This window comes from Variovorax sp. dw_308 (assembly GCF_019207085.1).
Classification (GTDB): domain Bacteria; phylum Pseudomonadota; class Gammaproteobacteria; order Burkholderiales; family Burkholderiaceae_C; genus Variovorax.
Genome location: NZ_JAATOM010000014.1, coordinates 56,635 through 112,802 on the forward strand (window position 1 = coordinate 56,635; position 56,168 = coordinate 112,802).

Annotated in this window: 51 protein-coding genes and 2 pseudogenes (2 of these 53 only partly in view); 30 read left to right on the forward strand and 23 right to left on the reverse strand. The window is 66.4% G+C overall.

Features of this window, described 5'->3' with window-relative positions; all coding sequences use genetic code 11:
* Positions 1-605 carry the 5' portion of a nitrile hydratase subunit alpha gene (gene nthA / locus HCU76_RS23900; protein ID WP_218510764.1) on the reverse strand. 49 nt of this gene lie to the left of the window's left edge, so only the first 605 of its 654 coding nucleotides appear in the window; its start codon is at positions 603-605; the stop codon falls past the left edge of the window.
* Between the two features lie 10 nt (positions 606-615).
* Positions 616-1,752 carry an iron-containing alcohol dehydrogenase gene (locus tag HCU76_RS23905; RefSeq protein ID WP_218510765.1) on the reverse strand — a complete coding sequence of 379 codons (1,137 nt, stop codon included), beginning with the start codon at positions 1,750-1,752 and terminating at the stop codon, positions 616-618.
* 66 nt (positions 1,753-1,818) lie between these two features.
* Here HCU76_RS23905 and HCU76_RS23910 point away from each other — a divergent pair, with 66 nt between their 5' ends.
* Positions 1,819-2,703 carry a 2-keto-4-pentenoate hydratase gene (locus HCU76_RS23910; RefSeq protein ID WP_371319890.1) on the forward strand — a complete coding sequence of 295 codons (885 nt, stop codon included), beginning with the start codon at positions 1,819-1,821 and terminating at the stop codon, positions 2,701-2,703.
* Positions 2,700-3,647 (forward strand): alpha/beta hydrolase, encoded by a 948-nt coding sequence (locus HCU76_RS23915; RefSeq protein WP_256354395.1) that lies wholly within the window; start codon positions 2,700-2,702, stop codon positions 3,645-3,647. The genes HCU76_RS23910 and HCU76_RS23915 overlap by 4 nt, the downstream gene beginning before the upstream one ends.
* On the opposite strand, the gene HCU76_RS23920 is transcribed toward HCU76_RS23915, so the two are convergent.
* Complete coding sequence (locus tag HCU76_RS23920; protein WP_371319891.1) at positions 3,644-4,567, reverse strand: SMP-30/gluconolactonase/LRE family protein; 924 nt, start codon at positions 4,565-4,567, stop codon at positions 3,644-3,646. The genes HCU76_RS23915 and HCU76_RS23920 overlap by 4 nt on opposite strands.
* Between HCU76_RS23920 and HCU76_RS23925 the strand changes: the two genes are divergently transcribed.
* Together HCU76_RS23925 and HCU76_RS23930 are read left to right on the forward strand one after the other, a co-directional pair.
* Complete coding sequence (locus HCU76_RS23925) at positions 4,503-5,363, forward strand: YbgC/FadM family acyl-CoA thioesterase (RefSeq protein WP_218510767.1); 861 nt, start codon at positions 4,503-4,505, stop codon at positions 5,361-5,363. The two genes, HCU76_RS23920 and HCU76_RS23925, sit on opposite strands and share 65 nt — an antisense overlap.
* Positions 5,364-5,921: 558 nt before the next feature.
* Positions 5,922-10,472: an ESPR-type extended signal peptide-containing protein gene (locus HCU76_RS23930; protein ID WP_218510768.1), complete on the forward strand. Its 4,551-nt coding sequence runs from the start codon at positions 5,922-5,924 to the stop codon at positions 10,470-10,472.
* Positions 10,473-10,545: 73 nt separating this feature from the next.
* On the opposite strand, the gene HCU76_RS23935 is transcribed toward HCU76_RS23930, so the two are convergent.
* A complete protein-coding gene (locus tag HCU76_RS23935; protein ID WP_218510769.1) occupies positions 10,546-11,466 on the reverse strand; it encodes a folate-binding protein YgfZ in 921 nt (306 codons plus the stop codon).
* Between the two features lie 77 nt (positions 11,467-11,543).
* Between HCU76_RS23935 and mltG the strand changes: the two genes are divergently transcribed.
* The 6 genes from mltG to HCU76_RS23965 all read left to right on the forward strand — a co-directional run bounded on the left by mltG (position 11,544) and on the right by HCU76_RS23965 (position 16,180).
* Positions 11,544-12,542, forward strand: coding sequence for an endolytic transglycosylase MltG (mltG, locus tag HCU76_RS23940; protein WP_218510770.1), 999 nt, complete (start codon positions 11,544-11,546; stop codon positions 12,540-12,542).
* A gap of 10 nt (positions 12,543-12,552) precedes the next feature.
* A complete protein-coding gene (gene tmk, locus HCU76_RS23945) occupies positions 12,553-13,188 on the forward strand; it encodes a dTMP kinase (RefSeq protein ID WP_213955823.1) in 636 nt (211 codons plus the stop codon).
* Complete coding sequence (locus HCU76_RS23950) at positions 13,185-14,189, forward strand: DNA polymerase III subunit delta' (RefSeq protein ID WP_218510771.1); 1,005 nt, start codon at positions 13,185-13,187, stop codon at positions 14,187-14,189. Before tmk ends, HCU76_RS23950 begins: the two co-directional genes overlap by 4 nt.
* Complete coding sequence (locus tag HCU76_RS23955) at positions 14,186-14,560, forward strand: PilZ domain-containing protein (protein ID WP_213955825.1); 375 nt, start codon at positions 14,186-14,188, stop codon at positions 14,558-14,560. The genes HCU76_RS23950 and HCU76_RS23955 overlap by 4 nt, the downstream gene beginning before the upstream one ends.
* 142 nt (positions 14,561-14,702) lie before the next feature.
* Positions 14,703-15,509 carry a TatD family hydrolase gene (locus HCU76_RS23960; RefSeq protein WP_218510772.1) on the forward strand — a complete coding sequence of 269 codons (807 nt, stop codon included), beginning with the start codon at positions 14,703-14,705 and terminating at the stop codon, positions 15,507-15,509.
* On the forward strand, positions 15,506-16,180 hold the full coding sequence (locus HCU76_RS23965; RefSeq protein ID WP_218510773.1) for an ankyrin repeat domain-containing protein: 675 nt from the start codon (positions 15,506-15,508) through the stop codon (positions 16,178-16,180). Before HCU76_RS23960 ends, HCU76_RS23965 begins: the two co-directional genes overlap by 4 nt.
* A gap of 108 nt (positions 16,181-16,288) precedes the next feature.
* Here HCU76_RS23965 and HCU76_RS23970 read toward each other — a convergent pair whose 3' ends face one another.
* On the reverse strand, positions 16,289-17,458 hold the full coding sequence (locus tag HCU76_RS23970; RefSeq protein ID WP_218510774.1) for a lipocalin family protein: 1,170 nt from the start codon (positions 17,456-17,458) through the stop codon (positions 16,289-16,291).
* A 79-nt stretch (positions 17,459-17,537) separates the two neighbouring features.
* Positions 17,538-18,854: an MFS transporter gene (locus HCU76_RS23975; protein WP_218510775.1), complete on the reverse strand. Its 1,317-nt coding sequence runs from the start codon at positions 18,852-18,854 to the stop codon at positions 17,538-17,540.
* A 334-nt stretch (positions 18,855-19,188) separates the two neighbouring features.
* Between HCU76_RS23975 and HCU76_RS23980 the strand changes: the two genes are divergently transcribed.
* Positions 19,189-20,430: a D-alanyl-D-alanine carboxypeptidase family protein gene (locus HCU76_RS23980; protein ID WP_218510776.1), complete on the forward strand. Its 1,242-nt coding sequence runs from the start codon at positions 19,189-19,191 to the stop codon at positions 20,428-20,430.
* A 378-nt stretch (positions 20,431-20,808) separates the two neighbouring features.
* Positions 20,809-21,531 (forward strand): SDR family oxidoreductase, encoded by a 723-nt coding sequence (locus tag HCU76_RS23985; protein WP_218510777.1) that lies wholly within the window; start codon positions 20,809-20,811, stop codon positions 21,529-21,531.
* Here the strand turns inward: HCU76_RS23985 and HCU76_RS23990 are convergent.
* From HCU76_RS23990 to HCU76_RS24000, 3 genes are all read right to left on the reverse strand, one after another.
* On the reverse strand, positions 21,509-23,497 hold the full coding sequence (locus tag HCU76_RS23990) for an ATP-binding protein (RefSeq protein ID WP_218510778.1): 1,989 nt from the start codon (positions 23,495-23,497) through the stop codon (positions 21,509-21,511). The two genes, HCU76_RS23985 and HCU76_RS23990, sit on opposite strands and share 23 nt — an antisense overlap.
* Before the next feature lie 91 nt (positions 23,498-23,588).
* Positions 23,589-23,933, reverse strand: coding sequence for a response regulator (locus HCU76_RS23995; RefSeq protein ID WP_345944690.1), 345 nt, complete (start codon positions 23,931-23,933; stop codon positions 23,589-23,591).
* A 229-nt stretch (positions 23,934-24,162) separates the two neighbouring features.
* Positions 24,163-24,957 (reverse strand): hypothetical protein, encoded by a 795-nt coding sequence (locus HCU76_RS24000; RefSeq protein WP_213955833.1) that lies wholly within the window; start codon positions 24,955-24,957, stop codon positions 24,163-24,165.
* 118 nt (positions 24,958-25,075) lie between these two features.
* On the opposite strand from HCU76_RS24000, the gene HCU76_RS24005 reads away from it, so the two are divergent.
* The 3 genes from HCU76_RS24005 to HCU76_RS24015 all read left to right on the forward strand — a co-directional run bounded on the left by HCU76_RS24005 (position 25,076) and on the right by HCU76_RS24015 (position 28,500).
* Positions 25,076-26,419, forward strand: coding sequence for an epoxide hydrolase family protein (locus tag HCU76_RS24005; RefSeq protein WP_218510779.1), 1,344 nt, complete (start codon positions 25,076-25,078; stop codon positions 26,417-26,419).
* A 98-nt stretch (positions 26,420-26,517) separates the two neighbouring features.
* Positions 26,518-26,937, forward strand: coding sequence for a hypothetical protein (locus tag HCU76_RS24010; protein WP_213955835.1), 420 nt, complete (start codon positions 26,518-26,520; stop codon positions 26,935-26,937).
* A 12-nt stretch (positions 26,938-26,949) separates the two neighbouring features.
* A complete protein-coding gene (locus HCU76_RS24015) occupies positions 26,950-28,500 on the forward strand; it encodes a phospholipase D family protein (RefSeq protein WP_371319892.1) in 1,551 nt (516 codons plus the stop codon).
* Here the strand turns inward: HCU76_RS24015 and HCU76_RS24020 are convergent.
* On the reverse strand, positions 28,455-29,903 hold the full coding sequence (locus HCU76_RS24020; protein WP_218510780.1) for an MFS transporter: 1,449 nt from the start codon (positions 29,901-29,903) through the stop codon (positions 28,455-28,457). The two genes, HCU76_RS24015 and HCU76_RS24020, sit on opposite strands and share 46 nt — an antisense overlap.
* Before the next feature lie 246 nt (positions 29,904-30,149).
* Between HCU76_RS24020 and HCU76_RS24025 the strand changes: the two genes are divergently transcribed.
* Positions 30,150-30,572: a response regulator transcription factor gene (locus tag HCU76_RS24025; RefSeq protein ID WP_218510781.1), complete on the forward strand. Its 423-nt coding sequence runs from the start codon at positions 30,150-30,152 to the stop codon at positions 30,570-30,572.
* Positions 30,573-30,594: 22 nt separating this feature from the next.
* Here HCU76_RS24025 and HCU76_RS24030 read toward each other — a convergent pair whose 3' ends face one another.
* Complete coding sequence (locus tag HCU76_RS24030; protein ID WP_213955838.1) at positions 30,595-32,196, reverse strand: MASE4 domain-containing protein; 1,602 nt, start codon at positions 32,194-32,196, stop codon at positions 30,595-30,597.
* A gap of 156 nt (positions 32,197-32,352) precedes the next feature.
* On the opposite strand from HCU76_RS24030, the gene HCU76_RS24035 reads away from it, so the two are divergent.
* The 3 genes from HCU76_RS24035 to HCU76_RS24045 are packed head-to-tail and all read left to right on the forward strand — an operon-like array spanning position 32,353 to position 34,572.
* Positions 32,353-33,525, forward strand: coding sequence for an ATP-binding protein (locus tag HCU76_RS24035; protein ID WP_218510782.1), 1,173 nt, complete (start codon positions 32,353-32,355; stop codon positions 33,523-33,525).
* Positions 33,522-33,896, forward strand: coding sequence for a response regulator transcription factor (locus HCU76_RS24040; RefSeq protein WP_218510783.1), 375 nt, complete (start codon positions 33,522-33,524; stop codon positions 33,894-33,896). The genes HCU76_RS24035 and HCU76_RS24040 overlap by 4 nt, the downstream gene beginning before the upstream one ends.
* Positions 33,897-33,942: 46 nt before the next feature.
* Complete coding sequence (locus tag HCU76_RS24045) at positions 33,943-34,572, forward strand: response regulator transcription factor (RefSeq protein ID WP_256354396.1); 630 nt, start codon at positions 33,943-33,945, stop codon at positions 34,570-34,572.
* 46 nt (positions 34,573-34,618) lie between these two features.
* On the opposite strand, the gene HCU76_RS24050 is transcribed toward HCU76_RS24045, so the two are convergent.
* Together HCU76_RS24050 and HCU76_RS24055 are read right to left on the reverse strand one after the other, a co-directional pair.
* Positions 34,619-35,557, reverse strand: a complete 939-nt coding sequence (locus tag HCU76_RS24050; RefSeq protein WP_218510785.1) for an alpha/beta fold hydrolase — start codon at positions 35,555-35,557, stop codon at positions 34,619-34,621.
* Between the two features lie 48 nt (positions 35,558-35,605).
* Complete coding sequence (locus HCU76_RS24055) at positions 35,606-36,379, reverse strand: NADPH-dependent FMN reductase (protein WP_218510786.1); 774 nt, start codon at positions 36,377-36,379, stop codon at positions 35,606-35,608.
* 291 nt (positions 36,380-36,670) lie between these two features.
* Here HCU76_RS24055 and HCU76_RS24060 point away from each other — a divergent pair, with 291 nt between their 5' ends.
* Both HCU76_RS24060 and HCU76_RS36775 read left to right on the forward strand, forming a co-directional pair.
* A complete protein-coding gene (locus tag HCU76_RS24060) occupies positions 36,671-37,231 on the forward strand; it encodes a thioredoxin family protein (protein WP_218510787.1) in 561 nt (186 codons plus the stop codon).
* 6 nt (positions 37,232-37,237) lie between these two features.
* A complete protein-coding gene (locus HCU76_RS36775) occupies positions 37,238-37,372 on the forward strand; it encodes a hypothetical protein (protein ID WP_256354397.1) in 135 nt (44 codons plus the stop codon).
* A 3-nt stretch (positions 37,373-37,375) separates the two neighbouring features.
* On the opposite strand, the gene HCU76_RS24065 is transcribed toward HCU76_RS36775, so the two are convergent.
* Complete coding sequence (locus HCU76_RS24065) at positions 37,376-38,116, reverse strand: response regulator (protein ID WP_213955845.1); 741 nt, start codon at positions 38,114-38,116, stop codon at positions 37,376-37,378.
* A 261-nt stretch (positions 38,117-38,377) separates the two neighbouring features.
* Here HCU76_RS24065 and HCU76_RS24070 point away from each other — a divergent pair, with 261 nt between their 5' ends.
* From HCU76_RS24070 to HCU76_RS24095, 6 genes are all read left to right on the forward strand, one after another.
* Positions 38,378-38,815, forward strand: coding sequence for an organic hydroperoxide resistance protein (locus HCU76_RS24070; RefSeq protein WP_371319893.1), 438 nt, complete (start codon positions 38,378-38,380; stop codon positions 38,813-38,815).
* Between the two features lie 157 nt (positions 38,816-38,972).
* Positions 38,973-40,352 carry an ATP-binding protein gene (locus HCU76_RS24075; RefSeq protein WP_218510788.1) on the forward strand — a complete coding sequence of 460 codons (1,380 nt, stop codon included), beginning with the start codon at positions 38,973-38,975 and terminating at the stop codon, positions 40,350-40,352.
* A 179-nt stretch (positions 40,353-40,531) separates the two neighbouring features.
* Positions 40,532-41,563 (forward strand): alpha/beta fold hydrolase, encoded by a 1,032-nt coding sequence (locus tag HCU76_RS24080; RefSeq protein ID WP_218510789.1) that lies wholly within the window; start codon positions 40,532-40,534, stop codon positions 41,561-41,563.
* Between the two features lie 23 nt (positions 41,564-41,586).
* Complete coding sequence (locus tag HCU76_RS24085) at positions 41,587-43,107, forward strand: catalase (protein ID WP_218510790.1); 1,521 nt, start codon at positions 41,587-41,589, stop codon at positions 43,105-43,107.
* 144 nt (positions 43,108-43,251) lie between these two features.
* Positions 43,252-44,301 (forward strand): alpha/beta fold hydrolase, encoded by a 1,050-nt coding sequence (locus HCU76_RS24090; RefSeq protein WP_218510791.1) that lies wholly within the window; start codon positions 43,252-43,254, stop codon positions 44,299-44,301.
* Positions 44,302-44,312: 11 nt separating this feature from the next.
* Entirely contained in the window at positions 44,313-46,106 is a 1,794-nt protein-coding gene (locus HCU76_RS24095; protein ID WP_218510792.1) for a cytochrome c biogenesis protein DipZ, read from the forward strand.
* A 46-nt stretch (positions 46,107-46,152) separates the two neighbouring features.
* On the opposite strand, the gene HCU76_RS24100 is transcribed toward HCU76_RS24095, so the two are convergent.
* Together HCU76_RS24100 and HCU76_RS24105 are read right to left on the reverse strand one after the other, a co-directional pair.
* Positions 46,153-46,530, reverse strand: a complete 378-nt coding sequence (locus tag HCU76_RS24100; RefSeq protein WP_218510793.1) for an ATP-binding protein — start codon at positions 46,528-46,530, stop codon at positions 46,153-46,155.
* A 574-nt stretch (positions 46,531-47,104) separates the two neighbouring features.
* Positions 47,105-47,650, reverse strand: a complete 546-nt coding sequence (locus HCU76_RS24105; protein WP_218510794.1) for a hypothetical protein — start codon at positions 47,648-47,650, stop codon at positions 47,105-47,107.
* A 147-nt stretch (positions 47,651-47,797) separates the two neighbouring features.
* Between HCU76_RS24105 and HCU76_RS36780 the strand changes: the two are divergent.
* Positions 47,798-48,003, forward strand: a pseudogene (locus tag HCU76_RS36780) (LysR family transcriptional regulator); the annotation flags it as partial.
* Positions 48,004-48,138: 135 nt separating this feature from the next.
* Positions 48,139-49,245: a dienelactone hydrolase gene (locus HCU76_RS24110; protein WP_256354398.1), complete on the forward strand. Its 1,107-nt coding sequence runs from the start codon at positions 48,139-48,141 to the stop codon at positions 49,243-49,245.
* A 124-nt stretch (positions 49,246-49,369) separates the two neighbouring features.
* Here HCU76_RS24110 and HCU76_RS24115 read toward each other — a convergent pair whose 3' ends face one another.
* From HCU76_RS24115 to HCU76_RS24130, 4 genes and pseudogenes are all read right to left on the reverse strand, one after another.
* The gene (locus tag HCU76_RS24115; protein ID WP_218510795.1) at positions 49,370-50,464 is read right to left on the reverse strand and encodes a CaiB/BaiF CoA-transferase family protein; all 1,095 of its coding nucleotides are present in this window, start codon (positions 50,462-50,464) and stop codon (positions 49,370-49,372) included.
* Between the two features lie 222 nt (positions 50,465-50,686).
* Positions 50,687-51,619 (reverse strand): electron transfer flavoprotein subunit alpha/FixB family protein, encoded by a 933-nt coding sequence (locus HCU76_RS24120; RefSeq protein WP_218510796.1) that lies wholly within the window; start codon positions 51,617-51,619, stop codon positions 50,687-50,689.
* A 14-nt stretch (positions 51,620-51,633) separates the two neighbouring features.
* Positions 51,634-52,383 (reverse strand): electron transfer flavoprotein subunit beta/FixA family protein, encoded by a 750-nt coding sequence (locus HCU76_RS24125; RefSeq protein WP_218510797.1) that lies wholly within the window; start codon positions 52,381-52,383, stop codon positions 51,634-51,636.
* Between the two features lie 259 nt (positions 52,384-52,642).
* Positions 52,643-53,143: pseudogene (locus tag HCU76_RS24130) on the reverse strand (citrate/2-methylcitrate synthase); the annotation flags it as partial.
* 29 nt (positions 53,144-53,172) lie between these two features.
* On the opposite strand from HCU76_RS24130, the gene HCU76_RS24135 reads away from it, so the two are divergent.
* Positions 53,173-53,943, forward strand: a complete 771-nt coding sequence (locus HCU76_RS24135; protein WP_218510798.1) for a hypothetical protein — start codon at positions 53,173-53,175, stop codon at positions 53,941-53,943.
* Here HCU76_RS24135 and HCU76_RS24140 read toward each other — a convergent pair.
* The 3 genes in view from HCU76_RS24140 to HCU76_RS24150 are tightly spaced (at most 35 nt apart) and all read right to left on the reverse strand, a layout consistent with a single transcriptional unit that may run on beyond the window.
* Positions 53,903-54,706, reverse strand: coding sequence for an enoyl-CoA hydratase-related protein (locus tag HCU76_RS24140; protein WP_213955857.1), 804 nt, complete (start codon positions 54,704-54,706; stop codon positions 53,903-53,905). The genes HCU76_RS24135 and HCU76_RS24140 overlap by 41 nt on opposite strands.
* 35 nt (positions 54,707-54,741) lie before the next feature.
* On the reverse strand, positions 54,742-55,902 hold the full coding sequence (locus HCU76_RS24145; RefSeq protein ID WP_218510799.1) for an acyl-CoA dehydrogenase family protein: 1,161 nt from the start codon (positions 55,900-55,902) through the stop codon (positions 54,742-54,744).
* Between the two features lie 11 nt (positions 55,903-55,913).
* Positions 55,914-56,168 carry the end of an SDR family NAD(P)-dependent oxidoreductase gene (locus HCU76_RS24150; RefSeq protein ID WP_218510800.1) on the reverse strand. It continues 504 nt past the right edge of the window, so 255 of the gene's 759 nt are visible here — the last part of the coding sequence; its start codon lies off the right edge, out of view; the stop codon is at positions 55,914-55,916.

The following is a 56,168-nucleotide window of genomic DNA, read 5'->3' on the forward strand; positions in this document are numbered from 1 at the left end:
CCGATCATCGAATCACGCGTGACCAGTTCCGCAAGCCTTTCCTCGCTCCAGCCCTCGGTGCCGTCCGGGCGTTGCGGAATCACGAGGTAGCGCACCTCGGCGGTCGAATCCCAGACGCGGATTGCCGTCGTGTCAGGCAGGGAGACACCGAACTCGGCGAGCACCCCGCGCGGATCCTTCACGGCTCGGGAGCGGTAGGGCGCGCTCTTGTACCAGCTGGGTGGCAAGCCGAGCACCGGCCAGGGATAGCAACTGCAGAGCGTGCAGACAACCATGTTGTGCTGGTCGTCAGTATTCTCGACGGCGACCATGTGCTCGCCCTGGCGGCCGGCGAAACCGAGCGATGCAATGGCCGCGCTGGCATCGCGCCCCAGCCAGTCGCGGAATGCCGGATCGAGCCAGGCCCTTGCAACCACGCGCGCCCCGTTGCGGGGGCCGATCCTGGTCTGGTAGGTATCGATGAGGACGTCGAGGGCGGCGGGATCGATGTAGCCCTTTTGCGAGAGCACGCTTTGCAGTGCGCGGACGCGAAGGTCCATCGGGCCGAGCTCGCTGTGATCGCCGTCGTGATCGTGGTCGTGGTCGTGATGCGGGTCGTGGGCCATGCTCGCCTCCCTACATCGACGCTTCCAGCATCGCCCGATAGTCTTCCCGTGTTGCCAGCCGTGGATTGGTCTTGTGGCAGTGATCGGCCATGGCGCCGTCGATGATCTTCTCGAACAGGTCGCTCGTCACGCCGGCTTCCGCCAGGCCGGCAGGCAGGCCCAGGCGGGCGTTCATGTCGCGGATGGCGTCGCCGAGGTCGCCGGCCGAATCGAGGTGCATCGCCTGCGCCATGCGTTGCAGGCGCTGGTCCTTCTGCACTGACTCCGCGCCGGCGTTGAAATGGATCACCGCGGGCAGGAAGAGCGCGTTCAGCGTGCCGTGATGGAGCCGCGGGTCGACCCCGCCGAGGCTGTGGCTCAGGCTGTGCACGCAGCCCAGGCCCTTCTGGAACGCCATCGCGCCCTGCATCGAGGCGCTCATGAGGTTCAGGCGCGCCTCGCGGTCGGCGCCGTCCCGGGTGGCGCGTTCGATGTGGCCCCATGCGCGCTCCAGGCCATCGAGCGCGATGCCGTCTGCCGGCGGATTGAAGGCGGCCGACATGAAGGTTTCCATGCAGTGCGCGATCGCGTCCATGCCGGTGGCGGCCGTCAGCCGCGGCGGCAGGCCGAGCGTCAGTTCCGGGTCGCAGATCGCCGCCTTGGGCATCAGGAACCAGCTGTGGAAGCCGAGCTTGCGGTGGTCGTCCACGATGATGATGGCGCCGCGCGCCACCTCGCTGCCGGTGCCGCTGGTGGTGGGCACGGCGATCAGCGGGGCCACGCGATCGGTGATCTTGGGCGAGCCGCCCTCGATGGTCGCGTAGGTGGTAAGGGGCCCTTCATGGGTGGCGAGGATCGCCGCGCCCTTGGCGCAATCGATGGCCGAGCCGCCGCCGACGGCGATCAGGCCGTCGCAGCGATGGCTGCGATAGGCCTCCACTGCGGCACGCACCGCGGCCTCGGTCGGATTGGAAGGCGTCTGGTCGAACACGGCCACCTCGAGATCGCCCAGCGCATCGAGCGCCTTCTGCAGGACGCCCGCGGCGCGCACCCCCGCGTCGGTGACGATCATCGGCCGGTCGATGCCGATGCGCGCGCATTCCGCCGACAGCAACCGGATGGCGCCGAACTCGAACTGGACTTGGGTGAGGTATTGGATGAGGGCCATGTGGGGTGGTGGTCAGTGGCGCAACGGTAGGATGCGAACCGCCAATCTAACAAAGCGCATATCTCCTTGAACATGAAACATACCCTTGCCGCCGCCGTGGCTGTTGCACTGGGCACGGCCCTGGCTTCAGGCGCGCAGGCCGAGTGCATGAGCGATGCCGACGTGGCTGCAATGGCCGCCGCCATGGTGGCAAGGACCCCGGCCCCGAATCCGCCCCAGGACTTCAGCGAGGCCGACGCCAGTTGCACACGCGCCAAGCTCAACAAGCTGCTGCTCGCAAGGTACGGCACGCCGATCGGCTACAAGGCGGGGCTGACCAATGCCAGCATCCAGAAGCGCTTCGGCTATGACAAGCCCGTGTGGGGCGTGCTGTACCAGGGCATGGTGCTGGACAACGGCGCCACCGTGGACGCGGCCTTCGGCGCGCGCCCGCTCTACGAAGCCGACCTGCTGGTGCGCGTGCGAAGTGATGCCATCAACCGTGCGAAGACCGCGGCGGACGTGATGGCCGCCATCGACCAGATCGTGCCCTTCATCGAACTCGCCGATCTCACCGTGCAGTCGACCACCGCGCTGAATGGTCCGGGCGTCACGGCCATCAATGCGGGTGCGCGGCTCGGCGTGAAAGGGCTTGCCGTCCTCGTGCCGCAAGCCGACTTCGCGCAGGCCTATCTGCTGGACGCCCTGCGCGACATGACGGTGCGCATCACCGACAGCGGCACCGGCGCGGAACTGGCACGCGGCAAGGGCAGTGACATCCTGGGCCAGCCGCTCGAGTCGGTGGTCTGGCTCGCCGATGCGCTGGCCAGGGAAGGCCTTGCGATGCGGCCCGGCGACCTGATCAGCCTGGGCTCCTTCTCGCCATTGCTGACGCCGAGGGCGGGGCAGTCGGTGCAGGTGAGCTACGACGGCTTGCCCGGCGCGCAATCGGTGGCCGTCAACTTCCGATGATGGGGCGCAAGCCGCAGCTCACGCCGAAGATGGCCGGCGTGGTCGAGCGCATGGCGCGCGCCGGTCATCCACCGCTCAACGCCATGACGCCCGATGAGGCCAAGGCCGCCTATGAGAAGGGCGCCGGCATGCTGGAGGTGCCGAAGCCGCAGTTGGTGCGCGTCGAGGACTTCACGATCCCCGCGCGCGACGGCTACCCGCTGCCTGCGCGCCTGTATGCGCCCTCGCATGACGTGCTGCCGGTGCTCGTGTACTTCCATGGCGGCGGCTTCACGGTCGGCAACATCCGCACGCACGACACGCTGTGCCGGGTGCTGAGCCGCGACAGCGGCTGTGCGGTGATCTCGATCGACTACCGTCTCGCGCCCGCGCACAAGTTCCCGACTGCATCGAACGATGCGTGGGACGCCGTGCAGCACATCGCCAAGGAGGGCGAGGCGCTCGGCATCGACGCCGGCCGGCTTGCACTGGGCGGCGACAGCGCAGGCGGCACGCTCACCGCGGTATGCGCGATCATGGCGCGCGACGCCGGATTGCCCATCGCGCTGCAACTGATGATCTACCCCGGCATGGCGGCACACCAGGACACCGATTCGCACCGCGTCTTCGCCGACGGCCCCTTGCTGACCGAGGCCATGATCAGCTGGTTCTTCGCCGGCTACGTGCGCACGCCCGCAGATCGGGACGACTGGCGCTTCGCACCACTCCATGCCGACGATGTCGAGGGCGTGGCGCCGGCATGGATCGGCCTGGCCGAATGCGATCCGGTGGTCGACGAAGGCATTGCCTACGCCGACAAGCTGCGCGCCGCCGGCGTCGCGGTCGACCTGGAGATCTACCGCGGGGTGATCCACGAATTCATCAAGATGGGCCGCGCCATTCCGGAGGCGCTGGCCGCGCAGGCGGATGCGGCGCGAGCGCTGCGCGAGGCGCTGAATCCTTAGGGCATGCGCTTGAGCCAGCCCAGCCCCCTGGCATGCAGGCTCTGCACGTAGAGTCGATCGCGCGTCTCGGTGATGCCTGTCGTCTCGGGGTAGGCGCCGGTCGCGTCCTGCAGGTCCGCCAGGACCTTGCCTTCTTCGCTGAACGCGAACACGTGGCCGTAGGGCCGGGGCACCGGCCACAGCGCGCGCGGCAGCCGCAATGTGACGCTGCGCAGGAACGGCATTCCTGCCATCTTGTCGACGGCCGGGTTGCGCGGCTTCACGAGGCCGGCCCAGACCTTGCCGTCGAGCCCGCGCATCAGGTTGTCGGGATAGCCGGGCAGGTTGTCGAACAGGACGCTTGCCTGCGGACTCGTGGCGTTGCCCACATCGAGGTCGCGCGCCTGCACGTCGATCTTCCAGATGCGGTACTTGCCGGTCTCGGCCACGAACAGGTTCTTCTCGTCCGCGCTCAGCGCCACGCCGTTCGCGAACGCGAGTCCCCGGGCCACGATGCGCGTCGCTTTCGTGGCCGGGTCGTACGCGAGCACACGCCCTGTCGCGGACTGCTCGATGATGTCGAGCACGCTGGCCTCGAAGGTGCCGCCCCAGTCCGCCGGCGCAAAGCGCGTGGACGCATCGCTGAAGTACACCGTGCCGTCGCGCGCCACCACCACGGCGTCTGCATAGCGGATCGGCTGGCCGCCGACCTTGTCGGCCAGCACCGTGACCTGCCTGCCAGCAGCACGACCAGCCCAAGGGCGGCGAGCAGTTTCTTCAGCATGCGCGAGCGTCTCCGATGTTGTCGTTGGCTGCGATTGTCGCGACGAAAATCGGCCGCTTTCCGACAACCGCAACGAACCCTGGAGACATCCCATGACCGCCCGCAGTGATTTCCGCTTCTTCCACCGCCTGCGCGTGCGCTGGGCCGAAGTCGACATGCAGAAGATCGTCTTCAACGCGCACTACCTGATGTACTTCGACACCGCCATCGCGGACTACTGGCGCGCGCTGTCGCTGCCCTACGAGGAATCGATGGTGGCGATGGGCGGCGACCTTTACGTGCGCAAGGCGACCATCGAATTCCATGCCTCGGCACGCATCGACGACATGCTCGACGTCGGCATGCGCTGCGCGCGCATCGGCAACTCGTCGATCGTGTTCGAGGGCGGCCTGTTTCGCGGGGACGACCTGCTGGTGTCGAGCGAGCTGGTCTACGTTTTCGCCGATCCGGCAACCCAGACCTCTCGCTCCGTGCCTCCGGTGCTGCGCGAACTTCTCCAGGCTTTCGAACGCGGCGAGCGCGTGTACGAACTCGCGGCGGGCACCTGGGCTGACGTAAGCGAGGGCGCGGGCGCGCTGCGGCGCGAGGTCTTCATCGAGGAACAGCGCGTACCGGCCGAGATGGAATGGGACGAGCACGATGCCGTCGCGTTGCACGGCGTCGCGCGCAACCGCCTCGGCAAGGTGGTCGCCACCGGGCGCCTACTGTCCGAATCGCCCGGCATTGCGCGCATCGGCCGGATGGCGGTGCACCGGGGTTTGCGTGGTAGCGGCCACGGCGCGGCGGTGCTGCGACTGCTGGAGGACGCGGCGAAGGCGCGGGGCGACACGGAAGTCACGCTGCATGCCCAGCGCAGTGCCGAGGCCTTTTATAAGCGCCTTGGGTATTCGGCCAGCGGCGAGCCTTTTGACGAGGCAGGTATTGCGCACATCGAAATGCGGCGTGTGCTCTGATATTGGCGCTGATATAGACAATAGTGACAATTAGCTTGTGCTATTTGTCGCACTGTTGAATTGACTGCATGCGCAATCGGAAAATTCTGCACGCCGGACGGACCCGTCCTGCGTCGCAAAACCCGCGGAGGTGCTCCAATACATTTATCGGCTGTCACACGATACGAATAAGAAGCACACGGGAGAGAGGGTAGAACAAGAAGCACTCTTCGAGGGTGCGCTGGGAGAGGACCTGTCCCCGGAAGCGAAAGCTTCCGGGGATTTTTTTCGTCCTGACTTGTTGGGAATTCAGCAAATTGCCTTTCACGCAATGTGAACGGCCTGTCGGGCTTCAGCAATTTCTTATGGCCGATGAGGAAATTTCCCACCGCGTGTGCGACGGAACCTGCATACGGGAAAACCCTAAAAAGGTCTAATTGATACATCGCAAATGAATGTTGCCAGCCACCGAAGAGCCAGCAATTTTCTTTGAAATTGCATAGCAATTTAGGTGAACGCGCCAAGCAGTCGGACCGGCCACACCGCAAATCCTTTCCCCGGCACTTTGAAAGAACCGCAATGAACAAGTCACACAAGAGCATCTGGAACGAATCCCTCGGCGCCTGGGTCGCAGCCTCGGAACTGACCCATGCCCGTGGCAAGCGCAGCAAGTCCGGCTCTGTCGCAAGCAGCCTGGCCTTCGGCACTCGCCGGCTCATGGTGCTGAGCGCTGCCGCGACGATGATGTTCATGGCCTTCCCAAGCCAGGCGACGGTCTGGAACCAGGCTTCCACCAACTGCGCGGGGGTCCCTGCATACGCGGGACCCGACGGTGTCTACAACTACGGCGGCACCACAGGCATGGGCACCGACGGCAACGGCTATTGGTCGTCGGTCCTCGGCTGCAACGCCAACGGTAACAACCTGCTGGGCGTCACCACATTGGGTTCATTTTCGAAGGCCACGGGCGACGGTGCAGTGGCGACTGGCATGGGCGCTTCCGCAGGTAGATTCGGGTCTGCCTATGGGCTGCAATCCCTGGCCAGCGGAAACTCCAGCACGGCAATGGGCTACAACTCGACCGCTTCGGGCATAGCTGCGACCGCCATCGGCGGCGCAGGCAACACGGCCTCCGGCATGGGCACGCTGGCCTCGGCCATCGGTTCCGTGGCCATCGGCGGCGATGACACCCGTGGTGCGCAAGCCAAGGGAATTCGCGCGGTGGCCATCGGGGCGCGCGCCGATGCGCTGGGCCAGAACTCGCTGGCCATGGGCAACCAGTCCAACGCCGTCTCGGACAACGCTATAGCCATCGGTGCGGCTTCGACCGCGAACGGCCCGTCGAGTTCGGCGCTAGGCTACGCGAGCACCGCCGCGGGTGACTCGAGCCTGGCATTGGGCAAGAACTCCACGGCCTTGTATGCGAACAGCGTCGCGCTGGGTGCCGGCAGCCAGACCGGGTCTGCGGCTCCGACGGGCACGGGCTACCTGACCAACACCGCAGCGCCGACTTCCGAAGTGTCGGTGGGCACCTCAGCCGCGAAGCGCCGCATCACCAACGTCGCCGATGGCTCCGCCGCGCAAGACGCCGTCACGGTGTCGCAGTTGAGCACCAGCAACACCAGCTTGTCGACGAGCATCGGTTCGCTGTCGACGTCGACCTCCACCGGCCTCAGCACGGCGATGTCGAACGTCGCCTCGCTGTGGACCAACGTGAACTCGATGGGCGTCGAAACGGACAAGCTGGGCCAGACCACGGCATCGGCCTTGGGCGGCGGTGCGACGTACAACGCGACGACGGGCGCCGTCACTGCCCCGACCTACACGACCTACAACGCCGACGGCACGACCGGCACGGCCAACGACGTGGGCGCAGCGCTCGCGAGCATCAACGCCAAGGGCGTCAAGTATTTCCACGCCAACAGCACGGGCGCTGACAGCAAGGCCACGGGCGCCAACAGCGTGGCGATCGGCCAATCGGCAGTGGCCGGCGGCAACGACGGCTTTGCTGCGGGCAACGGCGCGAATGCCAGCGGCGCCAGCGCTGTCGCGGTCGGCGCGGGTGCCATCGCCTCGAACGCCAATGACGTCGCGCTGGGCAATGGCTCGACCACTTCGGCCGTGCACACCGGCACCACGGCACTGTTTGGCGGCACGGCTGCCGGTATCGCCAGCGCCTCAGCCGGTGTGGTGAGCGTTGGCAAGCCCGGCGCGGAACGCCAGATCCAGAATGTTGCAGCCGGTGTCATCTCGGCCACCAGCACCGACGCCGTCAACGGCTCGCAGCTCGATGGCGTCAACACCGCCTTCAATTCACTGTCGACCTCGACGGCCACCAGCGTGTCCGGCCTCACGGCGGCCAACAACTCGATGTCGACCAGCGTGGCCGGCATGTCGTCGGCGGTGAACAGCCTGTCGACCGGCCAGGTCACGCTGACGAACAGCGTCAACAGCCTCTCGACGAGCAATTCCAACCTGGCCAGCGGCCTCACATCGCTGTCGACCACCGTTGGCAATGTCCAGACCTCAACGAACAATCTCGGCCAGGCGACGGCTTCCGCCCTTGGCGGCGGCGCGGCGTACGACGTGGCGACGGGTTCGATGAGCGCTCCGTCCTACTCGGTCTTGGGCGGCAACGCGCAGTACGACCCGACCACGGGCACTTTCACAGCCCCGGCCTACAAGACCTTCAACGCCGACGGCACGACCAGCTTCGCCAACAACGTGGGCGATGCCTTCGACAGCATCAACAAGAACGGCATCAAGTTCTTCCATGCCAACTCGACCGGCGCGGACAGTGTCGCCAGCGGCGCGGAAAGCGTTGCTATCGGCCCGAACGCCGTGGCATCCGATGCACGCTCGGTCGCCATTGGCCAGGCCGCGAAGACGTACGCCGCGGTGAACGTCAACACCGCCACGGTCGGCGGCACGAGCTTCGGCTCCTTCGCCGGCGGCGTGCCCACGGGCAGCTTCAGCGTGGGCGACAAGGGCGCCGAGCGCCAGGTGCAGAACGTGGCCGCCGGCCAGATCACCGATGCCAGCACGGACGCCGTCAACGGCAGCCAGCTCTATCAGGTGGCCAGCAAGCTCGACGGCGCCACTGGCGACCTCGGCTCTCTGACCAGCTCGATGTCGGTCGGCTTCGGCAGCCTGTCGACCGGCATCCAGTCGCTGTCGACTTCGACCTCGACCGGTTTTGCGGACGTCAACAGCAACCTGAATTCGCTGTCGACCTCGACCGCGTCCAACATCGCCTCGCTGTCGACCTCGACCTCGACCGGCCTGGGCAACCTCACCGCCAAGACCGATGCGCTTGGCAAGTCGGCAGCGGACAACCTGGGCGGTGGCGCTGCGTACGACGCAGCCACGGGCAAGGTCAGCGCGCCGAGCTATACGGTCTACAACGCCGATGGCACGATCAGCACGGCCAACAACGTAGGCGATGCCATCGACAGCATCAACACCAAGGGCACGAAGTATTTCCACGCCAACTCGACCGCAGCCGACAGCATTGCCAGCGGCACCGACAGCGTGGCCATCGGCCCGAACGCAGTCGCCAGCTTCAACAACTCGGTGGCCATCGGCGCTGGCTCGAAGTCGGCTGCCGCCGTGTTCGTGAACAACGTGACCGTGGGCAACACCACGTACAACAACTTCGCCGGCAGCACGCCCGCAGGCAGCTTCAGCGTCGGCGACAAGGGTGCCGAGCGCCAGGTGCAGAACGTGGCAGCCGGCCAGATGTCGGCCAGCAGCACCGATGCGGTCAACGGCAGCCAGCTCTACCAGGTGGCATCGAACCTCGATGCGACCAACACCAACCTCAGCTCGCTGAGCACGGGCGTGGGCAACCTGTCGGGCGACGTGGCTTCGTTGTCGACATCCACGGCCAACGGCTTGTCTTCGCTGTCGACCTCGACCGCGAAAGGCCTCGACAGCCTGTCGACCTCCACGGCCGCCGGCCTCGGCAGCCTGTCCACCGGCCTGAACAGCCTGTCGACCACGGTCGACGGCCTCGACAACCGCGTTGGCGGCCTGGAGAACGGCCTGGGTTCGCTGTCGACCAGCTTGGGCGACCTGGCATCGAACGCGAGCAAGTCGGCTGAGGGCGTGGGTTCGCTGTCGACCGGCGTCGCGAACCTCACGTCCAACATGAGCTCGCTCTCGACCGGCCTGAGCACGACCAACACCAATGTCGCCACCGTCGGCAACGGTGCAGCTGCCGGCCTCGGCGGCGGCTCGAGCTACGACGCTGCGACCGGCACCTGGTCGGCACCGTCGTACAGCGTGAGCAATGCGGACGGCACGGTCTCGAAGGTCAGCAATGTCGGCGATGCGCTCAACAGCATCAACAACAACGGCACCAAGTACTTCCACACGAACTCCACGCAAGCGGATTCGTCGGCAACCGGCGCCAACGCCATCGCGGTCGGCCCGCAGGCCGTTGCCAGCGGCGACAGCGCGGTGGCCATGGGCCAGGGCGCGCAAGCGAGCGCGAGCAGTGCGGTCGCCATCGGCAACGGTGCCGCGGCAACGGCTTCGCAAGGCACCGCTGTCGGCTTCGGCGCGCTGGTGCAGGTCAACGGCGGCGTGGCCGTGGGCGCAGGCTCGGTGGCCACGCGTGAAGCCGGCGTGGCTGGCTATGTGGGCAAGGGCGCGACGGACCAGCAGAAGGCGGCCGTCCAGGCCACGACGAGCACCCGCGCAGCGGTGTCCGTGGGCAGCAGCGGTGAAACGCGCCAGGTCACCAACGTTGCAGCCGGCTCGGAAGACAGCGACGCGGCCAACGTGGCCCAAGTGAAGGCAGTGGGCGGCGAAGTGAGCCAGGTCTCGAACCAGGTCAACGCGCTCTCTTCGCAGATGAACCAGATCCAGAACCAGGTCGCGGACGTGCAGAAGGGCGCCTACTCGGGCGTGGCGATGGGCATGGCGATGTCGGGCACGTACATGCCGACCCTGAACGCCGGTGAAAAAGCGATCGGCGCCGGCATCGGCAGCTACAAGGGCTACTCCGCGGTGGCCATCAGCTTCAAGGAGATGGCAAAGGACGGCAAGATGTCCTGGGGTGTGGGGGTGGCATCGACCGGCAAGGACATCGGCGTGAACGCCGGCGTGGGCTGGAAGTGGAACTGATCGCCTGAACCGACTTGGTCCACCTGAAAAGCGGCTCCTGCGTCTGTACGCAGGGGCCGCTTTTTCTTGCGCCTCAGATGTCCGCCAGCAGCGGGTAGGGCAGCGGGTCGACCGTCAGCGCCACACCCTGAGGCCCACCGGCGCGCAGGCCGCCGGCATCGAGCGCCGCGATCTGCATCGAGACGATGGCCGACCATTCGCCGTTGGCCGACGCTGCCTGAACGATGGTGCCGGTGGGTTGCTCCGCATCGTTGGCGGCGAATACTTCTTCGCCAGCCTTCAGCGGCGCATCGGCACGCACGACGTAGGCGCGGCGCTTGAGCGTGCCGCGGAACTGGCTGCGTGCCACGATTTCCTGGCCCGGGTAGCAGCCCTTCTTGAAGTTCACGCCGCCGATCGATTCGTAGTTCAGCATCTGCGGCACGAAGGCGTCGAGCACTGGCGTCGTCAGGGTGGCAACGCCGCTGCGCACTTCGCCCCACTGCCAGAGATCCGTTTCCAGCGCGTTGCCCGCGGGCGGGGGCGAATTCGCGGGCGCAATCCACAGGGCGCGCGGGATGCCGTCGGCGGGATACAGCGAGACGACGCTCGCTTCTCCGATCGAGATTCGCCGGCCTGGCGGCGTCGAGGTGTCGAGGCCATTGGCAGCCACCGCTGTTCCGGCGACGCCGTACAAGGCGAAATCCGCACTCGCATCGGTGAGCCTGGCCTTGGCGCGCAGCACGTACATCGACAGGCGCTTGAGCGTGGCGGCAAGGATGTCGCGGCTGCAGACCAGCAGGATCGTTTCGGGCTGCGGCCGGATGCCGACGAAGCTCGCGATCATCCGTCCCTTGGCAGTGCACAGGGCGGCCAGGCGCGCCTGCGACGCATCGAGCAGCGCGAAGTCCTGCGTGAGTTGGCCATGGAGAAAAGAGGCGGCATCGGGGCCTTCCGCGCGGATCACGCCGAGGTGGGGGAGGGCAGCGACGCCATTGAGGACAACAGGGTTCATCGCTGAATTATCATGGCCGGCCCGCATCCTTCCGGTTCGCAGGGCCAAGCGCTTTTCACCCTTCCAACCTGCTCCAAGTGCGCCGATTTTTTCTGAATGTCTTCCTGCTGGGTGCCTTGATCGCGGTGGCCATCGGCGCCTGGGGCCTGTGGTGGGTGCACCAGCCGCTGAAGCTTTCGGCGCCCTCCCTGGACCTGTCGATCGAGCCCGGCACCACGCCGCGCGGCATCGCGCAGGCGGTGGTCGATGCAGGTGTCGACGTGCAGCCGCGGCTCCTGTATTGGTGGTTTCGCGTCTCCGGGCAGACCCGGCAGATGCGCGCCGGCAGCTATGAACTGGAGCCGGGCGTGACACCAAAGATCTTGCTGAACGTGCTGGTGCGCGGCGAAGAGGCCACGCGCAGCGTCGTGCTGGTCGAAGGCTGGAACATCCGCCAAGTGCGCGCCGCGCTGGCCAAGGCCGACCAGCTGAAACCCGAGACCGCCGCCATGACGGACGAGGCCCTGATGGAAAAGCTCGGCCACGCTGGCCAGCACCCTGAAGGCCGCTTCTTCCCGGACACCTACACCTACTCCAAGAACTCGACCGACCTCGCCTTGTTGCAGCGGGCGATGCGGGCCATGGACCGCAAGCTCGCGGCAGCCTGGGCCGCGCGGGCATCCGACCTGCCGCTGAAGTCGCCCGATGAGGCGCTGATATTGGCCAGCATTGTCGAAAAGGAGACAGGAAAGGCCAACGAGCGGGCGCAGATCGCGTCGGTCTTCGTCAACCGCCTGCGCGTGGGCATGCCGCTGCAGACCGATCCGACCGTGATCTATGGGCTGGGCACGCATTTCGACGGCAACCTTCGCAAGAAGGACCTGCAGACCGACACGCCCTGGAACACCTACACCCGCAACGGCCTGCCGCCGACGCCCATCTCGATGCCCGGAAAGGCCGCGCTGCTGGCGGCCGTGCAGCCGGCGCAAGGCAAGTCGCTGTACTTCGTCTCGCGTGGCGACGGCAGCAGCCAGTTCAGCAACTCGCTCGAAGAGCACAACAACGCGGTCAACCGCTATCAACGGAATCGACAATGAGCGGGTTTCAATGAGCACCGGGCTTTTTCTCTCGCTGGAAGGCATCGACGGCGCCGGCAAGTCGAGCCATATCGACGCGCTGGAAGCCCTGTTTCGCGCCCAGGGCCGCGCAGTGACCCGAACGCGGGAGCCGGGCGGCACGCCCCTTGGCGAAACGCTGCGCACGCTGGTGCTCAACGAGCCGATGGATACGCTTAGCGAGTCGCTGCTGGTGTTTGCGGCCCGGCGCGAGCACGTCTTGCAGGTCATCTTGCCGGCCTTGAAGCGCGGCGACGTGGTCCTTTGCGACCGCTTCACCGACGCCACCTTCGCCTACCAGGGCGCGGGCCGCGGCTTCGAACTGGGCGTGCTCGCCATGCTGGAACGCTGGGTCCAGGCCGATCCGGCGCATGCGGATGGGCTGCTGCAACCCGGACTCACGCTGTGGTTCGACCTGCCGCCCGAGATCGCGGCCGAGCGCTTGGCGGGCGCTCGGCTGCCGGACAAGTTCGAGGCCCAGCCGGTCGAATTCTTCCGACGCGTCGCCCAAGGCTACGCCGACAGGGCGGCGGGCGCGTCGCGTTTCGCGCGCATCGACGCCGACTGTTCGCGCGAACAGGTCTGGCAGCAGATCGAGTCGACATTGCAGGCGCGGGGACTGGCATGAGCACTTTGTTGCCCTGGCTGCACGCCCCGCTCGCCGAACTGCTGCGCCAGCGCGGCCACGCGTGGCTGCTGCAAGGCCCGTCCGGGCTCGGCCAATACGAACTCGGCCTGGCCCTTGCCAGCACCTGGCTGTGCGAAGAGCCTTCCGCGCAGGGCGCTTGCGGCCACTGCGGCAGTTGCCATGCCATCGAGGTCCGCACGCATGCGGACCTGTGCGTGCTCATGCCCGAGGTCGCGATGATGGAGCTGGGCTGGCCGCTCGACGAGAAGTCGCAGGCCGACATCGACGACAAGAAGCGCAAGCCCAGCAAGGAGATCCGCGTCGAGGCCATGCGCGACGCGGTCGGCTTTGCGCAGCGCACCAGCGCGCGCGGGCGCGGGAAGGTGGTGCTGGTGTATCCGGCCGAGCGCATGAACGCGATCACGGCCAATGCGCTACTCAAGACCCTGGAAGAGCCGGTCGGCGATGTGCGTTTCGTGCTGGCCAGCGAAGCGGCCTGGCAATTGCTGCCCACCATCCGCAGCCGCTGCATCGGCTACACCTTGCCCTGGCCGGCATCCGGGCAGGCGCAAGACTGGCTGGTGGCGCAAGGCGTTCCCGCAGCCGACGCCGGGGGGTTGCTGCGCGCGGCCGGCGGCAGGCCCAGCGACGCGCTGCGCCAGGCGCGCAACGGTGGCTCGCCGAAAGCGTGGTCCCTGTTGCCCAAGGCCATGGCCAAGGGCGATGTCGCCGCCTTGTCCGGCCAGACGCCGAGCCAGGCCATCGATGCTCTGCAGAAGCTCTGCCACGACTTGATGGCGGTGGGGCAGGGGGCCGCGCCACGCTTCTTCGACCCGGCGGACCTGCCGAAGCCGCCCTCCAGCCGCGCGCTGGCGCGCTGGTCGAAGTCGCTTGCGGCCGCGGCGCGCACCGCCGAGCATCCCTTCAATGCGGGACTCATGCTGGAGGCGCTTGTAAGCGAAGCCCGAAGCACCCTACACTCGGCCCCACCTCGCCCATGAACATCACCACCGCCCTCCCAGCCGCCAATACGCCCCGGCCCAGCGTGATCCAGTTGGCCATCAAGGAAAAGGGTGCGCTGTACGCGGCCTACATCCCGTTGTTCGCCGAAGGCGGCATCTTCATTCCCACCGCGCGCGAGTACCGGCTCGGCGACGATGTCTATGTGCTGCTGACGCTGCCCGAGGATCCGCAGCGCTACCCGGTCGCGGGCAAGGTAGCCTGGATCACCCCGGCGCGCGCCGCAGGCAATCGTGCACCTGGCGTTGGCATCCGCTTTCCCTCGGACGACAAGTCCCGTCAGCTCAAGGCCCGCATCGAGGAGGCGCTCGGCGGCACGATGGGCTCGGACCGGCCGACGCAGACTATCTGAGGCTCGCCCCCAGGTCGCCGCGCTGCGGCTCTCCTTCCCGACCGGGGGCAATACCAGCGGCCCGGCGAAGCCGGTTCCGCGGTATCTCACGAACTGACAGCCCGGCGCAAGGGAGGCGTCGGCGGGTTGGCGACAATAGGGGATGTTCACCGACTCCCATTGCCACCTCACCTTTCCCGAGTTGATCGACGACATGCCGCGGATTCGCGCGGCCATGCAGGCGGCGCAGGTCGACCGGGCGCTGTGCATCTGCACCCGCCTGGAGGAATTCGATGCCGTCCAGTCGCTGGCAGCGCGCTACGACAACTTCTGGGCCAGCGTCGGCGTGCACCCCGACGAAGAAGACATCCGGGAGCCCACCTTCGACGATCTCGTGCGGCTTGCCGCGCTGCCCAAGGTGGTGGCCATCGGCGAAACCGGCCTCGACTACTACCAGATGGAAGAGCGCAAGGGCGGCCGCAGCGTGGCCGACATGGAATGGCAGCGCGACCGTTTCCGGGTCCACATCCGCGCGGCGCAGCAAACCCGCAAGCCGCTGATCATCCACACCCGCGAAGCCTCGGCCGACACACTGGCCATCCTGCGGGAAGAGGGCGAGACCGGCACCGGCAACGCTGCTGGCGGCGTGTTCCACTGCTTCACCGAGACGACCGAAGTGGCGCGCGCCGCGCTCGACCTGGGCTTCTACATCTCGTTCTCGGGCATCCTCACCTTCAAGAAAGCCCAGGACCTGCGCGACGTGGCGGCATTCGTGCCGATGGACCGCATGCTCATCGAGACCGACAGCCCCTACCTGGCGCCGGTTCCGTACCGCGGCAAGACCAATAATCCTTCCTACGTGCCGTATGTGGCGCAGCAGATTGCCCAGGTGCGACAGATGCCGGTCGAGGTGGTGGCAGAGGCCACGAGTCGCAATTTCGAAACCCTTTTCAGCGCGATCAAGACATGAAGTATTTTCTGAGGAAGTTCAGCTATCTATTTGTTTTTGCAATCATTTCCTGCGCAAGCAGTGCTGGTTCGTACGACGATTTCTTCCGCGCCGTGCGCAGTGACAACGCGAGTGGCGTGCGCAGCCTGATCGAGCGCGGCTTCGATCCCAACACGCGCGACGAGAAGAACCAGACCGGCCTGCTCATCGCCCTGCGCGAGCCTTCGCCCCGGGTCGTGCAAGTGCTCGTCGATTCGCCGAAGACCGACGTCGATGCGGTCAACGGGAGCGGCGAAAGCCCCTTGATGATGGCCTGCCTCAAGGGCCAGCAGGACATCGTGGCAAAGCTTCTCGCGCGCGACGCCGCGGTCAACAAGACGGGCTGGACGCCGCTGCACTATGCCGCCACCAGCGGGCAGATCTCGATCATGAAGCTGCTGCTCGACAAGTTCGCCTTCATCGACGCGCAATCGCCCAATGGCACCACGCCGCTGATGATGGCCGCGATGTACGGCTCCAGCGATGCCGTCAAGCTGCTGCTGGAAGAGGGCGCCGACACGGCGATGAAGAACGAGCAGGGCATGACCGCCGTCGATTTCGCCAAGCGCGCGCACCGGGAGAGCGACGCTGCGATGATCGCCGCGGCTGCGCAGAAGAAGCCTCAGGCGCTGCCCAAGGAAGGCAAGTGGTAGGACGAGCGCGTCGCTCGTCCACGCCTGCAAATCTCCCCGTGTGAGTGCAAGGCGCAGGGCGCAGCCCCAGCGTGGCGCTGGCTCGCCACAGGCCCGTGAACTGTGGCCTTACTTGCGGCCCGGCGCGGCGGCCAGGCGGTCGTAGCCGCTCAATTCCATGAAGCCTTGGCCCTCGAGACTGCCGGTGACTTTCACCGGGCCTTCCCAGTAGATGTTCGCAGTCGTCTGGTGCGCGTCGAACTCGCTGTTCTCGACGAAAGGCTTGATGTCGTAGGTGCCGGAAGGCAGCTTGACCTTCCACTCCACGACATAGTTGATCTTCGTATCCGGGCTCGTCCATCTGCCGATGGGCGTCAGTTCGATCTCCCCGGCTTTGAGCGGAACGGCGCCCTTGGCGGCGGTCGAGACGGTGCCGGAGGTCAGCACCTTGTGGCCATCGGAATCGAAGAGGTCATAGAGCATCACGTCCGAGCCGTCGGCCAGGTGCAGGGCGAACCAGTTCCAGCCAAAGCTCAGGACATCGAAATCGCCCCACTGGTGGTCGAACCAGACGTCGCCGCTCACCGGGATCTGGCGTCCGGCAACCTGGATCTCGCCTTGCGCCGCCATCCGGGGCCTCGAGTAGTAGTAGCTGATGCCGCTCTTGCCAAAGTCGAGCAGTCCCGGCGTGGCCGAATCGGCTGCCTTGTGCGCGACCACCGGGCCCGCGTCGTTCAACTTGAGGGCCAGCGAGACGCCTTCGAACTCGGCCTGCACGACGTGCGCGCTGCCATCGGCCGCGACTTGCCATCCGTCCTGCCGAAAGTCGAATCCGCTGGCGGTGCTCTTGGCGGGCAGGCCGCCGGTGCGGCTTTGCCCGGAAAAGCGCCGGCCGGTCTGCAGGTCGGTCAGCGCCACGTGCATGACGGTGTGCTTGACCAGCCCATTGGCGACGAAGACGGCAACATGGAACGCGTAGCGATTACCGGTCTTCGCATCGAGGATGCCGTTGTAGTACCACCATTCCATGCCGGACGCGTGCGGTGCGTCATCGGCGGGGAGGTTCAGCGGGGGCAGGGCGGCGGTGCGTTCGATCGGTTTGCCAGGCGCGTCGGCCGATGCGAGCGATGGCGCCGTGGCCGGCTCACGGTCGGACATCTGGACGAAGTACAGGCCGACCGCCAGCACCACCACGACCGCGAGCAGCGGCGGCACATAGGCGCGCCATCCCTTGCGGCGAGAAGAACCGCGCTGGCGATAGCGCCCGTAGTAGCCCTTGCCCTTGTCGTCGGTCTTCATCAATGGCACCCGCGGGTGAAAAAATTGAAGGCCCGAGCCTAGCAGGCCCGGACCGCCGAACACAGATGCCGCAGCCGGTCTACCTGATGCCGTAGCGCGGCGCCACCCGCAACGCCACAAGGCTGATCAGCACGCCCAGCAGCATGTAGAACGCGGGCGAGATCTTGCTGCCCGTGGCGGTGATGAGCCAGGCGCTGATGAACGGCGCAAAGCCGCCGAAAATGGCCACGCCCAGGCTGTAGCTCACCGAAAGGCCGGTGCCGCGCATTCCCGACGGGAACAATTCGGCCATCGTGGCTGCCATCGGGCCCCAGTAGGCCGTGGCCACCAGGCCGATCGCGGTCAGCGCGATCATCAGCGTGGTCACCGAGGGATACGAGACCAGCATGTAGAACAGCGGAACGATCATCACCCCCATGATGAGCGCCGCGGTGCGCATGATCGCCAGGCGCCCGATGCGATCGGACAAGGCGCCGTAGAACGGCACCAGCGCCAGTTGCAGGATGCCCAGCCAGATCGTGCCCACGAAGGACATCGCGGGCGGCAGGCCCAGTTGCTTGACCGCGAAGGTCGGCATGAACAGGCCCGTGTACGAGATGATGGTTGCCAGGATGATCAACCCCATCGACGTGAGCGTGCGGCCGCGCTGGTCGAGCAGGGCGGTGCGCACCGGCGGAGCCTTGGCGGCGGCGTTCTTGTCGAACTCCTCGCCTTCCTCCAGGTGCCGGCGGATGTAGAGGCCGACCGGCCCGAGCAACAGGCCGAAGAAGAACGGGATTCTCCAGCCCCAGGCAAGCAGCTGCTCGGGGGTCAGCAGACTGTTGAGCGCCATGCCGAACGCGGCGCCGAGAAAGGTCGTGATGCCCTGACTCGCAAACTGCCAGCTGGCAAAAAAGCCGCGTCGCTTGGGATCCTGCTCAGCCAGCAGCGCCGTGGCGCTGCCGAACTCGCCGCCTGCCGCAAAGCCCTGCAGCAGCCGCGCGACGATGATGAGCACCGGCGCCCAGATGCCGATGCTGGAGAAAGTCGGCGCCACGGCGATCAGGAGCGTGCCGCCCAGCATGAGTGCCATCGACAACGTGAGCGCGGCCTTGCGGCCGGCAGAGTCGGCATAGGCGCCGAGGACGATCGAACCCACCGGGCGCATGAAGAAGGTGACGCCGAAAGTGCCGAGCGCGATCAAGAGCGACACGTTCTCGTTGTCCGCGGGGAAAAACAGCTTCGAGATGGTCACGGCCAGGAAGCCGTAGATCACGATCTCGAACCATTCCAGCGCATTGCCGATGGAAATGGCCGTGATGACCTTGACGGTGCCCGGTTTCGAGGCCGTGGATCTGGTGGATGTCTTGTGGTTGCCCACGGTCCGCGACGCGGCCGCGCTGTTAGGCGTGCTCATTGGATATGCCTCCCGTAAATTCTTGTGGTGTGAAATGGAAGTTTCGCACGGCGAGCGGGACGATCGAATACGGAAGTGCGTAGCCCGGTCAACGTGGCGACAGATGGCCCTGCGGCGTGTCGTGTGCGGGCCGAGGGCCCTTGCTGAGCGTTGGCGCATGGGACTGCCCGGCGCGGCGCCTTCCCCATGGCGACAAAATACAATGTATATTATGTTAAATAAAGGTTGCGTTGGTTGAGGCTGTGCTGTCCTTGCCGCCGTTGCTGCCCTAGCCCTGCGCGCTTTCTGCCTCGATCAGATCGGCCACAATTCCGGTTTCGCCTCCCGAACTCCCATGCAGCGCAATACTTCTTCCCTCCTTCCGATCGTCTTCGCGATTGCCACGACCGCGTTCGCTCCCAATTCAATCTCCTTCGCGGCCACGCACGCCGCCAAGGCCGCAACGCCCAAGAAACCCACTGTCGCCGCGCCCGCGCCTGCGCCAGTCGCTGGCCAGACGGCTGTCGACAGCGGGCCGCCGACGCTCCCCGCCAAGGCATGGCTCCTGATGGACTTCGACTCTGGCCAGGTGCTCGCCTCGGCCAATCCTGATGAACCGCTGCCGCCAGCGTCCCTGACCAAGATGATGACCAGCTTCCTGGTCGAACAGGCGCTTCGCTCGGGCAAGCTGAAGAAGGACGACCTGGTGTCGGTCAGCCAGAACGCCTGGTGCCGCGGTTCGAGCACCGAATCGTGCATGTACCTGCCGCTCAACAGCCAGGCCACGGTGATTGACATCCTGCGCGGCATCATCGTCCAGTCGGGCAATGACGCGTCCAAGGCGATCGCCGAGCACATGGCGGGCTCTGAGGAAGGCTTCGCCAAGCTCATGAACGCCGAAGCCCAGCGCCTCGGTATGACGCACACGCATTTCGTCAACGCGACCGGCCTGCCCGACCCGGACCACAAGTCGTCTGCGGGCGACCTCGCGATCCTGGCGCGCGCGATCATCCGCGACAGCTCCGACTACTACCCGATCTACGCGGAGCGCGAGTTCACATACAACAAGATCAAGCAGGGAAATCGCAATGCCCTGCTCTACACCGACCCCACGGTGGACGGCCTGAAGACCGGCCACACGCAGGAGGCGGGCTACTGCCTCGTCACCTCGTCCAAGCGTAACGGAATGCGCCTGATCACGGTGATCCTCAACACCGACAGCGCGCAGGCGCGTGCCAACGAGACGCGCCAGTTGCTCGGCTGGGGCTTCGGCAACTTCGAGAAGGCCACGCCCATTCAACCCGACGCGGTCGTCACGACGGCCAAGGTCAGCTTCGGGAAGGCCGATACGGTTGCGGCGGGCGTGGGTTCGACTTGGGCTCTGACGGTGCCGCGGGGCCAGAAAGTGAGCACGTCGGTCCAGATCAAGCCAGACCTGGAGGCGCCGGTGGCCAAGGGCGCGGTGATCGGCAAGGTGGTCGCGGAGTCGAACGGCAAGCCGGTGGGTGAAGCGCCGCTCGTTGCGCAGGCCGATGTGGAGCGCTCCGGCTTCTTCCTGCGCATGTGGCAGCACATTCTCAAGTGGTTTGGCAAGTGAAGCAGGCATGACGGCTGGACGCAGGCCCGTCACGCCGGAACTTGATCGTTGAGGCAACCGGAGCGCGGGACCAGACAAGATCGCGCGGGCAACCGCCCTGGCGACGCCACTCAATTGGGGCGCTTGTGAAAACGCGCCGGACGCTCTGAAGATCGGGTCGAGCAGGACGCCACCGGGTGACCTGCTCGACGGACAAGGTGTCCACCATACGCGCGGGTCACTATTGGACGATGGCGTCGTCATCGATGGCGGCTGGGCAGGCAATGTTGTGTGTCCCGATGGCCCTTGCACACACTGGCATACACAGTCCTCGTACACGCGGGCGGGTCCGACCTACAAACGGTTGCTCATCCACCACGACATCCAGGAACACAGCACATGAACACCCGCCATTCAGTCGCACTCGTCACTGGTGCCAACCGGGGGCTTGGCCTGGCTTTTGCCCATGAACTGCTGGCACGTGGCGCTGCCAAGGTGTACGCCGGCGTACGCGACATCGGCAGCATCGATGCCAGCAACCCTGCGATCGTGCCAGTGCAACTCGACGTCACCAACGCGATGTCGGTCGCGGCTGCCGCGGCGCGCTGTGCCGACATCACGCTGCTCATCAACAACGCGGGCATTGCGCGGGTCTTGCCGAGCCTGCTCGACCCCGACTGGATCGGCAGTTCGCAAGAGATCATGGAGACCAACTTCTACGGGATCGTCAGAACCACGCAGGCCTTCGCGCCCGTGCTTTCAGCCAACGGCAACGGTGCGATCGTCAACGTGCTGTCCGACACGACGTGGTTCGCACGCCCGATGCTGTCGGCGTATGCCGCCTCCAAATCGGCCGCCTGGAGCTTCACCAACGCCTCGCGCATCGAGCTGCGTGAGCACGGCATCCATGTGCTCGGCATGCATGTCGGCTTCCTGGACACCGACATGACCAAGGGCTACGAGCTGAAGAAGACAAACCCGCGCGAGGCTGCGTCGTACACGCTCGGCGAATTGGAACGCGGTGCGCATGAAGCCCTCGTCGACGAAAACACACGTCAAGTTCAGGGCAGCCTTTCATCGGGCAACGCCGCCTACTACCTCAATGTGCCGGCATTGGCATGAGCCTCCTTGCGGCAGGCACGCGGAATGAGAACGTCGCACCGGCCCCTTCGTTCTGCGTTGCCCACAGCCTCCCCTCGTGTCGCTCGATGATCGAACGACTCACTGACAAGCCAATGCCCATGCCCTTCGCCTTGGTGGTATAGAACGCCTCAAACAGCCGGTGCATGGACTGCGAGTCGAGTCCGGTGCCCACGTCACAGACATCGAGCCGCGCGGCATCGTCGCCCTCCCCGACGGTGCGGATCAGCAGATGCCGCGGCCGGTCGTCGAGTTCGCTCATGGCATCGGCGGCGTTCAGCAGCAGGTTCAGGATCACCTGCTGCAGTTGCACCCTGTCGCCGGAGACTTGCGCAAGGTCGGTGCCGAGTTCGGCGCGAACGATGACCCGCTGGCGCTGCATCTCGCTGCGTGAGAGCGCAAGCACTTCGCGTGTCGCTTCGTTCAGGTCGACTGCTTCCGTCATCGCGGGCTGCCGTGCGAAGAGAGCTCGCAGCCGAGCGATCACGTCCGACGCGCGGTGTCCGTCGCGAATGGTGCGGCGCGCTGTTTCCTGCGCGCCGTCGATATTGGGCGGGTCGCATGCGAGCATGCGAAGACATGTGCCCGCGTTGGTGAGGATGCCGGACAGCGGCTGGTTGACTTCGTGAGCGATCGAAGCAGTCAGTGCGCCGAGGCTCGACACGCGCGCCACATGGGCCAGCTCCGACCGCACCTTGCCCAGCGCCTCCTCGGCCAGCCGCCGCGGTGTCACGTCCTGAATCGCGCCTATGTATTCGAGGCCATCCCGGTCGCGCGTACCGCGGGCGACGAGGTGCAGATGCTTCACGCTGCCGTCAGCCATGCGCAGACGGTATTCATAGTCAAGGTCGGTGCCGGGGCCGCGAGCCACGCCGATCATTTCCTCCAGGAGATGCAGATCATCGGGATCGATCCGCGTCGCGATCATTGCCAGCGTCACGGGCGCAGCCGGATCGAAGTCATAGGTGCGATAAGTCTGTTCCGAATACTCGACCATGTTGGTCGCTACCCGCCACGAGAAGCTTCCGGTCGAACTCAACCGCTGCGCCTCCGCCAACAGCGCTTCGCTGCGGCGTAGCGACGCCGCCTGGGCGTGGCCGCGCTGCGCGAGGTACACCGTCAATGCAAAGATTGGCGCCAGCAACACACCGCCGCCCAGGGCGACCGTGTTGAGCAACGCGAAAGGCGCATGACCGTCCAGCACGAGCGCGCGCCACATCCCTGCGGTAAGCATCGCCACAGCCAATCCAGCGCTGGCGGGCAGCCAGCGCGGAGAACCGGCCGGCCGGCCTTCGGTGCGCCATGCCAACGCAAGCATGCCGGTACCCAGCAAACAAAGGCCCAAGGCCGTGTGAAGCGCAGCAAGCGTGATGCCGCCGAGAAATCCCAGCGCCGCCACGATGCCGAGCGCCGCCACGACCGAGCCGGAGATACCCATGATCATGGCGAACCGGTGCGGCGCCTGCTTCATCGCAATGAGCATCGCGCCCGCGCTGATCGCGAAGCAGGTCGCGGCAAGGGGCGACATGCCACCGCGCCGCACCAGTCCTACGTTGATGTACGAAGGCCCCAGCAGTTCATTGATGCCAGCGTCGACGCGCAGCACGATCTCGGCGATGCGGAGCATGCTCACGGTTGCCACCAGGCCCGCGCAGAGTCCGACAAGCCAGCGCGGTCCCCTGGATGCGAGCGCCAGCAAGCCGATGCCGATCAACATGAAGGAAGCTGCCACGTTGCGCGGCATCGGCGGCCACGAGGGCAGGAGCTGGATCAGCGACGCAGATCCCGACATCCAACCCGTCAGCACCACTGCCCCCAGCAGCACCACCGATGCCGATGCGACACGCGCCAGGCGCAGAGACCAGCAGGCGGCAGCGAAACGGGTTGTCACGACAGGGATCCTTTCAGGATTTCTTGCCCGCGGCGCCCAGCGCCGCCGAAGATTCATGGTTGCGTGTGGCCACGTGTCCCTGTGTGCGTGCCCGATTGGATGCCTTTGACTATCGAGCGTCAATTGCTGGACCGATGCGCGAACAGGGTCAGCCAGTGCGCAGTGCGGCGTGCAGCGCCTCGATCAGCGCGGTCTCGCTGAAAGGCTTGAACAGGCACTCCACCGCACCTTGGCCGAGTACGCGCGCTCGCATGGCACAGTCGCGCTCGGCGGTAATGAAGACGATCGGAATACGCGGCTCGTGGCTGTTCAAGATCTGCTGCAGCTCGAGGCCGGACATGCCGGGCATTGCGACGTCCAGCAGCACGCAGCGCGTGTACGGGATGCTGTCCGATGCCAGGAACGCCTCGGCCGAGGCGAAGGCTTCGGCTGTGAAGCCGAACTCCCTGAGCAGGTCCGGCAGCGATTCGCGGACGGACTCGTCGTCGTCCACGACCGATACCAGCGAACGTGGTGGCATCACGGTGATTCTCCCGGAGTTGCTCGAACGCGGTTCACGGCGACCTGTTGCGCGCCCCCGCGAGTTCACCGGCACAGGCTGGAATCGTGAATGAATAAGTAGCGCTCGGCGCCGCATTCTGCGACGCCCATGAACGGCCCTGTTGAGGCTACGCTCCTGCACGCCCCCGGTAAGGAATACCTTGGTATCGGTGCGGCCCGACTCACTCGACCACGGCGTTGGCGATACGGATCAACACGGCGGAGGCACCGAAGATGTCCGGCTCGGGAACACGCGGAACCACGCGCCGCAGTGTGGGTATCACGATGCCGTCGTAGTCGATGTGGTCGAAGCAGTAGTGCGATGCCACGCCGCCAGCGACGTCAGTCACGTAGTCAACCCGCTGGAGCAGGCCCTTGGCATTGAAGTAGAAGATCTGCTCGCGGCAATGAGTGTGGATCCCGGGCGGGTAACTCACCTTCAGGCGGCGCCACGTCTGACCGCTTTCCCGGTGCGGCGACAGCTCTTCGGTCTGGAAGCCCGGTTGGGCAAAGAGAAACGGTGTGCCGAGGTAGTTCCAGAACGCGTAGGCGGTGAAGTAGAGCCGCTGCAATTGCGTCCATGGCGTCATCAGCTTGTGTCCCTCGAAGCTCTCGCGCGGCGCCTTGAGTTCCTCGATGCACTTGCCGGCCCGGTCTTCGATCCATACGCGATCGGCCGCGAAACGGCCACGCAGGTCGGAGCGCGCGTAGGGTGCCATGACCACCGCCTGGTTTCTCGTATCGATCGACATGAGGATGTCCGTCATACCGTCCGGCAGGCCCTTGATGGCGAAGAGAAAGCCCGTGACGCTGAGCTGGAGGTGGATGCGCTCCACCATCTTCCAGCGAGTCATGCCGCCGTGGCCCTCGATCGCAAGTTCGAGCAGGTCGTTCATGATTCGTTTCCTTGGTTGAGTGCGGGACTTCACTGCATCAGAGCTCTGCACCGATAGCCATTGGACGATGGTGTCGGGCATACCTTGGTGCCGCCGACACCATCGTCCAATGGGCTCGCGACGAGGCCTCTGATTTGATTCGCTTGCGTCTGAATGGATGCGCAACTGCCGAATCACTCACTCCAGAAGGAAAGCCATCATGTCCCTCTCCCTTGCGGTGCCACCCACGCGGCGCACCTTCTTTGCGACAACAGCCGCAGCCGGTGCTGCCGGCTTCGGATTGCTGGGCAGTGGCGGCGTCCTGGCCAAGCCAGGCTCGGCGGCCGCCGAGTCATCTGCAGACGAGGCCTTCCCCGTGCAACGCACGCCCACGGGCGACAAATCGATCCGCCCCTTCCGCATCCAGGTGCCCGAGGCGGTGCTTGCCGACCTGCGTCGCCGCGTGCGCGCCACGCGCTGGCCTGACCGCGAGACCGTCACCGACCTGTCGCAGGGCGTGCCGCTGCAAAGGCTCCAGCCGCTCGTGCAGTACTGGGGCACCGGCTACGACTGGCGCAAGGCGGAGAAGAAGCTCAACGCCCTGCCGCAGTTCGTGACCGAGATCGACGGGCTCGACATCCAGTTCGTGCATGTGCGGTCTCGACATCCCAACGCGATGCCGCTCGTGATGACGCACGGCTGGCCCGGCTCGATCATGGAACTGCTGAAGGTCATCGGCCCGCTGACGGACCCCACGGCCCACGGCGGCCGTGCGGAAGACGCGTTCGACCTGGTGTTGCCGTCGATGCCGGGCTATGGCTTTTCCGGCAAGCCACGCGGCACCGGCTGGAACGCCGACCGCATCGCGACAGCGTGGGACGTCCTGATGAAGCGCCTGGGCTACAAGCGCTATGTGTCGCAGGGCGGCGACTGGGGCTCGGTCGTGGCCGACAAGATGGCGTTGCAGGCGCCGGAGGGTTTGCTGGGCATCCACGTCAACATGCCCGCGACCGTGCCACCCGACGTCGCAAAGGCCCTCAACAACGGCGAGCCCGCGCCGGCTGGGTTGTCTGCGAAGGAGAAGGCCGCGTTCGACGCGATGAACCATCTGTACCGGAAAGGCGGCGGCTATGCGGCCTTGATGGTGACCCGGCCGCAGACCCTGGGCTATGCCCTGGAAGATTCGCCAGCCGGCCTGGCCGCATTCTTCTACGACAAGTTCACGGAGTGGAGCTACAGCGGCGGCGACGCGGACAAGGCATTCAGCCGCGACGAGATGCTCGACGACATCACGCTCTACTGGGTGACGAAGACCGCCACATCGTCGGCGCAGCTCTGCTGGGAGAACAACGCCAACAACTTCAATGCCGTCAGCATCTCGCTGCCGGCGGCGATCACCGTCTTCCCGGGCGAGATCTATCGGGCGCCACGCAGTTGGGCCGAGAAGAGCTATCACAACCTCGTCTACTTCAACGAAGTGGACAAGGGTGGCCACTTCGCCGCATGGGAGCAGCCGGAACTCTTCAGTGCGGAGGTTCGGGCCGCGTTCCGGCCGTTGCGCTGAGCCTGCTTGTCTCGCGCGCAGCGTGTCGCGACACCTACACCGTTCCCGGCCGGTGCTCATCCGAAGTTCCGGCTCCCCATCCTCTCCCACTCACTTCCATGGAGTTCGACATGAACAATATTGTCTGGGCATCCGCCCTCCTCGCAACCCAGCTCATCGCATCCACTGCGTACGCGCAGACGCAGCCCATCGACAAGGCGGCGGTCCGCGCTGAACGCAAGGCCGAGGGCGCCGAAGCTGCGCGCACCTTCGTGCCCGGTGAAGGCAATCCCAAACCGGAAGCTCACGCCAAGGTGTCGAAGGCAGACCGCGCCGCCGCCCGACAGGCGCGCAGGCCGGAAGGTGCCGAAGCCGCGCGCGAGTTCACGCCTGGCGAAGGTGATCCGAAGCCAGAGGCCAGGGTCAAGCTGTCGGGCGCCGAACGCTCGGCGGGCCGCAAGGCGAGCCGCGCCGAGGTCGCCAATCTGAACAAGGCGGGACAGCTGCCGTCGTTCGGGGACAACTACGGCGCCAAGTGACGGACTGAAGCCGTGGTCCACACGCTGCTGCGGACGTTGCTGTGCTGTGCGTCCGCCGTCGGACTCATGGCCTGCGGCGTGCTTCCCGCGGCGCGGGATCGCCCTGCGGGCGTGTCCGCCGCCGCCGATCCTTCCACCGCACTGGCTGCGGTCGTGGCGGCATCCACGCCCCCGGGCGAGCATTCGGGCTTTCGCCTGCTGCCGCTGGGGGTGTTTTCGCTCGATGCCCGGCTGCAGCTTGCCAGGCGGGCCGAGCGGTCCCTCGTCGTGCAGTACTACCAGCTGGAGAACGATGCCACCGGCAGGCTGCTGGTCGGCGCCCTCATGGAGGCTGCCGCGCGCGGCGTGAAAGTCCGGATCCTCGTCGACGACCTGTACACGGCGAAGAGCGAGCAACTGTTGCTCGCGGTCTCCAGGCTGCCCAACATCGAGGTGCGCCTCTTCAACCCGTTCTGCTGTGGCCGCAGCGGTTTCGTGTCGCGCTTCATCGCATCGCCCGCGGACATCGTGCGGCTCAACCGCCGCATGCACAACAAGCTGTTCATTGCAGATGGCGTGATGGCCGTGGTGGGCGGGCGCAACATCGCCGACGACTATTTCGCCCTCGGCGAAATGCAGAACTTCATCGACCTCGACAGCCTCGTGGTCGGCAAGGCGATCGCCCAGCTGGAGGCGATCTTCGACACCTACTGGAATGCCCGGCAGGTCTGGCCCATCAAGGACATCGTGCAGGGCGACGAGGCATCGATGCGCATGGCCATGGAGATGGCCGCCAAGGCCCCGAAGATCGAACTGCCTTCGGTCGATTTCCTGGGCTACGGCACCGTCGCGGAGGAACTGGACAGCGGACGCATGGGCCTGCTCTGGGGCGAAGCCCGGGTGGTTGCCGATCCACCCACCAAGCCCGCGGCCATGACGGAGGCCGAAGCCTATGAGGGCAGCGTCACCATGAAGGTCTGGTCGATGCTCATGCGCGCGGAGGTCGACGTGCAGATGACCTCGCCCTACCTGGTGCCCGGCGTGCGCGGCATGGCCGCCTTCGCCGACCTCGGCCGGCGCAAGGTGAAGCTGACGCTGCTGACCAACTCGCTCGCCGCCAACGACGAGCCGCTCGTGCACACCGGGTATGTGCGCTACCGCGTCATGCTGCTCGAAGGCGGGGCGGACCTGTACGAGGTCAGCCCTCGGCGGGCCACGTCCCACGAGCGCCTCGGCATGTTCGGCAAGTCGATCGGTCGCCTGCATGCCAAGACCGTCGTCGTCGACAGCCGTCATCTCTTCATCGGATCCATGAACCTCGATCCCCGCTCGGCCACGCAGAATACCGAGATGGGGATTGCGATCGACAGCCCCGAGCTTGCGCGCGAGCTGATGCGGATCAACCGCATCGGCAAGCTCCAGAGCGCGTACCGGCTGCGCCTCTCGAAGGACGACGGCACGCTGGAATGGTTGACGAACGACGGCGACAAGGAAGTCGTGCTCACGCATGAACCGGAGTCGACCTGGCTGCTGCGCTTCTACAACTCGCTGATCGCACCCATCGTTCCGGAAGCGCTGCTGTAGCCGGCGGACCACCAGGCCGCCGCCGCGGCCATCAATGCCGTGAGCGCAAAGAAGGTCGCGACGATGCCGAAGGCATGCATCGCACCGGTGGCACCGGCGCGCCCGGCGGCCTCCGCGCCGCTGAAGTACACCGTGCCGAAGAACGCGACGCCGACGACCCCGGCGATCTGCGCCGTCATGGAGATCAGCCCGCTCATGTCGGAGGCATGTCGTGGCGGCACCGCGGCCGTGACGGCGCGGATGATCGCGGTGAGCCCGACGCCCGTTCCGAACCCACCGAAGCCCAGTGTCACGAAGAGCAGTGCCGCGCTCGACTGCGCCGAGAACATGCTGACGCTGACGGCGCCGTAGGCCGCCGCCAGGATGACGAATCCGAAAGGTGCGGCCTGGGGCAGCATGCGCCGCGGCAGTCGTGACAGGGCCAGCCCTCCCACACCGAAGGCCAGCACCCAGGACACCAACGCGATGCCCGACATCAGCGCGCTCTCCCCCAGTCCCTCCTGAAGGTAGAGGGCCAGCGTGAACAGCAAGGCGAAGTACGTCGACAGCGCCGCGCCGTACGCAGCAAGTCCCCAGCCGATCGTGCGCTGCGCCAGCAGGCTCAGGTTGACCAAGGGGTGCCCGCCGCGGCGTTCGATGCGTCGCTCGACGATGATGAAGGCCACGAAAGGCGCGACGCTCGCGATGAGGCTGAGCCAGGTCCATGCCGGCCAGTGGCGCGTGTGCCCCAGCATCAACGGCAACACGGCCAGCAGCACGGCAAGCGAGAGCGTGCCCATGCCCAGGAGGTCGAGGCGTTGCGGCCGCACTTCGCGATGCACCGGCAGGATCCGCCAGGCCGCCACCATGACAACCGCGCCGATGGGCAGGTTGACCAGGAAGATCGGGCGCCACCCGGAACCGAACAGGTTCGCAGCCACCAGGGCGCCGCCCAGCACCTGCCCGAGCGCGGCGCTGATCGACAGGGCGAGCGCGTAGTAGCCGATCGCCCGCGTACGTGCGGCGCCGGTGAAGTTCAGTTGGATGCCGGTCAGCACCTGCGGCACCAGCAGGGCCGCGCCGATCCCCTGCACGACCCGGGTGCCGATCAGCACGTCCGCGCGCCAGGCCAGGCCACACGCGCCGGAGGCCAGGGTGAACAGGCCCAGGCCCACCATGAACAGGCGCCGGTAGCCGTGGGTCGCGCCGAGGCGCGCACCCGTGACCAGCAGCATGGCGTAGGACAGTGTGTAGGCAGAGATGACCAGCTGCAATTCACTGTCGGATGCGCCCAGTCCCTCGCGGATCGACGGCGTCGCGACATTGACGACCGCGACATCGACGTTCGCGATGAAGACGCCCATCAGCAGCACCGTGAGCACCGATGCCGTGCGGCGCGCATCGGCTCTTTCTTGAAAGTTCATACACTCGCCTTGTTGGAAAATCCACCGGAACACCTCGGCGACTCAGCGGGCCCGCTGGGGGAGTTCCCGCAGGATCCCGGCCATGTGAAAGCGCACGCATCCGTTGCCCAGCATGGCAAGCAAGTGAAGAAGAATGCGTCCCGCAGAAAATCGGGCCAGTGTCATCGCCTTGTCCCAAAGATGCGATCACACCGCATGCATGCCCGTCGAGCCATTGGACGATGGTGTCCCCGACACGAAAGAACCATGAACACAGCGTCCGCCAGTGATGACGACACCGCCCTGCCCCACTTCGCGATCGACGTGCCCGTCATCGCGGTGATCGACGACGACATCTCCGTGCGCGAATCGCTGGAACTGCTGATCCACAGTGCGGGCTGGGAAGCCCAGACCTTCGAGTCGGTCGAGCACTTCCGCACGCGACCTTCGGCGCTCGCACCCGGTTGCCTCGTGCTCGACGTGACGCTGGCCGGCATTGCCGGGCTGGATCTGCAGGCCGTGTTCGCGTGCGAACCGGCCCGCATGCCGGTTCTCTTCATCACCGGCTACGACGAGGTTCCGGCGAGCGTGAGGGCCATGAAGCCCGGGCCGATTGAGTGCCTGACGAAGCCCTTCAGCGGAGACGCACTGTTGCACGCCATCCAGCAGGCCATGAACACGGCCTGTTGAAGTTCCCCGGGCAATGCGCCGCTCAGGCGGCCGCCGGAACGCCCGGACGCAAGGTGAACTGGAAGACGGCCCCGCGTGGGGTGTTCGGGTCGACCCACAAGCGCCCGTGGTGCGCCTCCACGATCGAGCGGCAGATCGAAAGACCCATGCCCATGCCGTCCGGCTTGGTCGTGAACAGCGGGCTGAAGATGCGTTCGACATCCTGCGTGCCGACGCCCGCGCCCGTGTCCGCCACCGACACCTTGATGCCGTCGCCCTCGTAGGGCTCGGAGCTCACTTGCAGGACCCGCGGCTCGTCCCGCGCGCTCATTGAATCGACGGCGTTCATGATGAGGTTCAGCAGCACCTGCTGGAGCTGGATGCGGTCGCCATGCACCTCCGGGAGCGATTTGCCCGGCGCGCTGTGAACCAGTATCTGGTGGCGCTGCAAGTCGCCCACCACCAGCGCCAGGGACTTCCGGATCAGCGCTTCGACATCGAGCCTTGTCCTGTGCCGCACCTCGTTCCTGAAGATCGCGCGAATGCTCTGGAGCACCGCCGCGGCCCGGTGTCCGTCGGCGACGACCCGCCTGAAGGCATCGCCGGCCTTGCCGGCATCCGGTTGCGCCCGATCCAGGAAGCGCAAGCCCGCCTCGGCGCTCGTGATCATGCCGCTCAGGGGCTGCCGCACTTCATGCGCGATCGTTGCCGCGACGGCATCGCCGGTCATGCGCCGCGCCTCGCGCTCGCGGCGCTGGGCGAGCACCGCGGCGAGCAGCTTGGCATAGAGCGTGGTGATCTCGTAGAGCAGGACGATCAGCACCAGGATGCTGGAGAGGAAGCCGAACACGCGGCCCGCATACCAGCCGACGCCGTAGATGATCTGCGCCGGGAAATAGGTCAGCGGCACTTCGAACGCATGCGCGCAGAGCACGACCATCAGCCACAGGTCGAGCATCGAGCGGCGACGCGTCCACAACACCATGATGGCCACGACGCTCAGCAACGAGACGGGTACGCCCACATAAGGCCACTGCGGGCCCAAGCGAACCGAATCGAGCCGCATGCGGGGCAACCACGGTTCGCCGGCCATGCAGATGACGGCCAGGGCGACGACGACGGCCACCGTCAGCGCAACGCTCAGCAGGATTCCGCCGCGCACGGTGCCGCCCCAGAGGCGTTTGTTGCCGTCCGCATCCTTGGTCAGGGCGTAGCCGATGACGAACATCGGAAAGCCGGCATGCCAGGAGAAATAGAGCCACGAGGTGCTTTGCAGCCCGCCCAGCAGCGCGTCGGTGGCGATGGCTCCCGGGAAGGTCAGGAACACCGCGATCACGATCAGCGCCGTGAACAGGTAGCCGCTTGCGATGACGAGGATGGCGCGCGAGCGTACGATCGAGAACTGCGAGAACAGCAGGATCGACGTGATCAGGTCGTTCACGAACATCGCCATCACATAGGCAGGGACAAAGGCCGAGATGCGCCCCAACTGGATTCCGGAAAAGGGCCCCGCAATCACCAGCAGGAAGAACGACAGCAGGGCGAGCACGACCACGCCTGCCAATCGCTTCTGTGCCGGACTGGGCGGCAGGCCCGAGAAAATGAAATCTCCACCCTCGGGCGGGCTGGCGACTTGCTTTGGCATCGTGTCGACCTTCGCAGCAGCGGCTGCGCGCGCGACGATACTCCTTTAGCACTTCGGTGCGGCGCCGTGAGATGCCGACCAACACCAAAGTCTCATGGACGTATGCACCCCGCCAGCGCATCCTTGTGACACGGCGACCGTCACGAAAGGGCCGGAATGGAAAACGGGTACTCCCGCTTCGCAGATGCGCTCCCCGGCCTGGTATGGACTGCGCTTCCCGACGGGCATGTCGATTTCCTCAACCAACGCTGGCATGCGTACACCGGCCAGCGCCACGACGTCGCACTCGGCCACGATTGGACGGCGTCCGTCCACCCCGACGACCTCGCCGAATGGATGCAGCGATGGAGTGCCATGCTGGCGGGCAAGCCATGCGAAATGGACGTGCGCTTGCGCCGGCACGACGGCGTTTTCCGGTGGTTCCAGTTTCGCGCCGCCGCATGGCGCGACGCCGGCGGCGCCATCGTCAAATGGTGCGGCGTGCTCACCGACATCGACCATGCGAAGCGTGCCGAGGAAGCGTTGGGCAAGCTCCGGTCGGAACTGGCGCAGGTCGCCCGTGTCACGAGTCTCGGCGCCTTGACCGCATCGATCGCCCACGAAGTCAACCAGCCCCTGTCGGGCATCATCACCAATGCCAGCACCTGCCTTCGGATGCTCGGCACCGACCCGCCCAACATCGACGGCGCGCGCGAAACCGCACGGCGCACGATCCGCGACGGTCATCGCGCGTCCGACGTCATCACCCGCCTGCGCGCACTCTTCGGCCGGCACAGTCCGCCGGCCGAATGGGTCGACCTGAACGAGGCGACGCGCGAGGTGATGGCGTTGTCGTCAAGCGAACTGCATCGCGAACGCGTGATTCCGAGTTCCGAGCTGGCGGACGACTTGCCTAGCGTGTCGGGCGACCGCGCGCAGTTGCAGCAGGTGATCCTGTACCTGCTGCTGAACGCCCTGGAGGCGATGCGCACCGTGGTCGATCGACCACGGCAACTGATGGTCAAGACCAACCGGGACGAAGGAGATTGCGTGCGATTGACAGTGAAGGATGCGGGGATCGGTATCGATCCGCAGAACATGGAGCGTCTCTTCGACGCGTTCTACACGACCAAGAGCGAGGGCATGGGGATCGGGCTGTCGGTGAGCCGTTCCATCATCGAAAGCCACCAGGGCCGGCTGTGGGCCGCTGCCAATGACGGCCCGGGTGCTTCCTTCGCGTTCTCCATCCCGACTCATCCCGAAAGCGCCGCGCGCTTCCAAGGTTCGGCCGCGATCCGCATGGACATGGCCATGGACGCGCCGCGACAACGCGCGGGGGCCTCGCAATGAAGGTGCTGCCCGCGCTCGTCTCCATCGTCGACGACGACGAATCCGTGCGCGAGTCGCTGCCGGATCTGCTCAAGGAGTTCGGCTATGCGGTCGAGGCCTTTGCGTCGGCGGAAGCCTTCCTTGCGTCCGATTGCATCGGCCGGACGCAGTGCCTGATCCTCGACATCGCGATGCCCGGCATGTCGGGCCCGGAACTCCAGAGGGAACTGAAAGGCCGAGGCCAGTCCGTACCGATCGTCTTCATCACCGCGCACGCGGATGAGGCGATCCGTCCGCTGATGCTCGAGCAAGGCGCCGTGGAATGCCTGTTCAAGCCGTTCAGCGAAAGTGCCCTGCTGGGCGCGCTCCACACCGCCTTGCGGACGCCCTGAAACTTGTTCCAGAAAGCGCATGATCCGTAATCGATGCGTCCATCCCATGACACACACCACGCCTCTTGTCTTCATCGTCGATGACGATGTCTCGGTACGCGAATCACTGGAGTCCCTGATCGCCCACGCGGGCTGGCAGCCGGAGACCTTCGCGTCGGCGCAGGCGTTCCTGGCGCGCGACAGGTCGACATCGCCGTGCTGCCTGATCCTGGACGTCGGCCTGCCGGACCTGAACGGCCTCGACCTTCAGAAACTGATAGGCATCGACCGCGCCGACATGCCGATCATCTTCATCACCGGCTACGGCAGCGTGCCCATGACGGTGCAGGCCATGAAGGCCGGCGCCGTGGAGTTCCTGACCAAGCCCTTCGATGACGGCGTGCTGCTGGCCGCCATCGGCAACGCCATCGAGGGCAGCCGCGCGGCGCTGGCACAGACTGAACGACTGCGATCGCTGCGGGCTGCCCATGCATCACTGAGCCGCCGCGAGCGGGAGGTGATGGAACTCGTGGTCTCCGGCCTCCTGAACAAGCAGGTGGGCGGTGAGCTGGGCATCAGCGAGATCACGGTGAAGGCGCACCGCGGCCGGGTCATGCAGAAGATGAACGCCGGCTCGCTGCCAGACCTCGTGAACATGGCCGCGCGGCTCGGCCTGCGCGCGCCGCAAAGCCACTGAGGCCGCTGAGGCTGCCGAGGCCGCGGACACCGGCCTCGACGTTGCGTCAGTGCGCTGGTGGCCAGCTTCCCACGGCCTCTGCCGGCTGGCTGGCGGACAGGGCCGCCGTCACCGCCCCTGCCGCGGGTGCGACACCCGCTGGCTCTGCCGAATCGAGGAAGCTTCGCGCGTGCGCGAGAAAGCGCTCCGGATACTGGTACTGCGAGCCGTGGCCGGCATCGGGATAGATGATGAGTTGCGCGTTGGGGATCGCCTGCGCGAGGTGCCACGAGTTGATCGTCGGCACCATGATGTCGTTGCTGCCGTTCACCACCAGCGTGGGCTGGCCGATCTGCCGCAGATCTGCGAACAGCACGCCCCTGGCCTGCCCCCAATCCGTCAGCGCGCTGAGTTGCGCAAGCATGGCCTCCTGCGAACTCGGTGGATCGACATCCTCCGTGCGTTGCTGGCGGCGGTCCCAGAACGCGCGCCCGGCCGCCTGGCTTTCCGCCGAGGGCGAGAAGAACAGCAGCAGGAAGTCGTCGATGGTCGGCACGTCATGCGTGGCGGCGGGCCCCACGCGCGCGTCCGATCCGGGCACGCCGCCGCGCGGGCCGGTGCCCGCGAGGATCAGGCGGCGCACCAGCTTCGGGTGGGCGAGCGTGAGCGCCTGGGCAACGAAGCCGCCGATGGAGAAGCCCAGCAGGTCGATCGTCTGGAGGCCCATGGCCGCGACGAAGGTGGCGACGTGCTCCGCCATGGCCTCGAAGGTCTGGGGCGTCTTGCCGCCAGACGCGGCGACGCCCGCGTTGTCGAAGAGGATCACCGGCCTGTCGCGGCCCAGGCCATTCGTCAGCAGTGGATCCCAGTGATCCATGCCGCCCCGGAAGTGCTGGAGGAAGATCAGCGGAACTCCCGTGGTGGCGCCAAACCGGCGGTAGGCAAAGCGGATGCCGCCGGCCTCGATGAACTGCGTGGGGACGTCGACGTGTGTGTGAATGGTCATGGGTTCTCCTGTGGAAAAGAAAAGCGGATGCCTGCGCCGTGGCACCGGCTACCGCAGGTGCAGGCCGAAGAAGTCGGAGGTCCGGCGATTGGCCAGCGCGGTGGCGGCTGCGTCGCTCGCGCCGACGACGCGCGACGCCACAAGGCGAAGGCGATGGGTGAAAGCACGCACGAATCCGGTCCTCGCCGGCCGTGCCGCGCGCGCTGGGGCGACCGGCAGCGGCGAGGCAGCTACGGCCTCGATCCCGCCGTCTCGCGCCATCATCAACGCCCGCGCAGACCGGGCCAAGTCATCCAGCATGGCAGCGGCCGCCAGGTCCAGGTGCGGAAAGTCCTCGAAGGTCTTCCCCTGCTGCCAGATGCCAACAACTTCGCTCCGGCTGACATGGACCGCGCGGGTCACGGGTGCCATCTGCAGTGCGAGCGCCACGTTCCGCAACGGATCACTGTCGGCATCGCCCGCGTGCCTTCCGTAGCCGACGAACGCGATCGGCTTGTCTGCGAATGCGCCGAGTCGCGCTTCCGCGTCTGTCGGAGCACCCGGGCTGCGCTTCGGGTCTTCCTCGGACGCCACGACGATGAAGCCGTCGAGGCGGTCGAGCACGGCCATCCAGCGCTGGGCGACAGAGCCCTCGTCGTGGCGCGACGCAGGCAGCACAGGCGCCCCGAAGAAAGGCAGAGGATGGCGGCCAAGGTCGATGAGTTCGATCCTCATGTCAGACCGCTGCTCGGCCACGCGGTAGATCCAGTGCGCTGGCACCTCGCCAAAGCGTCCGCCCTGGCCAGAAGAGCCCACGATGACGCCGATCAGGGGATTGTTCATTCGGACCCTTCAGAAAAATGGGAGCTCGATCCGCGGGGCAAGGCCTCGGCGACGGGTCGAGCAGCTCGCCCGACATGGAACCGATCAAACCAGAGCCGTTGCGCCCGATCCATTGGACGTTGGTGTCGCCTACACCTTCGTATCACGCGCCCGGAACCGACTCGGCATGAAACGTAGTGTGTGGACTTCGTCGTGCCGATACATGCGCGTACGAACAACGTGATGCCAGCCCGGCCCGCACACGAAGATGCGATCGTTCCCGTAATCGCCTCTATCCGACCAGGAGTTCACATGACATTTCGCGCCAGCGCCCTCTTCGTCGCCGTTGCTCTCGCAGCTTCGTTGGCTGCCCTCAGCCTGGCGGCCCTGCCGCGCGGCGGCGATACGCCAGTGGCCGACCAGCAGCAAGCCCCCGCCCTCCAGGGCATCGGCACCTGGCTCAATTCGCCACCACTGAAGCTCGATGAACTGCACGGCAAGGTCGTGCTCGTCGACTTCTGGACCTACACCTGCATCAACTGCCTGAACCACCTGCCCTCCATCAAGGATTGGCATGCGAAGTACAAGGACCAGGGCCTCGTCGTGATCGGTGTTCACACGCCCGAGTTCGCCTACGAGAAGTCGACGAAGAACGTGCAGGCCGCCATCGAGAAGCTCGGCATCCGGCACGCCGTGGCGCAAGACAACGACTACGCCACGTGGAAGGCCTTCGGCAACCAGTTCTGGCCCGCGGTCTACCTGATCGACAAGCAGGGGCGCGTCGTTTACTCGCACTTCGGCGAGGGCAGCTACGAGACCACCGAGAAGAAGATCCAGGCCCTGCTGGCAGAACCCGCCGCGGCGGGGTCTTGAGCGACCATGAGAAGCCTCTGGTTCGCGCTGCTGTTCCTGGCCGGCGGAATCTCGCACGAGTTGCGCAATCCCGTCCGTTGCCAGTGCATCGCATCGCGCCACATCGCCGGTGGGAAGCGACGCGACGCCCCTGTTGCGTGAGGCTCAGTCGCGTGCCTCGACCGTCGAGGCGAAGACATAGCCTTCGCTGCGCACCGTCTTGATGTAGCGCGGCTCGCGTGCATCGTCGCGAAGGCGTTGCCGCAGGCGACTCACCAGCAGGTCGATGGACCGCTCGAAGAGTTCGGCCTCGCGGCCCTGCGTGAGGTTGAGCAGCTGGTCGCGGCTGAGCACCACCTGCGGATGGTCGAGGAAGGTGCGCAGCAACCTGTACTCCGCGCCGCTGAGCGCGACCATCGTGCCGGTGTCATCGAGCAGGTGGCGTGCAGAGGTATCGACGCGCCATGGCCCGAAGCCCAGCACCTGCGCCGACTCGGTCGAATGCATGTTCGGCGGCAGCATGCGCGTGCGGCGCATCACGGCCCGGATGCGTGCCAGCAGTTCGCGCGCCGAGAAGGGCTTGGCCAGGTAGTCGTCGGCGCCCATCTCCAGGCCCAGGATGCGGTCGGCCTCCTCGCTTCGCGCCGTCAGCATCAGGATGGGTGTGGTCTTGTACTTGCCGGTGCGCAGGTCGCGGCACAGCGTGAGCCCGTCTTCGCCAGGCAGCATGAGGTCCAGGATGATGAGGTCGAAAGGGCCCGACGACTCGAGCGCCGCACGCATGTGCCGGCCGGTGGGTACCGCGGCCACGCGCAAGCCGTTCTTGACCAGGTAGGTGGTGAGCAGTTCGCGGATCTCGCGATCGTCGTCGACGATGAGCACGTGATCGGCAGGACGTGTGTTCATGGCCCGCAATGTAGCCCTCCGGCGCGGAATCGTCCCGGGCTTTGTATGCCCAGGTATCCGGCGCCCTGCCCCGAGACACTCTGATGCGAACACCGGCTGCGGCGCGATCGCCGAATGACCGGCCGAATCGCCGGCCGAATGAAATTTACTGTCGGGAAAGCGCCCCCGGATACACAGGCATACGGTGAGCGGGCCGCAGGGTGTCCCGGCGGCCAAGAATCCGCGCGTCAGTTTCTTTCATTCCCCATTCAAGGATTCAACATGACGCAAGCAACCATGGCGCAGGTCCAAAAGAAGGTTCTCTACACCGCCCACGAACACACCACCGGTGGACGCGACGGCGGCGCATCGCGCAGCTCCGACGGCCGTCTCGACATCAAGTTCTCGGTGCCGGGAACGCCCGGCACCGGCACCAACCCGGAGCAGCTTCTGGCAGCAGGCTGGTCGGCCTGCTTCATCGGTGCGATGGGGCTCGCGGCCCGCAAGATGAAGGTCGCGATGCCGGCCGAGGCGGCCGTCGATGCCGAAGTCGACCTGGTCCTGACCGGCGATGCCTATTCGCTGCAAGCCCGCCTCAACGTGAGCCTGCCGGGCATCGAGCCCGGCATCGCCCGCGCCATCGCCGACGCCGCGCACCAGACCTGCCCCTACTCCAAGGCGACGCGCGGCAACATCGACGTGACGATCAACGTCGTCTGAGTCAGCATCGCGGAAACTAACGGCCCGCTCGTGCGAACGGGCGGGCCGTTGTGCCTCGGAAGCCGGGCATGGGTAATGTTCTATTTCACGCTGTCGCCCGAACACATTGGGATACACGAGGCGCCCTCGAACGAGCGCAGGGGCCTATAAACGGGCCATGACCCGGTCAACCTCACGCGCTCCAGCCAGTGGCCCCGAGACCGGCGTGACACCCGAGGGGCGGAGTCGCCTGGTGCCGCGCTCGCTGTTCGCACGCGTGATGCTGATCATGGTGGCGGGTTTGGCGCTTGCGCAGCTCCTGACCTTCGCCTCGATCCGCTACGAGCGCGGCAATGCGATGCGCGAGCTGATGATGAGCGGCATCGAGCTGGACATCGCCAGTTCCATCGCCATCCTCGACCGGCTCCCGGCCGATGAGCGCCGGTCCTGGCTGGGACGGTTGGAGCGCCGGAACTACAAGTTCATCCTGGGCGGTGACGACGTGGCAGGCCCGGCCCCGGAGACAGCTTCGTCGCAGGAATTCGCAACAGCCATCGCCACGGCGCTGAAGCCGTTCACCGTCGTGCACGTCGCGCAGACCGGTGATGGTCAGGACAGCCTTCGCATGCAGGTCAGGCTGGGCGACGGCAGTCCGGTGACGGTCGACGCGCGGCGCGTGCCGATGCCGGTGTCCGACTGGGTGATGTGGATGCTGTGGGTCCAACTGGCCGTGCTCGCGGCCTGCGGCTGGTTCGCGGTGCGCCTCGTCACCCGCCCTCTCGCCCGGCTCGCCTCGGCGGCCGACGAACTGGGCCCGGACCTGAAGCCGAGGATGCTCGTCGAGGAAGGGCCGACCGAAGTGGCGCACGCGGCGCGCGCCTTCAACGCGATGCAGCGCCGGATCGCGGGCTACATGTCTGAGCGCGTCGAGATCCTGGCTGCGATCTCGCACGACTTGCAGACCCCGATCACGCGGATGCGCCTGCGCACCGACCTGATGGACAACGAGAAGGACCAGGTCAAGTTCAGGCAGGACCTCGACGCCATGAATGCACTGGTGCGGGAAGGCATGACCTATGCGCGCACGCTGCACGGGACGAAGGAGCCCCCCTGCCGCATCGATGCCGATGCGCTGCTGGAGAGCATGGTGGCGGACTACGAGGACGCCGGCCAGCAGGTGCAGCTCGAAGGCCAGATCGGCGAGCCCGTCGTGACGCGCCCCAATGCCCTGCGCAGGATCCTGGCGAACCTGATCGACAACGCGTTGAAGTTCGGCAGCGAGGTGCGCGTTCTCGTGCACTACGCCGGGGACCAGCTCACGGTGGCGGTGATCGACAACGGGCCCGGCATCCCGCCCGAGCACCTGGCGTCGGTGCTCAAGCCCTTCTACCGTGTCGAAGGCTCGCGCAACCGCAGCACCGGCGGCACGGGCCTGGGCCTCGCCATCGCGCACCAGCTTGCCAACGCCATGGGGGCCGAGTTGACGCTGAGCAATCGCGACGAAGGCGGCCTGCAGGCGCGGCTGAGCGTGAGCACGCGCGCCGACGCGCAAGGCTGAGCCGCAGGCGGCAGTCCCGACTGCCGGCGCCTGTCCCGCGGGCACCCTTTTGTATGGCCACGTGTCTGGCCGCGATGTGCGTACACGGCGATGCAAGAACGCCTGTCCATGACACACGCGGGATACAGCATCGGACTTCAATGGCCCTTCGACACACACCCATGCTTGCGAAGGACCCCATGACACATGACATCAACCAGCAGCGCCGCAGCTTTCTCGGTGCAGCCATGGCGACGGCCGCCGTGGCGAACCTCGGCGTCGCAGGCACCAGCCATGCGCAGACGCTCGCGGGCCCGCTGAAGCGACTCGAGCCGCTGCGGCATGTCGACGCCGGCGTGCTCGACATCGCGTACTACGAGGCCGGCCCCGCGGACGGACCGGTGGCGATGCTGATGCATGGCTATCCCTACGACATCCATTCCTACGTCGACGTGGCACCCGATCTCGCGGCGCGCGGTTGCAGGGTGATCGTGCCGTACCTGCGCGGCTACTCGCCGACGCGCTTTCTCGACGGCGCAACACCGCGATCGGGCGAGCAGGCCGCATTGGGCGCGGACCTGATCGCGTTGATGGACGCATTGAAGATCCGCACCGCCGTCGTCGCCGGCTACGACTGGGGCGGGCGCGCCGCCTGCGTGGCAGCCGCGCTGTGGCCGGCGCGCGTGACGGGGCTGGTCTGCGTCAACAGCTACCTGATCCAGAACATCGCCCGGGCCATGGTGCCCACCTCGCCCGCGGGCGAGAAGGCGATCTGGTACCAGTACTACTTCCACAATGAACGCGGCGTGGCAGGCCTCACCGCCAACCGGCGCGAACTGACCCGGCTGCTGTGGAAGGACTGGTCGCCGAACTGGAACTTCGACGACGCCACCTTCGAGCGCGCCGCCGTCTCCTTCGACAACCCGGACTTCGTGCCGGTCGTCATCCACAACTACCGGCACCGCTTCGGACTGGTCGACGGCGACCCGGCCTATGCCGGGCTCCAGAAGCGCCTGGCCGCGCAACCCGTGATCAGCGTACCTGCCATCACGCTGGATGGCGGTGGCGATGGCGTCATCGCGGCCACGGATGGCAAGGGCTCCGCGCACCTCTTCAGCGGGCCGCGCTCGCACCGCATCGTGCCCAGGGTCGGACACAACCTGCCGCAGGAAGCTCCCAAGGCGTTTGCCGACGCCGTCTGGGAGCTCGCGTCAGCGAAGCAACCCGCCTGATCTACCCACACCGGAGCAATTCCATGAACCCAACGAACAGACTCACCACCGAATCCGGTGCCCCCGTCGAGGACAACCAGCGCTCCCAGACCGCCGGCGCGGATGGCCCGGTGCTGATGCAGGACCACCACCTGATCGAGAAGCTCGCGCGCTTCGATCGCGAACGCATCCCCGAGCGCGTAGTGCATGCCCGGGGCTCGGGCGCCTTCGGCAGCTTCGAGGTGACGGCCGATGTGTCGAAATGGACCCGGGCGAAGTTCCTCGGGCAGGTCGGCAAGAAGACCGAGGTGCTGATCCGCTTCTCGACGGTGGCCCTTGAACTGGGCTCGGCCGACACGGTGCGCGACCCGCGTGGCTTCGCGCTCAAGTTCTATACCGAGGAAGGCAACTACGACCTGGTCGGCAACAACACGCCGATCTTCTTCATCCGCGATGCCATCAAGTTCCCGGACTTCATCCACTCGCAGAAGCGCGATCCCTGGAGCCACGTGCAGGAGCCCGACAACGCCTGGGACTTCTTCTCGCACTCGCCCGAGGCGACGCACCAGTTCACCTGGCTGTTCGGCGACCGTGGGATTCCTCGAAGCTACCGCCACATGGACGGCTTCGGCTCGCACACCTTCCAGTGGGTCAACGCCGGGGGCGAGGCCTTCTGGATCAAGTACCACTTCAAGACCCGGCAAGGGATCGAATGCTTCACGGCGGAAGAGGCCCAGCGCGTGGGTGGCGAGAACCCGAATCACCATCATCTCGACCTGCTGCATTCGATCGAGCGCGGCGAGTTCCCGAAGTGGACGTTGCAGGTGCAGGTGATGCCGGTGGCCGAGGCGCAGCACTACCGCTTCAACCCCTTCGACGTGACCAAGGTGTGGTCGCACAAAGACTATCCGAAGATCGACGTCGGCGTGCTGACGCTCAACCGCAACCCCGGCAACTACTTTGCCGAGATCGAGCAGGCCGCGTTCAACCCGGCCAACTTCGTGCCGGGCATCGGACCCTCGCCGGACAAGATGCTGCAAGGGCGCCTGTTCAGCTACGGCGACACGCAGCGCTATCGCCTCGGCGTCAACCACACCCAACTGCCGGTGAATTGCCCGCACGCCACGCGGGCCTCCAACTACGGCCGCGATGGCGCCATGCGCCACGACAACGGCGGACGCGGCCCGAACTATGAGCCGAACAGCTTCGGCGACGCACCGAAGCAGAACAACCAGCCCCTGTATGCCCCGCTCGAGATCCACGGCTGGACCGGCAGCCATGCGTGGACGAAGCATCCCGACGACAACGACTTCGTGCAGGCCGGCGATCTCTACCGCCTGATGGACGAGCCGGCGAAGCGGCGTCTCGTCCGCAGCATCGCCAGTGGGCTCGGCGCGGTGACGCGGCAGGAGATCATCGACCGGGCCATCGGCCACTTCCGCCAGGCCGACGCCGACTTCGGCGCGCGGGTCGAGACGGCCGTGAAGGCGGTCCAGGCCAGGCTGAGGGGCGAAGAAGTCTCGGTGCAGGTCGGCGCGTCAACGCACGCCGATGCACTGGGCTGAGGCATCCCGGGGGCGTTTTGTATTCCCGTGTATCTGCGGCAGCCAAGGTACACGCCCATACCAAAACGCCCCTTCGCCGACACATGCCGAATACATGCGAAGCATCCAATGAGCCACATCGCTCGACACGCACCAAGGAACGCCATGTCCAACCCAATCAACCACCAGCGCCGCTTCTTCCTGGGCAGCGCAGTCGCCGGCATCGCCACGGCAGAGCTGGGCTTCATCGGCTCGGCCCATGCCCAGACGCTATCTCCTGCAACGCCCGCCGCTGCACCCGCCGGCGCGCCGCAGAAGCTCGGGCCGATCAGGCAGATCAAGGCCGGTGAACTGGATGTCGGCTACTACGAAGCCGGCCCCGCGAACGGCATCCCGGTGCTGCTGATGCACGGCTACCCCTACGACATCCACAGCTACGCGGACGTCGCCCCGCTGCTTGCAGCGCGCGGCTGCCGCGTGATCGTGCCGCACCTGCGCGGCCATGGCAGCACGCGCTTTCTTGACAGCGCCAACCCGCGCTCCGCGCAGCAATCCGCCGTGGCCCTGGACCAGATCGCATTGCTGGACGCCCTCAAGATCGACCGCGCCGTGATGGTGGGCTACGACTGGGGTGCGCGCACGGCCTGCATCATCGCGGCGCTGTGGCCCGAGCGCTGCCTGGGGCTGCTGTCGGTCGGCGGCTACATCATGACCAACCTGCCGGCCAACAGGATGCCGCTGCCGGCCAAGGCCGAGCACGAGTGGTGGTACCAGTTCTACTTCGCCACAGAGCGCGGCCGCGCCGGGCTCGAGGCCAACCGCAAGGACATCGCGCGCATTCTCTGGACGACGAATTCGCCGAAGTGGAACTTCGACGAGGCGACCTTCCAGCGCAGCGCGGCGTCCTTCGACAACCCCGACTACGTGGCGATCGTGATCCACAACTACCGCTGGCGCCTCGGCCTGGCGGACGGCTTCCCGAAGTATGCGGAATGGGAGAAGCAACTGGCCACGCTGCCCGTGATCTCCGTGCCCACGATCACGATGGATGGCGACTCCAACGGCATCGTGCCACCCTCCGACGGCAAGGCACAGGCGGCGAAGTTCAGCGGCCCGCGCACGCACCAGGTCGTCCAGGCGGGCCACAACGTCCCGCAGGAAACGCCGCAAGTCTTTGCCGATGCGGTGTGGTCGCTGGCATCGGCGCGCCACTGAGCGGGCACGCCATGTTCATCCTGGTTGCTGCCTACCTGGGCGGGGTGCTCACCATCCTCAGCCCCTGCGTCCTGCCTGTGCTGCCTTTCGTGTTCGCGCGCGCCGACCGTCCCTTCCGCTCGCATGGCCTGCCCTTGCTGCTGGGCATGGCGGTGGCGTTCGCAGGCATCGCGACGCTGGCCGCCGTCGGCGGCGGATGGGTGGTGGAGCTGAACCAGTACGGGCGCTACGCCGCCATCGGCCTGCTGGCGGTGTTCGGTGTCACGCTGCTTTCTCCCTCGCTGGCGGACCGCTGGAGCCAGCCCTTGGTGGCCTTCGGCTACCGGCTTTCCGAGCCGCGCGCCGATGCGGCGTCGGCGCGCCCGTCCTTGCTGTCGCCGCTGCTGCTGGGCGTCGGCACCGGCATGCTGTGGGCGCCCTGCGCCGGTCCGATCCTCGGCTTGATCCTGACCAGCGCGGCACTCAATGGCGCCAGCGTCGGCACCTCGTTGCTGCTGCTCGTCTACGCGGCAGGCGCCTGTACCTCGCTGGCGGCCGCGCTGCTGTTCGGCGGACGGGTTTTCTCGCTGATGAAGGGAACGCTGGCGACGGGCGCCATGGTCCGGCGTGGCGCCGGCGCCGCCGTCCTCGTCGGCGTGGGGGCCATCGCGCTCGGCTTCGACACCGACGTGCTGAGCCGGATCTCCTTTGGCTCCACGACGCGCTTCGAGAAATCATTGGTGGAAAGGATCGAAATGCGCCGGCCTCCAGCGCCCTCCCCCAGCTCTGTCGCTCGCCCAGACAGGGCGGGGTTCGTCCTCACCGCGGCAACCACCGACCGCATGCCCCAGCGCACGCTGCCGCCGGAAGGCGCCTTTCCATCGCTCGCCGGCGCGACCGAATGGCTCAATTCGGCACCGCTGACAGCCGAAGCGTTGCGCGGCAAGGTGGTGCTGGTCGATTTCTGGACCTACTCGTGTATCAACTGCCTGCGCACCGTCCCGTACCTTCGCGCCTGGGCCGAGAAGTACAAGAACGCGGGCCTCGTGATCGTCGGCGTGCACACGCCCGAGTTCGCCTTCGAGAAACGCAGGTCGAACGTGGTCAACGCCACGAAGGACCTGGGCATCGGCTTTCCCGTGGCCATCGACAACGACTTCGCGGTGTGGCGCGCGTTCAGGAACCGGGCATGGCCTGCGTTCTACTTCATCGACGCGAAGGGGCAGATCCGCCATCACCAGTTCGGCGAGAACCAGTACGAGGAGGCGGAAGAAGTCATCCAGCAATTGCTGGCCGAGGCCGGCCAGGCGAGCGTGCCGTCGAAGCTGGTCGCGCCGCAGGGCGTGGGCACGCAGGCCGCGGCCGATGCTGCGCCGCCGCTGTCGCAAGAGAGCTACCTCGGTCACGAGCGCGCGCACAACTTCGCCTCGCCGGGCGGGATCGTGCGGGACCGCGCCAACGCCTACCAGCTCGCCACGTCGCTGCGCACCGACCAGTGGTCGCTCGGCGGGGACTGGACGGTGGAAGGCGAGCGCGCAGTCGTCGGCAGCGCGAACGGCCGCATCGCCTATCGCTTTCAGGCTCGCGACCTGCACTTGGTGCTGGGACCGTCGGCGGACGGCAAGCCTGTGCGCTTCAGGGTGCGCATCGACGGCAAGGCGCCGCTTGCCGACCACGGCTACGACACCGACGCCGAGGGCAACGGCACGATCGACGCGCAGCGTCTCTACCAGCTGGTGCGCCAGGTGGCGAGCAGGAAGAGCAGGCTGTTCGAGATCGAGTTCCTGGACCCCGGCGCGCAGGCCTACGCTTTCACGTTCGGGTAACAGGCAGTTGAGGGAGCGCAGCGGCTCGATCGAGGCACTTCGCGTCTCAAGGGACGGACACGGGATTGACGTGCGAGAAGGTCGATCCTGGACCATCGTTTGGTTCAGCCCAGAGGCGCCCGCGATGGCTGTCGATGATGGACCGGCTGACCGAAAGGCCCATTCCCATGCCGCCTGGCTTCGTGCCGCCCAGGCGGACCACGCGATCGAACGCCGCGAGCAGGACATTGATCTCGGCCTCGCGACGATACAGCTTCTCGGGAACGATGAGGGAGTCCGAAACGTCGCGGTGGCCCGGAGTGAAGTTGTCGACATCACGATGCGCCTCACAAGCGGCCAGGCAGCTTCGCAGATCCGCCTCGACACCCCTGGCGGTCTGATAGCGATCCTCCAGGTCCTTGGCAAGCAACTTCAGGATGATCATGTCGACCGCATCGGGAAGACTCGCCATCCTGGAACTCGGCGCCGGCGGCTGACGGGCGACGTGGCAATGGGTCCATCGGATTGGACGCGTCCATCGAGCGATTCATCCACCCGGTTTGCTCCGGCGCCATGTACGCAAAGGTGTCGGCGATGACTTCGGGCGGCTCGGGCGCCTGCCGTGCGCGACGCAAGCGCGATGCGATAGCGAACCCCATCGGGCGTACATCGCCGGCAAGCACGTTGGCGGGTTTGACATCCTTGTGGACCAGCCCCGCCCGTGAGCCAGGCCGATCGATCTTGCCAGCCCGCAGGCAAGCTCCAGTTCGCGCTTCTGCCCGAGTGGTCGGTCTCTCGCCCGCTCAAGGATGACGTCCAGTGGCTCGCCGCCAAAGTCTTCAAGCCACAGCATATCAACACGGCGCAGACCGATGGCTGGGCGCCAATAGTGGGACCGGCCGCAGAGGACAGCGCAACGGCCAGCGCGTTCCAGCCGATGGCGGCGCCGAGTTGTTGCCGCGGAACGACGGAGCGCAACAGCGCAACGCCAAGCGCCATGACCGCAGCTGAAGGTCTGATCATGGTGTGCCGAAAGTCCAGACGCCGTCCTTCTCGACGTACCGTTTCACCCGGTGCTCGTCCTTGTCTTCCTTCTTGAGGTCGCGCTCGGTGAAGCGGAACAGAAGCGCCGGCCCCTTCATGCACCGCGTGTCATGAATATCTCCGGGCAGATAGACCTGGACCTGCCCGGGTCGCATCACGGTGGAGTCCCGCTTCACCAGTCCAACACTGCCGTCGGTGTTCTCGACCCGCGCATAGGTCCTCATCTCGATTTCGCCTTGCTGGATGGCGTAGATGACCCAGGCTCGGCCATGGTCATGAGGTGGCCTGTGGAGGCCGGCGTACTCCGAATGCGCCAGGAGTACGAACCCGTGTGCCGGATCGCGATAGACCTCCTTGTTCGCCGGCGCTTCGCGGTGCAATGCAGCCAACCAATCTTCCGTCGCGGGTGCCCGGAGAAGGTCCGCGAGGTGGCGTTGGCAACCGGCGACCACCGTGTCGCCCAGCGGTCCCCAGACCGACCTGATTCCCTGCATCGATGCGTCGAGCGTATTGCTGGCCATGATTTCTTCCTTTGAGTTGCGCTTGGACGACCTCCGTTCAAGCAGTGCCCCAACGATAGGATTTCGCCCCGAATTGCGGAAGGCGCAGCAGTTGCAACATATTCGTGCGTCAAACGCCATGTCAGCCCGAACGTGCTAATTTCCGATTCCGACTTGATCGCCAGCGTTCCCTCTAGCGCCACACCAAAGGCTTGCGTGCCGGGCTGCACAGCTTCCAGTTGCCGATGCCGGCGCCGGAGATCACCGTCTCGTTGCTCTGGCATCCGAGGATGGATGGGGACCTTGCGCACCGCTGGCTGCGCCGTTGCGTTCGGGATGTCTGCTCGGACCGCCCTGCCTCCGCTGTGAGTTGAGGGGTGCTGAGGCAGCCGCGGTGTCATAGCGCACGGTGGCTGCCAGCGAAAGCGATCGGCGGATGCGCATCGCGCTTCTCACATGCACTTGACGCCGGTTTCCTGGCGCTCCGTCTCATGGCGGTGGCAGGGAGGATGTCGCGCCACGACGATGGCGATTCCGACAACCGCACCCCCGTGCAACTTCCTTCGAGGATCCCGCTCATGCGCATCAGACAACGTGCCTTGCCCCTGGCCCTTGGTCTGTTCCTATCGGTCAACGTCCTGGCAGGCCAGGCCGGGTTCCGGACCGTCAGCGTTCCCGGTCTGCCCGCGGACCCCGAACCTGTCCCTGTCGCCTTGTTCTACCCCACGCAGTCGCCCGAGCGAACCATCGCGATGGGGCCGTTCACGGTCCATGCCGCCATGGGCGGTGTGCCTGAAGCGCAAGTGAAGGGCTTGATCGTCCTGAGCCACGGGCACGGGGGGTCCGAGCTGGGACACGCCAGCCTGGCTGAAGCGCTGGCGCGCGACGGCTTTTTGGTTGCCGCGCTGCGCCATCCCGGCGACAACTGGCAAGACCAATCGCTGCTCGCGAATGGCCCGGCTCGCTACTTCAGTGCGCGCCCGCAACAGGCTTCGCGTGTGATCGATGCGCTGCTGCAGGACCCCGCCTGGAAGGACCGCATCGCGCGCGACGCCAAGGGACCACGCGTCGGCGCGGTCGGGCATTCGGCGGGTGGCTACACGGTATTGGCGCTGGCCGGGGGCCGGCCCGAACTGCAACGGCTCGCCACGCATTGCTCGGACAACCGTGCTGCCGATCCGATCCTCTGCAGCGTAGCGCCCACGGGGGAGCCAGCAGTGACCCCGAGTGGGCAACTGGATCAAGCGGTCCCGGCGCTGGCGGACAGCCGCGTTCGCGCTGTCGTCGCACTGGCGCCGCTGGGCGCCGTCTTTTCGGCGCGATCGCTCGCCTCGATCCAGATTCCGACCTTGGTCTACGAAGCCGAACTGGACCGCTATCTCGTCCCACGCTTTCATGCGGAGTGGATCGCGCAGAACGTGTCCGGGGTCGAACTGCACCGCGTCTCCAATGCATGGCATTGGGCATTCATGGACATCCCCGCCATGCCCATCTCGACGCCCGATGGCGACATCGGCGCCGATCCACCGGGCTTTGATCGGCCAGCGTTCCTGAAACAGTTGGGCAAGGAGCTCCCGGCTTACTTCGACAAGATCTTTGAACTCAGCCCGGGATGACCGGAGCGCGCGCCTTGACGCCGAGGGGGCAAGCCATATGCGTGGCAAAGCACGAGCATCCCGCCCTCCGTATCCTGGCCGACGCGCCCGGCGCGCCGGCCCTCGCGAATACTCGCCAGGCTCTTCAGCCCCAGACGCTCGCGGCTTGCGCGTCCAGCGCCGCAAGGATGGCGCCCGTGTGCTCGCCCCGCTGCGGCAGCGGACGTGGCGTGACAGCCTGGCCATCGAAGCGCGGGGCCGGCCGCGTCTGCAGCAGTCCGTCGCGCTCGAAGTAGATGTCGCGCGCGGCCATGTGCGGGTGCGCAGCGGCCTCGGGCGGGCTCAGGACCGGGCCGAAACAGACGTCGGTTCCCTCCAGCAGCGCCGACCATTCGTCGCGCGTGCGGCTCGCGAACAGCTCGGTGAAATGCGCCTGCATCTCGCCCCATCGCGCGCGGTCCCACTGCTTGCCGGCGAAGCGCGGATCGTCCCGCAGGCCGAGCTTTTCCAGCAGCAACGCATAGAACTGCGGCTCGAGCGAACCCAGCGTGATGAAGTGGCCGTCGGCACAACGGTAGGTCGCGAAGAAGTGCGAGCGCTCGTGCATGTTCTCGCCGCGCGGGCCGGTCACCAGGCCCTTCTGCCGCGACGCGAGGATGAGCTGCATCATGTGCGCCGAGCCGTCGACGATCGAGGCATCGACCACCGTGCCCTGCCCCGTCTCGCGTGCCTTCAGGATGCCGGCCAGCAGGCCGACCGCCAGGTACAACGCGCCGCCTCCGATATCGCCGATCAGCGTGATGGCCGATTGCGGCGGCTCGGCCGGCGTGCCGTTGTAGTAGAGCGCGCCCGAGGTCGCGATGTAGTTGTTGTCGTGCCCCGCGGCCTGCGCCAGCGGGCCGGTCTGGCCCCAGCCGGTCATGCGGCCGTAGACCAGGCGCGGGTTGCGCGCCGCGCATTCCGCAGGGCCCAGGCCCAGGCGCTCCATCACGCCGGGGCGCATGCCTTCGATCAGTGCGTCGGCGTCCTCGATCAGCTTCAGCACCAGTTCGCGGCCTTCCGGCGTCTTGAGATCCGCGACGATGGAACGCTTGCCGCGGTTGAGCAGGCTGGACGGCGCGCCGGCAGCGGCCTCGCGCTCGACCGCGATGACATCGGCACCCAGGTCCGCAAGGTGCATGGCGCAGAACGGCCCGGGGCCGATGCCACAGATTTCGACGATCCTGATTCCTGAAAGCATGCGAGTTCCTGTTGTCAATTGGTTCGATTGAGCGCGTGCGGCCGAAGCGATCGCGTGTCGGGTCGGCAGGTGTAGAAAGCCTCGTCTCGCTGCGACGGCGTCCCCACGGGCTGGCTGGATACTCCAGCGCGTCGCGTCGACTGCGAGGCACGCGCCTCGGCGGCGGCACGCACTTCCATCAGGCATTGTCGAAGAAGAGCCATGTCGCGCCTCCTTTGTGTGTCAGAGCGTGGCGGCCAGGTCAGGCACCGCCGTGAACAGGTCGGCCACGAGGCCGTAGTCGGCCACCGAGAAGATCGGTGCCTCTTCATCCTTGTTGATCGCGACGATCACCTTGGAATCCTTCATGCCGGCCAGATGCTGGATCGCGCCCGAGATGCCGGCGGCGATGTAGAGCTGCGGCGCGACGATCTTGCCGGTCTGGCCCACTTGCCAGTCGTTCGGGGCGTAGCCCGCGTCGACGGCGGCGCGGCTGGCGCCCAGGCCGGCGTTGAGCTTGTCGGCCAGCGGCGCCATCACTTCCTGGAACTTCTCGGCGCTGCCCAGCGCGCGGCCACCGGAGACGATGATCTTGGCGGCGGTCAGTTCGGGGCGTTCGCTCTTCGTGACCTCGCGGCCGACGAAGCTCGACTTGCCGCTGTCGGCCACGCCTTCGGCGTTCTCGACGCTGGCGCTGCCACCGGTGGCGGCCGCGGCATCAAAGCCCGTGGTGCGCACGGTGATGACCTTGGTCGCATCGCTGCTCTGCACGGTGGCGATCGCGTTGCCGGCGTAGATGGGGCGCTCGAAGGTGTCGGCACTCACGACCTTGGTGATGTCGGAGATCTGCGCCACGTCGAGCTTGGCGGCCACCCGCGGGGCGACGTTCTTGCCGTTGGCGGTCGAGGGGAACAGGATGTGGCTGTAGTTGCCGGCGATGGCCAGCACCTGGGCTGCAACGTTTTCAGCGAGGTTCTCGGCGAGCGACGGGCTGTCGGCGGCGATGACCTTGGAGACACCGACGATCTTGGCGGCAGCAGCAGCAGCCTCGGCGGCATTGGCGCCGGCCACCAGCACGTGGACGTCGCCGCCGCAGGCGAGCGCGGCGGTCACGGTGTTGAGGGTCGCCGGCTTGACGGTGGCGTGGTCGTGTTCGGCAATGACGAGTGCGGTCATGTTCTTGTGTCTCCTCAGATAACCTTGGCTTCGTTCTTGAGCTTGTCCACCAGCGTGGCGACGTCGGGCACCTTGATGCCGGCACCGCGCTTGGGCGGCTCGCTGACCTTGAGCGTCTTCAGGCGCGGCTTGACGTCGACGCCGAGGTCTTCGGGCTTGAAGATGTCGAGTTGCTTCTTCTTGGCCTTCATGATGTTGGGCAGCGTCACGTAGCGCGGCTCGTTCAGGCGAAGGTCGGTCGTGATGACTGCGGGCAGGCTCAGCGAAATGGTTTCCAGGCCGCCGTCGACCTCACGCGTGACGTTGAGCTTGTCGCCGGCCAGTTCGACCTTGGAGGCGAAGGTGGCTTGCGGCAGGTCGGCCAGCGCGGCCAGCATCTGGCCGGTCTGGTTGGCATCGTCGTCGATGGCTTGCTTGCCGAGGATGACCATCGAAGGTTGTTCCTTGTCGACAAGCGCCTTCAGCAGCTTGGCCACGGCCAGGGGTTGCAGCTCTTCGGTGGTCTCGACCAGGATGCCGCGATCGGCACCGATGGCCATGGCGGTGCGCAGGGTTTCCTGGCACTTGGCGTCGCCGCAAGAGACAGCGATGACTTCCGTCACGACGCCCTTCTCCTTCAAGCGAACCGCTTCTTCGACGGCGATTTCATCGAATGGGTTCATGCTCATCTTCACGCTGGCGATATCGACGCCGGAACCATCCGACTTGACCTGCGCCTTGACGTTGGCGTCCACGACGCGCTTGACTGCGACCAATGCTTTCACTGGAGTGTCTCCATCAATTTGATGGAGGCAGTAGACCAGCAAGGGCTCGCGAAGCCACTACCCTTATTGGGTAGTTTCCGGCGAGTCCGTTGGCGAATCGCAGGGTCACTGATTGCGCGTGGGCGGATTCGTACCGGCCTGATCCCGGAGAACGAGGCCTGCGCAACAACGAGCGCGCGAACGCCGAGGTCCGCGCCGCCGACTTCGACCTGCTCTCGCCGTTCATGCGTCATTCGAACCGGTTGTGGGCCCGCGAATGTCAGAGCCCCTTCGCCTCTTCCTTCAGCACCACGTCCCAGATCTGGGGGCCGCTCGGCTTCATCGCCTCTTCCATGATGTGGCCGACCAGGCCGGCCGTGCGCCCCACCAGCGCCAGGCCGCGCGCGATGCGCGGGTCCAGCCCCAGGTCGGCGGCAATGGCGCCCATGGCGCCGGCGCCGTTGATCGACAGCTTGCGGCCGAACTCATTGGCCTGGATCGTCTCGATGGCGTCGAGCAGCCGCCAGCATGCGCCGTAGTAGCCGTTGTCTTTCGAGATGGCGCGCAGCGACGGCACGCGCGGGTCGCCCTCCACGTGGATCGGATGGCCGACGCCCTGGATGCGCTTCTTCTCGCTTCGGTAGGTCTGCAGCAGCTCACGGGCGCGTGCGTCGAACAGGTCCTGCGGCGCGTCGGCTGACATGCCCTTCATCCAGGTGACGAGCATTTCTGCCACGTTCTGCGTGGCACCCAGGTAACGGTCGCCAGCGCCGAGCAGGCCGGCGGCGACCGAGAAGGGCCGCTATCTCGATGCGCTGGCTGGAGGACTACGGCACCCAGCATCGCCTGGATCGGCCGCTGGGCTACGCGCTGGCGATGCGCCTGCGCTGGCAGTTGCGCCGCGGCGAGACCGTGCAGGCGCAGGGCACGCTGGAGCGCATCGTGCTACTGGGCGCGCGCCAGGCCGGCCGCACCTCGACCGCCGCGGCCGAGGTGCGCCGCATCGCTGAGCGGGCCCGCGCCGAGATGAGCCTGAACTGGAACGACTTCGACGCCGCCATCGCGCGGCTCGGGCCGGTGATGACCGAATGCGAGGCCTGCGGGCGCTACCGCACCGTGGTCCTCCTGCAGGCGCAGCTTGCCTGCGCCGAGGCCGGCCGCGGCAATGCCGAGACGGCCAGGCGCCATCCACTGGAAGCGCTGCGACTGGGCCACCGGCTGGGGCTTTCGCGCAGCCTGCTCGATGCCGACCGCCGCGTGCCCGAACAGATCGGAGCCCTGCTGCGCGACGCACCGGTCGACCCGGTGCTGGCCTTCTACGCCCGGCGCGTGCTGGCCGCAGCGAACGCGACGAGGCCGTGGCACGCCTGCGCGACCTCGAGCTGGGCAGGGATAACACCGCCATTCGCGGCGGCAACAACTAGCCATCCAAACCAGGCGGCGCTTTGCATTGTCGCGAAAGGGTGTTGGTGGCCCACCGCCCTTGCGACTTGCCACTGCTGTTGCGCATCGTCGCGCCAGCGACGCTCGAAACGGCGCGTCACATGCCGAACCAATGGCCTTCGCCGCTGCGCGGCATGAATCGCGCCGGGCGCTTTTCCTTGAAGGCTGCCAGAGCCTCCTTCGAATCCGGATGGCCGCTCATGCGGGAGGTCGCGCCCTGCTCGAATTCGTAGCCGGTGCGCAGGTCCATCGATTCGATACGGTCCAGCACCCGCTTGCTGACACGCACCGCCGTCGGGCTGTGCTGGGCGATCCGCCGCGCGAAGCGCATCGCCTCGTCCATGAGCTTGTCGCCCTCGCACACCACGATCGCCGCGCCTGCCGAGGCAAGGTCCTGTGCGCTCATCGGGTCCCCCGTGAAATACATGCGTCGCACCACCGGCTGCGGCGCCATCCGCGCCAGGTGTCGCGCACCGCCCATCACGCCTACGGTCAGCTCGGGCAAGCCCAGCCTGGCGTCCTTTGCCGCCACCACGAAGTCGCAGGATCCCGCGATGGCCAGCCCGGTGCCCATCGCGGCACCGTGCACGGCGGCAATCACCGGAACCGCACACTCGGAGATGGCGAAGAAGGCCTCGCGTACGCGCCACATGCGCTCGACCGCGTTGTCCGGGGTCATGGTCGCGAATTCCTCGAGGTCGTTGCCACCGCAGAAATGCTTGCCCTGTCCGCTCAGGACGATGGCGCGCACGTCGTCGCCCAACTGGTCCACGTTGCCGAAGAGTTGCTTGAGCTCGATGTACATGTCGCGATGCACTGCATTGGCCGGGGGCCGCGCGAGCTGGACGTGATAGACCCCGTCGCCCTGGGGCTCGACGGTCAGGTACTTGAATTCAGGCATGGTTTTCCTTGCAGTTGATCGGGGAAAGACGGGGCTCAGGCCCTCGCCAACGTTCCCTTGAAGATGTTGTTGCGTTGGACGGCCGAGGAGCCGCCGATGATCGGCATGAGCAAGGCGTCGCGCACATAGCGCTCGGCGTCGAAGTCCTTCACGTAGCCATAGGCGCCGAAGATGGTCTGGCATTCGAGGGCGACGGCCTTGCAGACTTCCGTCGCGAACAGCTTGGCCATCGAGGTCTCAACCTGGCAGGGCTGATGCTCGTTGGCCAGCCAGGCCGCGTGGTAGAGCACCAGCCGCGCCGCATGCAACTGGGTCTTCATGTCCGCCAGCTTGTGCTGGATCGACTGGTAGCTGGCAATCCGCTTGCCGAATTGCCGGCGCTCGAAGGCATAGGCCCAGGCGTCGTCGAGCGCGGCGCGTGCGATACCCACGCCGATGGCGGCCACTTCGAGCTTCTCGACATCGAGGCCCGGACCGACCAGCATCGGCCAGCCCTTGTTCCAGCCACCTTCGCCGCCGATGACGTTCGCAAAGGGCACTTCCACGTCGTCGAAGCTGACGTCGGTGGTGGCCGCGCCCTTCATGCCCATCCCTTCGATGGGGGTGATGAGAACTCCCTTGGCGGTCGACGGAATCATGACCATCGAGAGGTTCTTGTGCCGCTCGCCTTCGGGGCCGCTGCGCACCAACGCGTAGATGTAGTCGGAGATCGCGGCACCCGAGCAGAAGCGCTTGGCGCCGTTGATGCGCACCGTGTCGCCGACGCGCTCGGCGCGCGTCTTGACGCTGGCGAGGTCGGCGCCTGCGTCGGGCTCCGTCAGGCCATAGGCAAAGATCAGCGTGCCGTCGGCCACCTTGGGCAAGAGCGCCTGGCGCTGCTCCTCGGTCGCGCATTCCACAATGTTCATGCCGGCATAGCAGGCACCCATGATGTAGGGCACGGAAACGGCAAGGCTGCGGCGCGACAGTTCCTCGATGACCACCATGGTCGCGAGGATGTCGCGCCCGGCGCCGCCGTATTCCTCCGGCACCGTGAGGCCCAGCACGCCGAGGCCCGCCAGCTTGTCGAACACGTCTCGCGGGAAGTGATTGTTCTTGTCCCACTGGGCCGCCGCGGCGCGTGGCATTTCCTTCTCGACGAAGCGCTCCAGCGTGTCGCGCAGTTGCCGGATGTGATCGGGCTCTGTGAAGTTCATCGTCTCGTCCTTCAGCGCGCGGTCAGGCCGCCGTCGACCGTGAAGCTCGCGCCCGTGACGTAGGAGGCGCCGCTGGAGCACAGCCACGCCACCATCTCTGCCACTTCGGCAGGTTGGGCCAATCGGCGCATTGCCGTGCCGTCGATGGCGGCCTGCACCGTCTTGTCGGTGAAGATGGTCTTCTCGCCGCGGATCATCGGCGTCTCGATGAAGCCGGGGCACACGGCATTGATGCGGATGCCATCGCGGCCGCTCTCGAGCGCCGC

Excerpts from the sequence above, each read along its gene's own strand:
- HCU76_RS23950 (WP_218510771.1), top strand. The coding sequence starts at position 13,185 with ATGAGCACTTTGTTGCCCTGGCTGCACGCCCCGCTCGCCGAACTGCTG.
- HCU76_RS23920 (WP_371319891.1), bottom strand. The coding sequence starts at position 4,567 with ATGTCGACTTCGGCCCAGCGCACGCGCAGGCGGTGGAAGAAGCGGAAA.
- HCU76_RS24140 (WP_213955857.1), bottom strand. The coding sequence starts at position 54,706 with ATGCCTGAATTCAAGTACCTGACCGTCGAGCCCCAGGGCGACGGGGTC.
- tmk (WP_213955823.1), top strand. The coding sequence starts at position 12,553 with ATGAGCACCGGGCTTTTTCTCTCGCTGGAAGGCATCGACGGCGCCGGC.
- HCU76_RS24005 (WP_218510779.1), top strand. The coding sequence starts at position 25,076 with ATGTCCCTCTCCCTTGCGGTGCCACCCACGCGGCGCACCTTCTTTGCG.
- HCU76_RS24055 (WP_218510786.1), bottom strand. The coding sequence starts at position 36,379 with ATGAACAATCCCCTGATCGGCGTCATCGTGGGCTCTTCTGGCCAGGGC.
- HCU76_RS23955 (WP_213955825.1), top strand. The coding sequence starts at position 14,186 with ATGAACATCACCACCGCCCTCCCAGCCGCCAATACGCCCCGGCCCAGC.
- HCU76_RS24075 (WP_218510788.1), top strand. The coding sequence starts at position 38,973 with ATGACCCGGTCAACCTCACGCGCTCCAGCCAGTGGCCCCGAGACCGGC.
- HCU76_RS24060 (WP_218510787.1), top strand. The coding sequence starts at position 36,671 with ATGACATTTCGCGCCAGCGCCCTCTTCGTCGCCGTTGCTCTCGCAGCT.
- HCU76_RS24050 (WP_218510785.1), bottom strand. The coding sequence starts at position 35,557 with ATGACCATTCACACACACGTCGACGTCCCCACGCAGTTCATCGAGGCC.
- HCU76_RS24010 (WP_213955835.1), top strand. The coding sequence starts at position 26,518 with ATGGAGTTCGACATGAACAATATTGTCTGGGCATCCGCCCTCCTCGCA.
- HCU76_RS24040 (WP_218510783.1), top strand. The coding sequence starts at position 33,522 with ATGAAGGTGCTGCCCGCGCTCGTCTCCATCGTCGACGACGACGAATCC.
- HCU76_RS24120 (WP_218510796.1), bottom strand. The coding sequence starts at position 51,619 with ATGACCGCACTCGTCATTGCCGAACACGACCACGCCACCGTCAAGCCG.
- HCU76_RS23980 (WP_218510776.1), top strand. The coding sequence starts at position 19,189 with ATGCAGCGCAATACTTCTTCCCTCCTTCCGATCGTCTTCGCGATTGCC.
- HCU76_RS24000 (WP_213955833.1), bottom strand. The coding sequence starts at position 24,957 with ATGCCCGACACCATCGTCCAATGGCTATCGGTGCAGAGCTCTGATGCA.
- HCU76_RS23970 (WP_218510774.1), bottom strand. The coding sequence starts at position 17,458 with ATGAAGACCGACGACAAGGGCAAGGGCTACTACGGGCGCTATCGCCAG.
- HCU76_RS24090 (WP_218510791.1), top strand. The coding sequence starts at position 43,252 with ATGTCCAACCCAATCAACCACCAGCGCCGCTTCTTCCTGGGCAGCGCA.
- HCU76_RS24035 (WP_218510782.1), top strand. The coding sequence starts at position 32,353 with ATGGAAAACGGGTACTCCCGCTTCGCAGATGCGCTCCCCGGCCTGGTA.
- HCU76_RS24080 (WP_218510789.1), top strand. The coding sequence starts at position 40,532 with ATGACACATGACATCAACCAGCAGCGCCGCAGCTTTCTCGGTGCAGCC.
- HCU76_RS23915 (WP_256354395.1), top strand. The coding sequence starts at position 2,700 with ATGATGGGGCGCAAGCCGCAGCTCACGCCGAAGATGGCCGGCGTGGTC.
- HCU76_RS24115 (WP_218510795.1), bottom strand. The coding sequence starts at position 50,464 with ATGCTTTCAGGAATCAGGATCGTCGAAATCTGTGGCATCGGCCCCGGG.
- HCU76_RS23985 (WP_218510777.1), top strand. The coding sequence starts at position 20,809 with ATGAACACCCGCCATTCAGTCGCACTCGTCACTGGTGCCAACCGGGGG.
- HCU76_RS23975 (WP_218510775.1), bottom strand. The coding sequence starts at position 18,854 with ATGAGCACGCCTAACAGCGCGGCCGCGTCGCGGACCGTGGGCAACCAC.
- HCU76_RS23965 (WP_218510773.1), top strand. The coding sequence starts at position 15,506 with ATGAAGTATTTTCTGAGGAAGTTCAGCTATCTATTTGTTTTTGCAATC.
- HCU76_RS23990 (WP_218510778.1), bottom strand. The coding sequence starts at position 23,497 with ATGAATCTTCGGCGGCGCTGGGCGCCGCGGGCAAGAAATCCTGAAAGG.
- HCU76_RS23960 (WP_218510772.1), top strand. The coding sequence starts at position 14,703 with ATGTTCACCGACTCCCATTGCCACCTCACCTTTCCCGAGTTGATCGAC.
- HCU76_RS24145 (WP_218510799.1), bottom strand. The coding sequence starts at position 55,902 with ATGAACTTCACAGAGCCCGATCACATCCGGCAACTGCGCGACACGCTG.
- HCU76_RS23925 (WP_218510767.1), top strand. The coding sequence starts at position 4,503 with ATGACCGCCCGCAGTGATTTCCGCTTCTTCCACCGCCTGCGCGTGCGC.
- HCU76_RS24070 (WP_371319893.1), top strand. The coding sequence starts at position 38,378 with ATGACGCAAGCAACCATGGCGCAGGTCCAAAAGAAGGTTCTCTACACC.
- HCU76_RS24135 (WP_218510798.1), top strand. The coding sequence starts at position 53,173 with ATGCGCTGGCTGGAGGACTACGGCACCCAGCATCGCCTGGATCGGCCG.
- HCU76_RS23930 (WP_218510768.1), top strand. The coding sequence starts at position 5,922 with ATGAACAAGTCACACAAGAGCATCTGGAACGAATCCCTCGGCGCCTGG.
- HCU76_RS24020 (WP_218510780.1), bottom strand. The coding sequence starts at position 29,903 with ATGAACTTTCAAGAAAGAGCCGATGCGCGCCGCACGGCATCGGTGCTC.
- HCU76_RS23905 (WP_218510765.1), bottom strand. The coding sequence starts at position 1,752 with ATGGCCCTCATCCAATACCTCACCCAAGTCCAGTTCGAGTTCGGCGCC.
- HCU76_RS36775 (WP_256354397.1), top strand. The coding sequence starts at position 37,238 with ATGAGAAGCCTCTGGTTCGCGCTGCTGTTCCTGGCCGGCGGAATCTCG.
- HCU76_RS24085 (WP_218510790.1), top strand. The coding sequence starts at position 41,587 with ATGAACCCAACGAACAGACTCACCACCGAATCCGGTGCCCCCGTCGAG.
- HCU76_RS24110 (WP_256354398.1), top strand. The coding sequence starts at position 48,139 with ATGTCGCGCCACGACGATGGCGATTCCGACAACCGCACCCCCGTGCAA.
- HCU76_RS24105 (WP_218510794.1), bottom strand. The coding sequence starts at position 47,650 with ATGGCCAGCAATACGCTCGACGCATCGATGCAGGGAATCAGGTCGGTC.
- HCU76_RS24045 (WP_256354396.1), top strand. The coding sequence starts at position 33,943 with ATGACACACACCACGCCTCTTGTCTTCATCGTCGATGACGATGTCTCG.
- HCU76_RS23935 (WP_218510769.1), bottom strand. The coding sequence starts at position 11,466 with ATGAACCCTGTTGTCCTCAATGGCGTCGCTGCCCTCCCCCACCTCGGC.
- HCU76_RS24030 (WP_213955838.1), bottom strand. The coding sequence starts at position 32,196 with ATGCCAAAGCAAGTCGCCAGCCCGCCCGAGGGTGGAGATTTCATTTTC.
- HCU76_RS24065 (WP_213955845.1), bottom strand. The coding sequence starts at position 38,116 with ATGAACACACGTCCTGCCGATCACGTGCTCATCGTCGACGACGATCGC.
- HCU76_RS24095 (WP_218510792.1), top strand. The coding sequence starts at position 44,313 with ATGTTCATCCTGGTTGCTGCCTACCTGGGCGGGGTGCTCACCATCCTC.
- HCU76_RS24100 (WP_218510793.1), bottom strand. The coding sequence starts at position 46,530 with ATGATCATCCTGAAGTTGCTTGCCAAGGACCTGGAGGATCGCTATCAG.
- HCU76_RS24025 (WP_218510781.1), top strand. The coding sequence starts at position 30,150 with ATGAACACAGCGTCCGCCAGTGATGACGACACCGCCCTGCCCCACTTC.